Annotated in this window: 50 protein-coding genes, 1 tRNA gene and 1 pseudogene (2 of these 52 running past the window's edge); 35 read left to right on the top strand and 17 right to left on the bottom strand. The window is 62.5% G+C overall.

The window, feature by feature from the left end; all coding sequences use genetic code 11:
• From OYT13_RS15720 to OYT13_RS15705, 4 genes are all read left to right on the top strand, one after another.
• Nucleotides 1-161: the end of a YbfB/YjiJ family MFS transporter gene (locus OYT13_RS15720; RefSeq protein WP_261938304.1), read on the top strand. The gene continues 1,105 nt to the left of window position 1, outside the view; the window shows 161 of its 1,266 coding nt (coding positions 1,106-1,266); the start codon falls outside the window, past its left edge; its stop codon occupies nt 159-161.
• Between the two features lie 54 nt (nt 162-215).
• Nucleotides 216-986 carry a class II aldolase/adducin family protein gene (locus tag OYT13_RS15715; RefSeq protein WP_017231881.1) on the top strand — a complete coding sequence of 257 codons (771 nt, stop codon included), beginning with the start codon at nt 216-218 and terminating at the stop codon, nt 984-986.
• A gap of 107 nt (nt 987-1,093) precedes the next feature.
• Nucleotides 1,094-1,294, top strand: coding sequence for a 4-oxalocrotonate tautomerase (locus tag OYT13_RS15710; protein ID WP_017231880.1), 201 nt, complete (start codon nt 1,094-1,096; stop codon nt 1,292-1,294).
• An 86-nt stretch (nt 1,295-1,380) separates the two neighbouring features.
• Nucleotides 1,381-2,514 carry a threonine aldolase family protein gene (locus OYT13_RS15705; protein ID WP_017231879.1) on the top strand — a complete coding sequence of 378 codons (1,134 nt, stop codon included), beginning with the start codon at nt 1,381-1,383 and terminating at the stop codon, nt 2,512-2,514.
• Nucleotides 2,515-2,556: 42 nt separating this feature from the next.
• On the opposite strand, the gene OYT13_RS15700 is transcribed toward OYT13_RS15705, so the two are convergent.
• A complete protein-coding gene (locus OYT13_RS15700; protein ID WP_268567891.1) occupies nt 2,557-3,852 on the bottom strand; it encodes a chloride channel protein in 1,296 nt (431 codons plus the stop codon).
• 226 nt (nt 3,853-4,078) lie between these two features.
• On the opposite strand from OYT13_RS15700, the gene OYT13_RS15695 reads away from it, so the two are divergent.
• Complete coding sequence (locus tag OYT13_RS15695; RefSeq protein WP_268566552.1) at nt 4,079-4,609, top strand: NUDIX domain-containing protein; 531 nt, start codon at nt 4,079-4,081, stop codon at nt 4,607-4,609.
• A gap of 99 nt (nt 4,610-4,708) precedes the next feature.
• Nucleotides 4,709-4,936, top strand: a complete 228-nt coding sequence (locus OYT13_RS15690; RefSeq protein ID WP_017231876.1) for a sulfurtransferase TusA family protein — start codon at nt 4,709-4,711, stop codon at nt 4,934-4,936.
• A gap of 116 nt (nt 4,937-5,052) precedes the next feature.
• Here OYT13_RS15690 and galU read toward each other — a convergent pair whose 3' ends face one another.
• Nucleotides 5,053-5,937 (bottom strand): UTP--glucose-1-phosphate uridylyltransferase GalU, encoded by an 885-nt coding sequence (galU, locus tag OYT13_RS15685; RefSeq protein WP_017231875.1) that lies wholly within the window; start codon nt 5,935-5,937, stop codon nt 5,053-5,055.
• A 29-nt stretch (nt 5,938-5,966) separates the two neighbouring features.
• Nucleotides 5,967-8,828 (bottom strand): valine--tRNA ligase, encoded by a 2,862-nt coding sequence (locus OYT13_RS15680; RefSeq protein WP_268566551.1) that lies wholly within the window; start codon nt 8,826-8,828, stop codon nt 5,967-5,969.
• A 111-nt stretch (nt 8,829-8,939) separates the two neighbouring features.
• On the opposite strand from OYT13_RS15680, the gene OYT13_RS15675 reads away from it, so the two are divergent.
• Complete coding sequence (locus tag OYT13_RS15675; protein ID WP_017231873.1) at nt 8,940-11,261, top strand: UvrD-helicase domain-containing protein; 2,322 nt, start codon at nt 8,940-8,942, stop codon at nt 11,259-11,261.
• An 88-nt stretch (nt 11,262-11,349) separates the two neighbouring features.
• On the opposite strand, the gene OYT13_RS15670 is transcribed toward OYT13_RS15675, so the two are convergent.
• The 3 genes from OYT13_RS15670 to OYT13_RS15660 form a co-directional block, all read right to left on the bottom strand.
• A complete protein-coding gene (locus OYT13_RS15670) occupies nt 11,350-12,159 on the bottom strand; it encodes a BPSS1780 family membrane protein (RefSeq protein ID WP_017231872.1) in 810 nt (269 codons plus the stop codon).
• 31 nt (nt 12,160-12,190) lie between these two features.
• A complete protein-coding gene (locus OYT13_RS15665; RefSeq protein ID WP_261938308.1) occupies nt 12,191-13,162 on the bottom strand; it encodes a homoserine kinase in 972 nt (323 codons plus the stop codon).
• Between the two features lie 128 nt (nt 13,163-13,290).
• Nucleotides 13,291-13,659 (bottom strand): hypothetical protein, encoded by a 369-nt coding sequence (locus tag OYT13_RS15660; protein WP_017231870.1) that lies wholly within the window; start codon nt 13,657-13,659, stop codon nt 13,291-13,293.
• A 355-nt stretch (nt 13,660-14,014) separates the two neighbouring features.
• Here OYT13_RS15660 and OYT13_RS15655 point away from each other — a divergent pair, with 355 nt between their 5' ends.
• Nucleotides 14,015-15,250: a YeeE/YedE family protein gene (locus OYT13_RS15655; RefSeq protein WP_039829765.1), complete on the top strand. Its 1,236-nt coding sequence runs from the start codon at nt 14,015-14,017 to the stop codon at nt 15,248-15,250.
• A 115-nt stretch (nt 15,251-15,365) separates the two neighbouring features.
• On the opposite strand, the gene OYT13_RS15650 is transcribed toward OYT13_RS15655, so the two are convergent.
• Complete coding sequence (locus OYT13_RS15650; RefSeq protein ID WP_026131582.1) at nt 15,366-16,100, bottom strand: TIGR00730 family Rossman fold protein; 735 nt, start codon at nt 16,098-16,100, stop codon at nt 15,366-15,368.
• Between OYT13_RS15650 and polA the strand changes: the two genes are divergently transcribed.
• From polA to OYT13_RS15630, 4 genes are all read left to right on the top strand, one after another.
• On the top strand, nt 16,101-18,839 hold the full coding sequence (gene polA, locus OYT13_RS15645; RefSeq protein WP_268566550.1) for a DNA polymerase I: 2,739 nt from the start codon (nt 16,101-16,103) through the stop codon (nt 18,837-18,839).
• Between the two features lie 215 nt (nt 18,840-19,054).
• Nucleotides 19,055-20,446, top strand: coding sequence for an NAD(P)/FAD-dependent oxidoreductase (locus tag OYT13_RS15640; protein ID WP_268567890.1), 1,392 nt, complete (start codon nt 19,055-19,057; stop codon nt 20,444-20,446).
• Between the two features lie 275 nt (nt 20,447-20,721).
• A complete protein-coding gene (locus OYT13_RS15635; protein WP_017231865.1) occupies nt 20,722-21,597 on the top strand; it encodes a dienelactone hydrolase family protein in 876 nt (291 codons plus the stop codon).
• Between the two features lie 187 nt (nt 21,598-21,784).
• Nucleotides 21,785-22,654, top strand: a complete 870-nt coding sequence (locus OYT13_RS15630; protein WP_017231864.1) for a ZIP family metal transporter — start codon at nt 21,785-21,787, stop codon at nt 22,652-22,654.
• Here the strand turns inward: OYT13_RS15630 and OYT13_RS15625 are convergent.
• The 3 genes from OYT13_RS15625 to OYT13_RS15615 form a co-directional block, all read right to left on the bottom strand.
• Nucleotides 22,585-23,469, bottom strand: a complete 885-nt coding sequence (locus tag OYT13_RS15625) for a sulfurtransferase (protein ID WP_017231863.1) — start codon at nt 23,467-23,469, stop codon at nt 22,585-22,587. The genes OYT13_RS15630 and OYT13_RS15625 overlap by 70 nt on opposite strands.
• 51 nt (nt 23,470-23,520) lie before the next feature.
• A complete protein-coding gene (locus OYT13_RS15620) occupies nt 23,521-24,375 on the bottom strand; it encodes a DMT family transporter (protein ID WP_017231862.1) in 855 nt (284 codons plus the stop codon).
• Nucleotides 24,376-24,645: 270 nt separating this feature from the next.
• Nucleotides 24,646-25,761, bottom strand: coding sequence for an aromatic ring-hydroxylating oxygenase subunit alpha (locus OYT13_RS15615; protein WP_017231861.1), 1,116 nt, complete (start codon nt 25,759-25,761; stop codon nt 24,646-24,648).
• A 228-nt stretch (nt 25,762-25,989) separates the two neighbouring features.
• Here OYT13_RS15615 and OYT13_RS15610 point away from each other — a divergent pair, with 228 nt between their 5' ends.
• From OYT13_RS15610 to folE2, 4 genes are all read left to right on the top strand, one after another.
• Nucleotides 25,990-26,259, top strand: a complete 270-nt coding sequence (locus tag OYT13_RS15610) for an exodeoxyribonuclease VII small subunit (RefSeq protein ID WP_017231860.1) — start codon at nt 25,990-25,992, stop codon at nt 26,257-26,259.
• A gap of 135 nt (nt 26,260-26,394) precedes the next feature.
• Nucleotides 26,395-27,300 (top strand): polyprenyl synthetase family protein, encoded by a 906-nt coding sequence (locus OYT13_RS15605; protein WP_017231859.1) that lies wholly within the window; start codon nt 26,395-26,397, stop codon nt 27,298-27,300.
• Nucleotides 27,301-27,498: 198 nt separating this feature from the next.
• Nucleotides 27,499-29,415 carry a 1-deoxy-D-xylulose-5-phosphate synthase gene (gene dxs, locus OYT13_RS15600; RefSeq protein WP_261938310.1) on the top strand — a complete coding sequence of 639 codons (1,917 nt, stop codon included), beginning with the start codon at nt 27,499-27,501 and terminating at the stop codon, nt 29,413-29,415.
• Nucleotides 29,416-29,614: 199 nt separating this feature from the next.
• A complete protein-coding gene (gene folE2, locus OYT13_RS15595; RefSeq protein WP_268566549.1) occupies nt 29,615-30,424 on the top strand; it encodes a GTP cyclohydrolase FolE2 in 810 nt (269 codons plus the stop codon).
• An 82-nt stretch (nt 30,425-30,506) separates the two neighbouring features.
• Here folE2 and tsaD read toward each other — a convergent pair whose 3' ends face one another.
• The gene (tsaD, locus tag OYT13_RS15590; protein WP_017231856.1) at nt 30,507-31,538 is read right to left on the bottom strand and encodes a tRNA (adenosine(37)-N6)-threonylcarbamoyltransferase complex transferase subunit TsaD; all 1,032 of its coding nucleotides are present in this window, start codon (nt 31,536-31,538) and stop codon (nt 30,507-30,509) included.
• Between the two features lie 91 nt (nt 31,539-31,629).
• On the opposite strand from tsaD, the gene OYT13_RS15585 reads away from it, so the two are divergent.
• From OYT13_RS15585 to dnaG, 3 genes are all read left to right on the top strand, one after another.
• Nucleotides 31,630-32,880 (top strand): NAD(P)/FAD-dependent oxidoreductase, encoded by a 1,251-nt coding sequence (locus OYT13_RS15585; RefSeq protein WP_261938312.1) that lies wholly within the window; start codon nt 31,630-31,632, stop codon nt 32,878-32,880.
• 260 nt (nt 32,881-33,140) lie between these two features.
• Complete coding sequence (locus tag OYT13_RS15580) at nt 33,141-33,587, top strand: GatB/YqeY domain-containing protein (RefSeq protein ID WP_261938313.1); 447 nt, start codon at nt 33,141-33,143, stop codon at nt 33,585-33,587.
• 67 nt (nt 33,588-33,654) lie between these two features.
• Nucleotides 33,655-35,538 carry a DNA primase gene (dnaG, locus tag OYT13_RS15575; RefSeq protein WP_026131579.1) on the top strand — a complete coding sequence of 628 codons (1,884 nt, stop codon included), beginning with the start codon at nt 33,655-33,657 and terminating at the stop codon, nt 35,536-35,538.
• A gap of 14 nt (nt 35,539-35,552) precedes the next feature.
• Here dnaG and OYT13_RS25295 read toward each other — a convergent pair whose 3' ends face one another.
• Entirely contained in the window at nt 35,553-36,032 is a 480-nt protein-coding gene (locus OYT13_RS25295; RefSeq protein ID WP_254440935.1) for a hypothetical protein, read from the bottom strand.
• Between the two features lie 97 nt (nt 36,033-36,129).
• On the opposite strand from OYT13_RS25295, the gene rpoD reads away from it, so the two are divergent.
• The 3 genes from rpoD to OYT13_RS15560 all read left to right on the top strand — a co-directional run bounded on the left by rpoD (nt 36,130) and on the right by OYT13_RS15560 (nt 38,900).
• On the top strand, nt 36,130-38,232 hold the full coding sequence (gene rpoD, locus OYT13_RS15570; protein ID WP_017231851.1) for an RNA polymerase sigma factor RpoD: 2,103 nt from the start codon (nt 36,130-36,132) through the stop codon (nt 38,230-38,232).
• A 28-nt stretch (nt 38,233-38,260) separates the two neighbouring features.
• Nucleotides 38,261-38,336 (top strand) — tRNA-Ile (locus OYT13_RS15565).
• A gap of 24 nt (nt 38,337-38,360) precedes the next feature.
• Entirely contained in the window at nt 38,361-38,900 is a 540-nt protein-coding gene (locus tag OYT13_RS15560) for an Lrp/AsnC family transcriptional regulator (RefSeq protein ID WP_268567889.1), read from the top strand.
• A 60-nt stretch (nt 38,901-38,960) separates the two neighbouring features.
• Here OYT13_RS15560 and OYT13_RS15555 read toward each other — a convergent pair.
• Nucleotides 38,961-39,137, bottom strand: a pseudogene (locus OYT13_RS15555) (IS256 family transposase); the annotation flags it as partial.
• Nucleotides 39,138-39,233: 96 nt separating this feature from the next.
• On the bottom strand, nt 39,234-40,022 hold the full coding sequence (locus tag OYT13_RS15550) for an IclR family transcriptional regulator (protein WP_268566548.1): 789 nt from the start codon (nt 40,020-40,022) through the stop codon (nt 39,234-39,236).
• A 140-nt stretch (nt 40,023-40,162) separates the two neighbouring features.
• On the opposite strand from OYT13_RS15550, the gene OYT13_RS15545 reads away from it, so the two are divergent.
• From OYT13_RS15545 to OYT13_RS15510, 8 genes are all read left to right on the top strand, one after another.
• Nucleotides 40,163-41,314, top strand: a complete 1,152-nt coding sequence (locus OYT13_RS15545) for an ABC transporter substrate-binding protein (RefSeq protein WP_268566547.1) — start codon at nt 40,163-40,165, stop codon at nt 41,312-41,314.
• Between the two features lie 41 nt (nt 41,315-41,355).
• On the top strand, nt 41,356-42,231 hold the full coding sequence (locus OYT13_RS15540) for a branched-chain amino acid ABC transporter permease (protein ID WP_268566546.1): 876 nt from the start codon (nt 41,356-41,358) through the stop codon (nt 42,229-42,231).
• Entirely contained in the window at nt 42,228-43,217 is a 990-nt protein-coding gene (locus OYT13_RS15535) for a branched-chain amino acid ABC transporter permease (protein WP_268566545.1), read from the top strand. The genes OYT13_RS15540 and OYT13_RS15535 overlap by 4 nt, the downstream gene beginning before the upstream one ends.
• Complete coding sequence (locus OYT13_RS15530; protein WP_268566544.1) at nt 43,217-43,981, top strand: ABC transporter ATP-binding protein; 765 nt, start codon at nt 43,217-43,219, stop codon at nt 43,979-43,981. Before OYT13_RS15535 ends, OYT13_RS15530 begins: the two co-directional genes overlap by 1 nt.
• A complete protein-coding gene (locus OYT13_RS15525; RefSeq protein WP_268566543.1) occupies nt 43,968-44,675 on the top strand; it encodes an ABC transporter ATP-binding protein in 708 nt (235 codons plus the stop codon). Before OYT13_RS15530 ends, OYT13_RS15525 begins: the two co-directional genes overlap by 14 nt.
• A gap of 183 nt (nt 44,676-44,858) precedes the next feature.
• On the top strand, nt 44,859-46,895 hold the full coding sequence (locus OYT13_RS15520; RefSeq protein WP_268566542.1) for a hydantoinase/oxoprolinase family protein: 2,037 nt from the start codon (nt 44,859-44,861) through the stop codon (nt 46,893-46,895).
• Between the two features lie 11 nt (nt 46,896-46,906).
• A complete protein-coding gene (locus OYT13_RS15515; RefSeq protein ID WP_268566541.1) occupies nt 46,907-48,571 on the top strand; it encodes a hydantoinase B/oxoprolinase family protein in 1,665 nt (554 codons plus the stop codon).
• 120 nt (nt 48,572-48,691) lie between these two features.
• Complete coding sequence (locus OYT13_RS15510) at nt 48,692-50,017, top strand: aspartate aminotransferase family protein (RefSeq protein ID WP_268566540.1); 1,326 nt, start codon at nt 48,692-48,694, stop codon at nt 50,015-50,017.
• Between the two features lie 245 nt (nt 50,018-50,262).
• Here the strand turns inward: OYT13_RS15510 and OYT13_RS15505 are convergent, their stop codons facing one another.
• From OYT13_RS15505 to OYT13_RS15495, 3 genes are all read right to left on the bottom strand, one after another.
• The gene (locus OYT13_RS15505) at nt 50,263-50,721 is read right to left on the bottom strand and encodes a cysteine dioxygenase (protein ID WP_268566539.1); all 459 of its coding nucleotides are present in this window, start codon (nt 50,719-50,721) and stop codon (nt 50,263-50,265) included.
• Nucleotides 50,714-51,876 (bottom strand): IS3 family transposase gene (locus OYT13_RS15500; RefSeq protein WP_268566538.1). Its coding sequence is split into 2 segments (ribosomal slippage): nt 50,714-51,612 and nt 51,612-51,876, totalling 1,164 coding nucleotides; the frame shifts between segments, so codons are not numbered across the junction. Before OYT13_RS15500 ends, OYT13_RS15505 begins: the two co-directional genes overlap by 8 nt.
• 439 nt (nt 51,877-52,315) lie before the next feature.
• Nucleotides 52,316-53,035: a response regulator gene (locus tag OYT13_RS15495; protein ID WP_268567888.1), complete on the bottom strand. Its 720-nt coding sequence runs from the start codon at nt 53,033-53,035 to the stop codon at nt 52,316-52,318.
• Nucleotides 53,036-53,269: 234 nt separating this feature from the next.
• Here OYT13_RS15495 and OYT13_RS15490 point away from each other — a divergent pair, with 234 nt between their 5' ends.
• The 5 genes in view from OYT13_RS15490 to OYT13_RS15470 are tightly spaced (at most 56 nt apart) and all read left to right on the top strand, a layout consistent with a single transcriptional unit that may run on beyond the window.
• A complete protein-coding gene (locus OYT13_RS15490) occupies nt 53,270-53,908 on the top strand; it encodes an energy transducer TonB (RefSeq protein ID WP_017231930.1) in 639 nt (212 codons plus the stop codon).
• Nucleotides 53,909-53,961: 53 nt separating this feature from the next.
• Nucleotides 53,962-54,783, top strand: coding sequence for a MotA/TolQ/ExbB proton channel family protein (locus OYT13_RS15485; RefSeq protein WP_442796415.1), 822 nt, complete (start codon nt 53,962-53,964; stop codon nt 54,781-54,783).
• Nucleotides 54,784-54,787: 4 nt separating this feature from the next.
• Nucleotides 54,788-55,222 (top strand): ExbD/TolR family protein, encoded by a 435-nt coding sequence (locus OYT13_RS15480; RefSeq protein ID WP_026131600.1) that lies wholly within the window; start codon nt 54,788-54,790, stop codon nt 55,220-55,222.
• A 31-nt stretch (nt 55,223-55,253) separates the two neighbouring features.
• Entirely contained in the window at nt 55,254-55,682 is a 429-nt protein-coding gene (locus OYT13_RS15475; RefSeq protein WP_017231933.1) for an ExbD/TolR family protein, read from the top strand.
• Nucleotides 55,683-55,738: 56 nt separating this feature from the next.
• Nucleotides 55,739-56,944, top strand: the 5' portion of a protein-coding gene (locus tag OYT13_RS15470; protein ID WP_017231934.1) for an MFS transporter. Its footprint extends 147 nt past the window's final position; 1,206 of the gene's 1,353 nt are visible here — the first part of the coding sequence; it begins with the start codon at nt 55,739-55,741; its stop codon lies off the right edge, out of view.

The following is a 56,944-nucleotide window of genomic DNA, read 5'->3' as shown; positions in this document are numbered from 1 at the left end:
CCTACGGGATCGGGCAGATCGTTGGACCGCTGGTCGCGGCGCCTCTGGTCGCGGCGACCGGTAACTTCACGGCAGCACTGCTATGTGCGAGTGGCGCGCTGGTGTTCGGGGCGATCGGCTTCGTATGGGACTGGCGACGCTCGCTCGAGCGCGCACCTTGATGCGCCCGGGCGCCAAGGCGCCGCGGCGACACTCTCATCCCCTTGGAACTTGCTATGTCTTTTACCCTGCAGGCGGGCAGAAAAGCCGCCACCGCCATCAGCGACGCCGAGCGCCAGATGCGTGTCGACCTTGCAGCGTGTTACCGGCTCGTTGCGCTGTATGGCTGGGACGATCTCATCTACACCCATATCTCGGCGATGGTGCCGGGAGAGCCGGGGCACTTCCTCATCAATCCATTCGGTCTGACGTTCGATGAGGTGACAGCGTCGAACCTGGTGAAGATTACGATGACCGGCGAGATCGTGGGCGAGAGCGAACATCCGGTGAACGTGACCGGGTTTGCGCTGCATGGCGCGGTGCACGCGGCACGTCCGGACGCCGTATGCGTCATGCATTTGCACAACACGGCAGGTATCGCGGTGTCGATCCAGCCGCAAGGTCTGCTGCCGATCTCGCAGCACGCGCTGCGTTTTCACGAGCGTATCGGATATCACGATTACGAGGGGCTGGCGTTTTCGCCGTCCGAGGGCGAGCGGCTCGTGGCGTCGCTCGGCGCGCATTCGGCCATGCTGTTGCGCAATCACGGCACGCTTACGACGGGACGCTCGGTGGCCGAGGCCTTCGTGCTGATGGCAACGCTCATCAAGGCGTGCGAGATCCAGTTGCAGGCGCTGGCGGGCGGTACGGCGCCCCATCTGCCGAGTCCGGCCGTGCAGGACAAGACCGCGCTTCAGCTCGAAGATGGGGGCGCCATCGAAGGCGTGCTCGAGTGGCCTGCGCTGCTGCGCAAACTGGATAGAATAGACGCCTCGTTTCGCGATTGAACGCCGCGCGGGCGCAACATCGGGAACGCACGGCAAGCCCGCGAGCTTTGAATGCGAGCATGGGCGGCGCTGCCGATCTTGATAACGACACAAGGAGAGAGACTGCAATGCCAACGTTTCACGTCGAGATGTTCGAGGGGCGCTCGATCGAGCAAAAGCGCGCATTCGTCAAAGCGGTCACGGAAGCGGCCGTCGCGACGATCGGTTGCACGCCGGAGTCTGTCGACATCATCATTACTGACGTCAAGCCCGAGAACTGGGCCACCGCCGGCGCGCTGTGGTCGGATCCGCGTCCCGAGTCAGTCTGAAGGTGCCGGTGGTCTCCCGCAGGGGCGCCACCGGTAGGTCGAAGGCAGGGGGCTCGCAGGATCCCTGCCGCATTGATGAGGTTGTCATGTCGCAAGTCCCGTCTGCATCGAACATTCTCGCCTCCGCCCTCACGAACGCTCCGTCCCTGACGGCCGCCGATGGTGGGGCGGCCCAAACGCCACAACATTTTGCCTCCGACAACTACGCCGGGATTTGTCCCGAGGCGTTGCATTATCTGATTGAGGCCAATGCCAGCGGCCACGAAGTCGCTTATGGCGACGATACCTGGACGCAGCGTGTCTGCGACGGTATTCGCAATCTGTTCGATACGGATTGCGACGTCTTCTTCGTCTTCAACGGCACGGCGGCAAATTCACTGGCGCTGGCCTCGTTGTCGCAGTCGTATCACTCCGTGATCTGCCACGAACTGGCCCACGTCGAGACCGACGAGTGCGGCGGTCCCGAATTTTTCTCCAATGGCGCGAAGCTGCTTACCGCCCGCGGTCGCGAGAACAACGGCAAGCTCACCCCGGACGCCATCGAGTCCGTCATCAATCGACGCTCCGATATTCACTTCCCGAAGCCCAAGGTCGTCACGCTGACGCAGGCCACGGAGGTCGGCACGGTCTACTCGGTCGACGAGGTCAAGGCGATCTCGGCGTTGGCCAAACGGCGCAACTTGCGCGTGCATATGGATGGCGCGCGCTTTGCCAATGCGGTCGCGACGCTGGGCTGTCATCCGGGCGACGTGACGTGGCGGGCCGGCGTGGACGTGCTTTGCTTCGGCGGTACGAAGAACGGGCTGCCGGTCGGCGAGGCAGTGGTGTTCTTCAATCGCTCGCTGTCGGAAGACTTCGCGTATCGGGTAAAACAGGCCGGGCAATTGGCCTCGAAGATGCGGTTCATTTCCGCGCCCTGGCTTGGCATGCTGGAGAACGACACCTGGCTGCGCAACGCGCGTCACGCGAATGCGATGGCGCAGTTGCTCGCGCAGCGCATTCGCGACGTGCCGGGTGTGTCGATCATGTTCGAGACGCAAGCCAATGCCGTATTCGCGGAACTGCCGCTGCATGTGATCGAGGCGCTCCGCGCCAAGGGCTGGCGCTTCTACACGTTCATCGGCGCGGGCGGTTGCCGCTTGATGTGCGCGTGGGACACCCGGCCGGAGACGGTCGAGCGTCTGGCGGCGGATATTCGGGCGCTGTGCGCGAACCGGTGACGCACACGTCATCGATCCCGGCACGGCAGTCCGTCGCGCGATTTATGCTTGTCGCGGTGTGGGCGCCGTGGGGGTGAGAAAACGATGCGCCAGCGCGTGATAGAACGACGGCGCGATCGTTTTCGACACCTGGGTCGAGAGCAGGGCCACGGCCATGAGCGGGATCACCATCTGGTGGCCGTCGATCATCTCCATGACGATCACGAACGACGTGATCGGTGATTGCGTGACCGCCGCCAGATACCCGACCATACACAACGCGGCAATGGCCGGGAGCGGTACCACCGATGTGAGATGGGCCATCACGTTGCCCAGCCCGGCCCCAATGGCGAGCGACGGCGCGAAAATGCCGCCCGGAATGCCCGACAGGTAGGACACACACAACGCCGCGAACTTCAACAGGGCATAGAGCGGCGACAGTGCGACATGCGACTCCAGCAGGCCGCGCGCCTCCGCGTAGCCGCTGCCGAAGGTCGTGCCCCCCGAGACCAGTCCGATGATGGCGATGGCCAGACCACACAGAAACGCGAAGCGCACCGGGTGCGCACGACGCATGCCGACCAGCGGCGCGGGCATCCAGCGCGGCACGTTGAGCATCAGCCAGCCGAACAGTCCGCCGGCCACGCCGGTCAGCAGGCTGGCGGCAACGAGCACCGGGATCAGCGTCCAGTGAAACTCGCTGAGCGCCTTGATCTGTCCGAAGTACAGGTAGTTGCCCTGTAGACCGAGTGCCACGACGCCGGAAAAGATGATGGCTGTGATGAGCGTGCCGGAGCTGCGAGCGACGAAGCTGCGGCTCAGTTCCTCAATGGCGAATACCACGCCCGCGAGCGGCGTGTTGAACGCCGCCGCGAGGCCCGCGGCCGCGCCGGCCAGCGTCAGCTGACGCTCGATATGGACACTGCTGCGCCGATACCCGCGCCGCATGGCATACATGAGCGACGCGCCGATCTGCACCGTCGGCCCTTCGCGACCGATGGTGAAGCCGCAAAGAATGCCGATAAACGAGATCGCGATCTTGCCAATCATGATGCGCATCGACAATAGCGACGACGACAGGCGCGACTCCTGAAGTGTTGCGATGACTTGAGGAATCCCACTGCCCTCTGAGCCGCGGAAGAACTTCTGCGTCAGCCAGATGGCCAGCGAGGCGCCAAGCGGCGTGACGATCAGGGGCAGCCAGATGCCATGCGACAGCATGCGCTGGAACAGCTCGAAGCCGAAGTCGATCAGCTTGGCGTACACCACCGAGACCAGACCCACGAGCACCGCACCCAGCCAGAACACGCCGTAGTTATGCCAGAGACGACGCGAGCGATGGATGCCACGTCTGGCCAGCCGCTTCGATAATGTGAGCGATGCAGGCGACGCAGGCGGGGAGGGCGGTGTTGACGAGGCGTTGGACGAGAGATCTGACACGGGATCGTGAGCGACGACGGAGAAGGGTTTGCGCGATTATACGCCGTGGCCCCAATGGGCTTGGTCCACAGGTGTCTCGGAATCTGCGGAATGTGCAGCGCGTCATGAGTTCATTTAAGATATTCGAATTCGCCAAAGAACGATCATGAACGAACTCATTTTCTGTCCCCGCTGTGCCTCGCCGCTCGACTCGCGCGAGGTCGCCGGGCGCATTCGCCGCGCCTGTCCCGACGCGGCTTGCGGTTTCGTCCATTGGGACAATCCGCTGCCGGTCGTGGCCGGACTCGTGGAGTACCGCGGCCAGATCCTGCTGGCGCGCAATGCCACCTGGACCGAGGGCATGTTTGCGCTCATCACGGGCTTTCTCGAGCGCGACGAAACGCCTGAAGACGGCATCCGGCGCGAGATCAAGGAAGAGACCAATCTGGATGCTGGCGCGATGTCGCTGCTCGGCGTCTACGAATTCATGCGCAAGAACGAGCTGATCATCGCGTATCACGCGGTCTGCGATGGCGACATTCGTCTGTCGGACGAACTCGCTGAGTTCCGGCTTGTCGAGCCTGAGCGGGTGCGTCCGTGGCGCGCCGGCACCGGGCACGCGGTGGCGGAGTGGCTGCGGCGGCGCAATCTGCCGGTCGAGTACGTCGAATCGGCCCGGCAATCCATTGCCGGCTGACAAGCGGGCGCGAGGACTGCGGTAGAATCGCAGCTTGCGGGCCAACCCCCGGTACACGATCAGAACGAGTCGGATCCAAGGGACATCAGGAACATGAGCATGGAATTTCAGAAAGAAGTCGACGCAAGCGGACTGAACTGCCCGCTGCCGATCCTGCGCGCCAAGAAAGCGCTCGCCGACATGCAGAGCGGCGAAGTGTTGCACATCATTGCCACCGATCCGGGCTCGGCGCGCGACTTCAGCGCGTTTGCCAAGCAAACCGGCAACGAACTCATCGAATCGCGCGAAGAGGGCAAGACGTTTCACTTCCTGATGCGCCGCCGCTGATCGCGTGGCGGCAACTCGCCGAGCCCGACCGCCGCAGCGTGATGGGCGGCGCAGCGGGCACAAAAAAGCCGACGGACAACTGCCGTCGGCTTTTTCTTTGACACAAGGCCTGGCGCTTATGCCAGATCGAGTTGCGTCTCGCGCAGGTATTCGCGGAAGGCATCCTTGAGTTCCGGATGGCGCAGCGCGAACTCCACGGTGGCTTTCAAGTAGCCGAGCTTGCTGCCGCAATCGAAGCGCTTGCCCTGGTAGCGATACGCCAGCACGACTTCATCCTGCATCAGCTTCTGGATGGCGTCGGTCAACTGAATCTCGCCGCCAGAGCCCGGATCGATTTCGCGGATGCAATCGAAAATGCGCGGGCGCAGCACATAACGGCCGACCACGCCCAGATTCGACGGGGCATCTTCCGGCGCCGGCTTTTCGACGATATTCGTGAGCTTGACGATATCCTTCTCGCCCCACTCGTTGCCCGCGACGATCCCGTACGAGCGGCTTTGCTCGATGGGGATCTCTTCCACGCCGATGATCGAGTTGTGATAGTGGTTGTACAGGTCGACCATCTGCTTGAGCACCGGCGGCTCGCCGTCGAGCAAGTCGTCGGCGAGGATGACGGCGAACGGCTCATCGCCCACGAGCTTCTCGGCGCACAGCACGGCGTGACCCAGGCCCAACGCCTTGGGCTGGCGCACGTAGAAGCAATCGATATGCGGCGGCTTGATCGAATGCACCACGTCGAGCAGCGCCTGCTTGTTCTTGGCCTCGAGTTCCGCTTCGAGTTCGAAGGCCGTGTCGAAGTGGTCTTCGATCGCGCGTTTGTTGCGGCCCGTCACGAAGATCATCTCCGTAATACCGGCGGCCGCCGCTTCTTCCACCGCGTATTGAATCAGCGGCTTGTCCACGACGGGCAGCATTTCCTTCGGGCTTGCCTTGGTGGCCGGGAGGAATCGGGTGCCGAGGCCCGCAACGGGGAACACGGCTTTGGTCACAACGGTTTTCATTGGTATCTCCCTGGTGATATGAGCACGTCTCAGGCGGGCAGGCGAGCGAGCTGGGCCTGCAATTTACCGAGAACCGCTTCAAAGTCGACCAATCGTTGCTTCTCGAGTTCCACCACATTGGCGGGCGCACGTGCCACGAAGCTCTCGTTGGAAAGCTTGCCGCGGCATTTGGCGATCTCGCCTTCGAGGCGCTTCACTTCCTTGCCGAGTCGCTCGCGCTCCGCGGCGACGTCGACTTCCACCTTCAGCGCCAGTTTGTTCGCACCCACGACAGCAAGCGGCGCACCGGCCGCTTGCGCGTCGAGCGTTGCTTCGTCTGCCAGCACTTGCACTTCAGAGAGCTTGGCGAGCGTTTGCAGATACGGCGCAATCGACGTCAGGAAGTCCACATCGCCCGCGACCAGCAGCGGCACGCGTTGCGCGGGCGAGAGGTTCATTTCGCCGCGCAGGTTGCGGCAGGCGTCGACGGCGGTCTTCAACTGCTGCATCCAGGCTTCATCGCCTTCGTCGATCTTGCTGGCGTCGGCCACCGGATACGGCTGCACCATGAGACTGGCTTCGCCTGCTGCCTTGTCCGCCGGATAGCGGCCCGCCAGCGGTGCCACCTTCTGCCACAACGCTTCGGTGATGAACGGAATGATCGGATGCGCCAGACGCAGCACCGTTTCGAGCACGCGCAGCAAGGTGCGACGCGTGGCGCGTTGTTGTGCCGGGGTGCCGTTCTGAATTTGCCACTTGGCCAGTTCAACGTACCAGTCGCAGTACTCGTCCCAGACGAACTTGTAGATCGCGCTGGCGATGTTGTCGAAGCGGTAGTCGGCGAAGCCCTTCGCGACATCGGCTTCCACGCGTTGCAGCAACGACACGATCCAGCGGTCGGCGCGCGAGAAGTCGAGCTGGCCGTCCGGGCCGCAATCGCCTACGCACGGCGCAAGACCGCAGTCGTGACCTTCGCAGTTCATCAGCACGAAGCGCGTGGCGTTCCACAGCTTGTTGCAGAAGTTGCGATAGCCTTCGCAGCGCGCCAGATCGAAGTTGATGTTCCGGCCAAGCGTGGCCATCGAGGCGAACGTGAAGCGCAGCGCGTCGGTGCCGAACGGCGCGATGCCGTCCGGGAACTCCTTGCGCGTCTTCTTCTCGATGCTCGCTGCCTGCTTCGGGTTCATGAGACCCGTCGTGCGCTTGGCGAGCAGGGCGTCGAGCGACACGCCGTCGACGATGTCGATCGGATCGAGCGTGTTGCCCTTCGACTTGGACATCTTCTGACCTTCGGCGTCGCGCACCAGACCGTGCACGTAGACCGTCTTGAACGGTACCTTGCCGGTGAAGTGCGTGGTCATCATGACCATGCGCGCCACCCAGAAGAAGATGATGTCGAAACCGGTCACGAGTACCGACGACGGCAGGAAATGCTTGAGTTCGGGTGTTTCTTGCGGCCAGCCGAGCGACGAGAATGGCACGAGCGCCGACGAGAACCACGTGTCGAGCACGTCTTCGTCGCGCTTGAGCGCGCCGGTGTAGCCCGCCGCGCGGGCCTTTTCGACCGCTTCTGCTTCCGTGCGGGCGACGTACACGTTGCCGGCGTCGTCATACCAGGCCGGAATCTGGTGGCCCCACCAAAGTTGACGCGAGATACACCAGTCCTGAATGTTCTCGAGCCACTGGTTGTATGTGGTCGTCCAGTTCTCCGGGACGAACTTGATCTCGCCGCTGCGCACGACGTCGAGCGCGGTTTCGGTGATCGACTTGCCCGGATGGAACGTGCCTTCGGGGGCCGGTTTGCTCATCGCCACGAACCACTGGTCGGTGAGCATCGGCTCGATGATCGTGCCGGTGCGATCGCTGCGGGGCACCATCAGCTTGTGCGGCTTGACCGATTCGAGCAGGCCGAGGGCGTCGAGATCGGCCACGATCTGCTTGCGCGCGTCGAAACGATCGAGCCCGCGGTACTTCTCCGGGGCGTTGTCGTTGATCTTCGCGTCGAGCGTGAGAATGTTGATCTGCGGCAGGTTGTGGCGCTGACCGACAGCGTAGTCGTTGAAGTCGTGTGCCGGCGTGACTTTCACCACGCCCGTGCCGAATTCGAGATCGACGTAATCGTCGGCAATGATCGGGATTTCACGATCGCACAGCGGCAGCCTGGCCGTCTTGCCGATCAGGTGCTTGTAGCGCTCGTCTTCCGGATGGACCATCAGTGCGGTGTCGCCGAGCATCGTTTCCGGACGCGTGGTCGCCACCGTGAGCGAGCCCGAGCCGTCGGCGAGCGGGTATCGGATGTGCCACAGCGAGCCGTCTTCTTCCTCGCTCACCACTTCCAGGTCGGACACGGCCGTGAGCAGGGTCGATTCCCAGTTCACGAGACGTTTGCCGCGATAGATCAATCCTTGCTCGTGGAGCGTGACGAACACGTCGCGCACGGCGCGCGACATCTTCTCGTCCATCGTGAAGTATTCACGGCTCCAGTCGATCGATGCGCCCAGGCGGCGCACCTGACGCGTGATCGTGCTGCCCGATTCTTCCTTCCATTCCCAGACGCGCTCGACGAATTTCTCGCGGCCGAGGTCATGGCGCGAGACTTTCTGGGCATCGAGCTGGCGCTCGACGACGATCTGCGTGGCGATGCCCGCGTGGTCGGTGCCCGGTACCCAGAGGGTATTGGCGCCTTTCATGCGGTGATAGCGGGTGAGGCCATCCATGATCGTCTGGTTGAACGCGTGACCCATGTGCAGCGTGCCGGTCACGTTCGGCGGCGGCAACTGGATGCTGAAATCTTCGCGGGCGTCGTCGAAAGTCGGCCGGGCATAGCCGCGGCGCTCCCATTCGGGGCCCCAGTGGGCTTCGACGTCCTGCGGCTCGAAGCTCTTGGCAAGCGTATTGTCGCTGTCGCTCATGGATTGGATGGACCGTGTAATGCGTGAAACCCTGAATTATAAAAGATTCGGTGGCATTTCCGCGTCGCAGCAGGATTTATAATCGAGCTTCACTCGAATTTCCTTCCCGACATGCCCGATCTGCTCGCCAATCTGAACCCCGAACAACTGGCCGCCGTAACCCTTCCGGACGAGCCGGCCCTTATTCTGGCGGGCGCGGGTTCCGGCAAGACGCGCGTGCTGACCACGCGTATTGCCTGGCTGATCCAGCACGGGCACGTGGGGCCGGCCGGGATTCTGGCCGTCACCTTCACCAACAAGGCGGCCAAGGAAATGCAGGCCCGTCTGGGCGCGATGCTGCCGATCAGCACGCGCGCCATGTGGATCGGCACCTTCCACGGGTTGTGCAACCGTATGCTGCGCGCGCATTTTCGCGACGCCGGGCTGCCGCAGAGCTTCCAGATCCTAGACCAGGCCGACCAGCTCTCCGCGATCAAGCGTCTGCTGAAGGCGTCGAATGTCGACGACGAGAAGTATCCGCCGAAAAACCTGCAGTATTTCATCAACAACGCCAAGGAACAGGGCCTGCGCCCGCACGAGGTCGAGGCCAACGACGCCTTCAATCAGAAGTTCGTCGAGCTTTACGCCGCCTATCAGGCGCAGTGCCAGCGCGAAGGCGTGGTCGATTTCGCCGAACTGCTGCTGCGCTGTTACGAGCTGCTCAAGCACAACGAGCCGTTGCGCGTGCACTACCAGTCGCGCTTCCGGCACGTTCTGGTCGACGAGTTCCAGGATACGAACAAGCTCCAGTACGCGTGGCTCAAGATGCTCGCGGGATCGAACGCCGCGGTATTCGCCGTGGGCGACGACGATCAGAGTATTTATGCGTTTCGTGGCGCCAACGTCGGCAATATGGCCGACTTCGAGCGTGAATTCCGCGTGCGCCACCTGATCAAGCTGGAACAGAACTACCGCTCGCACGGCAATATCCTCGACGCGGCCAACGCGTTGATTTCCAACAATGCGCGGCGTCTGGGCAAGAATTTGCGCACCGACGCGGGGCACGGCGAGCCGATCCGTGTCTATGAGGCGGCCACCGACCTGCAGGAAGCGAGCTGGCTCGTCGAAGAGATCAAGGCACTCGTCGCGCAGGGCCTCTCGCGGCAGGACGTCGCCATTCTCTATCGCAGCAACGCCCAGTCGCGGGTGATGGAGCACGCGCTCGTGGGGGCGGGCATCGCCTATCGGGTGTATGGCGGTTTGCGCTTTTTCGAGCGTCAGGAAGTCAAGCATGCGCTGGCGTATCTACGCCTGATCGAGAATCCGAACGATGATACGGCATTCGCGCGGGTCGTGAATTTCCCGACGCGGGGGATTGGCGCGCGTTCGTTGGAGCAACTGGCCGACGCGGCGCGACTCTACAACTGCTCGATGTATGCCGCAGTGCCCTACATGACCGGCAAGGCGGGCACGAATCTGACGGCATTCGTGCGGCTCGTGGAGCAGATGCGCCACGATACCGAGCGGCTCACGCTGCCGGAGGTGGTGGCGCGGGTCATCGACGCCAGTGGGTTGATCGCCCATTATCAGACCGAGAAGGAAGGCCAGGATCGCATCGAGAACTTGCAGGAATTGGTGCATGCGGCCACGGCATTCGTTGCCGAGGAAGGTTATGGGCTCGATGCCCCGGCGCGGTTGATTGCCATGCGTCCTGCGCTGCCGGGCGCGCCCGACGTGCTGGCCTCGCCCGACGGCGTGGTCGACGCCGATACGCCGGTGGAGATGACGCCGCTTGCCGGCTTCCTGTCGCACGCGTCGCTCGAAGCGGGAGACAACCAGGCCGAGGCCGGGCAAGACGCTGTGCAGTTGATGACGGTACACGCGGCCAAGGGGCTTGAATTTACGGCGGTGTTCGTCACCGGTCTCGAAGAGGGACTCTTCCCGCACGAGAACAGTGCGCTCGAACTCGACGGTCTCGAAGAAGAGCGGCGCCTGATGTACGTGGCCATTACGCGTGCCAAGGAACGGCTGTATCTGTCGTTCACGCAAAGCCGCATGCTGCACGGACAGACGCGTTACAACGTGCGCTCGCGCTTCTTCGACGAAATCCCCGAGACGGTGTTGAAGTTCCTGACACCGCGGGCGCAGCCGGGCGCGCGGCTGGGGCAGGCCGAGCCGGCCTGGGGGCGCGATTGGTTCGGGCGGGGCAAGACGAGTGCGCCGAAGCCGGAAGAATGGGTGGCCACCCAGTCGGAGCAGGCGCTGGCCGACCGTTCGCGCGCGTCGGAGACGGGCTTCAAGTTGGGGCAGGGCGTTTTTCACACCAAGTTCGGCGAAGGCAAGATCATCGGCCTGGAGGGCGCGGGGGCGGAAGCCCGCGCCCACGTGAAATTCGGCCGACATGGTGAGAAGTGGCTGGCGCTGGCTGTCGCGAAGCTTCAGCCGATCGAGTAACGGCGCGGCCGTCATCGTCACCCACGACAAAGGGCACCCGCGGGTGCCCTTTGTTTTGCGCGTCTGACGTTGACGCCGACGTTTCCGCTTACGCTTCAGGCGGGGCGACGTTCGGATCGATGGCGCCGATCTCCTGCACGCCGAAGCAACCGCGATAGCTCGCGTAGAACGAGCAATACAGCACGGCCGTGAACAGGATCGAGTAAGGCATCAGCAAGAGCATCGCGTATTGATGAATGCCCATCGCAGCCATCGCCAGCGTCACGATCAGCGGCAACACGGTGGCGACGACCGCCGTGCACAGGCCGTAGACGACGAACGCACGGAAGTTGCGCACGCAGGCCGTCCAGCTGAAGAACAGCGCCTTGATGGGTGGGATGTCGTGCCAGGCCACGAGCACCGGCGCGAACCAGAACATCATCGCCACCGGTATGTAGGCCACCGCCACCGCCAGCATCGCCTGGCCCATCGAGCCGTTGGTGAGCGACTCTTCGCTGATGCGGCCATCGAAGAGCATCTTGTTGACCAGGTCGCCGCCGTCGAACAGCGCCGAGAACAGGAACACGACGGTCATCGCCACAATGTAGTAACCGCCTAGCATGAGCAGCCGGCGCGAGACTTCCTTGCCGTGGCCGCGAAAGCCGTCGAGCAATACGTGGGGCAACACCTGCTTGTTCTTGATGATGTCGCGACAGGCCGCCATGAAACCCACCGACAGGCCTGGGATGAACAGCAGCGGCAGGAAGGCGCCCACGACCGGCAGGATCGAAAGCACCATCACCCCGAACAGATAGGCGAAGAGCAGCGTCAGAATGGCGAGCGGGTTCTTGCGGAACAGCCAGATGCCTTGGCGCAGCCACACATATCCACTCTTCGGCGGGACTTCAAGCAATTGCATAGGGTTCGAATGACTCCGATAGGATGTCGAGTTACCGCCAGGGGATGGAATGGGCTTCGATGCGTTGGCGCAGGATTCGTTCGAAATGCCCCGGATCGTGCGGCTTGAGCATTTCGGCCGCCCGTGGCAGGTGAAAATCATACAGGCGCGACAGCCAGAAGCGCAGCGCGGCGGCGCGCAACATGTCGCGCCAGTGCGACGCTTCGATGTCGGTCAGTGGGCGCACCGTCTCGTAAGCGCGCAACATGGCATGCACACGCGCCTCGTCCAGCACGCCGGTCGACAGGTCGCAGCACCAGTCGTTGACCGTCACGGCCAGATCGAACAGCCATTTGTCGCAGCCCGCGAAGTAGAAATCGAAGAATCCGCCCAATCGTGGCGAACCGTCGTCGGCCTTGTCGAACAGCACATTGTCACGGAACAGATCGCAGTGGCACGGACCCGCCTGCATGGCACGATAGTGACTCGACGCGAAGAACGCCGTCTGATGCGCCATCTCGCTATCCAGTAACGCGCGTTCGGCGGCGCTCAGGAACGGCGTGACCTCGGGGGCGGCTTCGCGCCACCAGGGCAGGCTGCGCAGATTGGCTTGCTCCAGCGTGAAGTCGCGCCCGGCCAGATGCATGCGTGCCAGCATCGCCCCGACATGCGCACAGTGTTCGGGCGTGGGGGCCAGCTCGGAGCGTCCGGCCAGCTTGGTGACAATGGTGGCGGGCTTGCCGTTCAACTCGCTCAGAATCTCGCCCGTGCGATCGGGCATCGGATCGGGCACCGGCACGCCGTGATGGGCGAGATGGCCCATCAACTGGAGGTAAAACGGCAGCTGCGTGGCCGTGAGCTTCTCGAACAGCGTCAGCACGAACTCGCCGCGCTCGGTCGTCAGGAAGTAGTTGGTGTTCTCGATGCCGGAGCTGATGCCCCGAAAATCGAGAACATTCCCCAGATCGTAGCGTTGCAGCCATGCCTGGAGCTGCTCGGGCGAGACGGTAGTGAAAACGGCCATGCGTGCGTTAAGTGGAGATGTCTCAGACAAACGGCCCGCGCACGTGCAGCGGGCCGCTGGTGTGAAACAGACAGGATGCAGGCGCACCGCTGGGCGGCGCGCGGAGGTGGCTCAGATTACCAGAGACGTCAGAACTTCAGGCCGACGGACGGCAAACGGTCGTTTTGCGACGTGTTGTCGCGCGTGCGCGGCGCGTTGTCCGGCGGCGTGGTCAATTGGTAATTGGTGCCGAAACGCGAATGGACATCGACCTCCGTGGGTTTGCCGCGGTCGCGGAACTCGGTCACGGTGGTGCCTTGGTCGTTGACGTAGTAGCTCGGCTTGCGCTCCTGGTTGACGTCGACCGACGATTTGCTGGTGGCGGCGGCGCGGGCGTCGGCCTCGCGTTTGGCGGCCTGCGCGGAGGTCTCCTGACCATCCTGGGCGAAGGCATGGCCCGCGAACAGCAGGCCCGCACCGATCATCAGGGGCAGGACACGGGAAAAGCGCGTTGTCATCATTATTCTCCGAGGGCGGGAACGCATTCGCGGCGCGTGAGGCAAGCCTGGCCGACGCAACGGGTTCCAATGTTTACATTCTATCAAACGTCCCCCGCTTCGCATCGTGAAATCGCGTCGAATGTGCCGTCGTGGCTGGCCTGTCGAGGGATGCCATGCCGTGGACGCGTATTTTTTCTCGTCATCGGCGCAGGGTTAAGCGATTCGATTGCATACGCTTAGCATCTTTATATTGCTTTTGGTTATAAATAAATCGCGAGACAATCGTTTTCGTTGAAGTCATCTTCTGGCATCCTGCGTCATTGTCTTGATGGGCGGCCGTGTGTCGCCCATCTGCATTCTGGAGTCCCAAATCATGTCGTTATCCGCCGCCTCGGCCGCCGTCAAAACGGCCCCGCCTTCGCCGTCCTCCTATAACGCGCGGCCGCTCGCCATCGCGCTGGTGCTGATCGTTGTGGGCATCGCCTACGTGCAGGCCACCGTAGGGCCGAAGCAGGCCGCACTGGCCGGTATCGGCGCCTTGCTTGGCGTGACGCTTTACCACGCCGCATTCGGCTTCACGTCGGCCTGGCGCGTGTTCATCGCCGACCGGCGCGGTGCGGGTCTGCGCGCACAGATGGTCATGCTCGCGGTTGGTGTCGTGCTGTTCTTTCCCGCGCTGGCGGATGGCGTGCTCTTCGGTAACAAGGTAGCCGGCTTCGTCTCGCCGGTTGGCGTGTCGGTGGCGTTCGGCGCCTTCATGTTCGGTGTCGGCATGCAACTCGGCGGCGGTTGCGCGTCGGGCACGCTCTATACCGTGGGGGGCGGCAGCACGCGCATGATCGTCACGCTAGCGGCGTTTGTCGTGGGGTCGGTGGTGGCAACGGCGCATCTGCCGTGGTGGGAAGCACTGCCGCATATCAAGCCGGTCTCGCTGGTCAAGACGTGGGGCTTGTGGCCTGCGCTCGTCGCCAACCTGGCGTTGTTCGCCGCGATCGGTGGCTTGACGCTGTGGGCGGAGAAGCGTCGTCACGGCCGTGTCGTCGGTGTGCCGATGACGCGCAGCGCAACGGGCACGCCCGCGTTGCTGCGTGGCCCCTGGCCGCTGGTGTGGGGTGCGCTGGCGCTCGTGCTGCTCAATTACGCCACGCTGGCATTGGCCGGCCGTCCGTGGGGCGTGACATCGGCGTTCGCGTTGTGGGGCGCCAAGGCGTTCATGGCGCTGGGCATTGACGTAGCCTCGTGGCCGTACTGGGCGAAGCAGGCCAATGTACTGAACGCGCCGATCGCACAGGACGTCACCACCGTCATGGACATCGGGATCATTCTCGGCGCCCTCGCGGCCGCGTCCATCGCAGGCAAGTTTGCCCCCGTGTGGAAGATTCCAGCGCGTTCGCTGCTCGCGGCGGTCATCGGCGGATTGCTGCTCGGTTACGGCGCACGTCTGGCGTACGGCTGCAATATCGGCGCGTACTTCAGCGGCATCGTCTCGGGCAGCCTGCACGGTTGGCTGTGGTTGGCGGCGGCGTTTGCGGGCAACGTGTTCGGCACGCGCCTGCGCCCGTTGTTCGGTCTGGCCGTGGAAACGACACCACGCGACACCGGCTGCTGATCGACATCCCCCGCCGGCAGATATTCCGTCTGCCACATAAGAATACGGCGCCAGCGATCATTCGCGGCGCCGTATTGACTTTGGACGATGACGCTTGGGCGGCTGCCCGTCGCGATTACAGGTAGAACATCTTCTCGCTGCTTTCCGTTTCGGGCTCGATGTGGCCGTCGTAGAACGCGAACACCGCTTTGAGGATGTCGTCGGGGTCGTCCATGACCTGCACCAGATCGAGATCCTTTTCGCCGATGAGGCCCATCGGCAACATCGTCGAGCGCACCCATTCGAGCAGTCCCTTCCAGAATTCCGTGCCGACGAGAATCACGGGCACCTGGCGCGACTTCTGCGTCTGGATGAGCGTGAGGACTTCGGACAGTTCGTCGAGCGTGCCAAAGCCCCCCGGCATGATGACGAACGCGTCCGAGTTCTTCACGAACGTGACCTTGCGCGTGAAGAAGTGTCGGAAACGCAGTGAGATGTCCTGGTACTGATTGCCCTTTTGTTCGTGCGGCAGTTCGATGTTCAGGCCGACGGTCGGCGAGGCGCCACCGTGCGCGCCCTTGTTGGCGGCTTCCATGATGCCGGGCCCGCCGCCGGAGATGACGGCAAAGCCATTGTCGGAGAATTTCCGGGCGATGGTCATCGTCAGTTTGTAAAACGGCGATTTCGGCTTGATGCGCGCGCTGCCGTAGATGCTGACGGCCGGCCGGATCTCGGACAGGTACTCGGTCGCCTCGATGAACTCTGCCATAATCGTGAACATCTGCCACGACGCGCGCGCCTTTTTTGCGGTGGCGCGCTCATGGTCTGCCAGCATGCGCAGACTCGGTATTTCTTTTCTTCTCTTGGTCATATGTCGGAACAGCAAAGTCTGGAAGGTAAGACGCTCTTATTGGTCGATGGTTCGAGTTATCTCTATCGAGCCTATCACGCCCTGCCGGATTTGCGCGGTCCCAATGGCGAGCCGACGGGGGCGCTTCACGGCATCGTCAATATGCTGCGCCGCATGCGTAAAGACGTCCACGCAGAGTATAGCGCCTGCGTTTTCGATGCCAAGGGCAAGACGTTTCGCGACGATTGGTACCCCGAATACAAAGCGAATCGACCGTCGATGCCGGAAGATCTGCGCGCGCAGATCGAGCCGATTCACGAGGCGGTGCGCGCCATGGGCTGGCCGCTGTTGATGATCGATGGCGTGGAGGCCGATGACGTCATCGGCACGCTGGCAAGGCAAGCGGCCGAGCGCGGCATGCGCGTGGTCGTCTCCACCGGCGACAAGGATCTGGCGCAACTCGTGAACGACCGCGTGACGCTGGTCAACACAATGACGAACGAAACGCTCGATGCCGCCGGCGTCACCGCGAAATTCGGCGTGCCGCCCGAGCGCATCGTCGATTACCTCACGCTTGTCGGTGACACGGTCGATAACGTGCCGGGCGTGGACAAATGCGGGCCGAAGACGGCCGTCAAGTGGCTCGCGCAATACGGCGATCTCGACAATCTCGTGGCGAACGCCGCGGAGGTGAAAGGGGCGGCGGGCGAGAACCTGCGCCGCGCGCTCGACTGGCTGCCGATGGGGCGCAAGCTGGTGACGGTTGCGCTCGATTGCGATCTCGCACCGCAGGTCACCTCCATCGACGCGAGCTTGCAGTCGCAGCCCGAAGATGTCGAAACGCTGCGCGATTTCTTCGTGCGTCACGGCTTCAAGACCTTGCTGCGCGAAGCGCAGGCCGCCGTTGCCACGCAGGCCGGTGAGCCGGCGCCGGCACCTGTGGCCGACACGATCGAGCGAGAGTACGAAGCGGTGCTGACGTGGGCGCAGTTCGACGCATGGCTGAAGATCATCGAGTCGGCCGTGTTGACGGCATTCGATACCGAGACCACCTCGCTCGACGCGATGCAGGCGCAACTGGTTGGCCTGTCGTTGTCCTGCGAACCGGGACGCGCCGCCTACATTCCGGTGGCGCATCGCGCGCCGGGCGATGTCGACCAATTGCCGCGAGACGAAGTCCTGGCGCGCCTGAAGCATTGGCTCGAAAGTCCGGACCACAAGAAGGTGGGACAGAACCTCAAGTACGATGCCCACGTGCTGGAGAACTACGGCATCGTGTTGCGCGGCATTGCACACGACACGATGCTTCAGTCGTACGTGCTCGAATCGCACCGCGGCCATGACATGGACGGCCTGGCCGCGCGCCATCTCGGCGTGACGACGATCAAATACGAAGAGGTGTGCGGCAAGGGCGCCAAGCAGATCGGCTTCGACGAAGTGACCGTCGAGCGCGCGACCGCCTACGCCGCCGAAGACGCCGACATCACGCTGCGACTGCACCGCGCGATCTATCCCGATGTGGCGCGTGAAGCCACGCTGGAGTTCGTCTACCGAGACATCGAAATGCCCACGGCGCGCGTGCTGCAACGCATGGAGCGCAACGGCGTGCTTGTCGACACTGCCCGTCTGGCCGCACAGAGCGACGAGATCGGCCAGAAGCTGGTCGCGCTCGAAGCCGAAGCGTACACACTGGCCGGGCAGCAGTTCAATCTGAATTCGCCCAAGCAGATCGGCGACATTTTCTTCACGCAGCTGCAACTGCCGATCGTCAAGAAGACGGCGAGCGGTGCCCCGTCGACCGACGAGGAAGTGCTGCAGAAGCTCGCCGAAGACTATCCGTTACCGAAGGTGCTGCTCGATTACCGCGGCCTTGCCAAGCTCAAGTCGACGTACACCGACAAGTTGCCGAAGATGGTCAATGCCTCGACTGGCCGCGTGCACACGAACTATGCGCAGGCCGTGGCGATCACCGGTCGCCTGGCGTCGAACGATCCGAATTTGCAGAACATTCCCGTGCGCACGGCCGAGGGGCGCCGCATTCGCGAGGCGTTCATTGCACCCCAGGGCAGCCAACTGGTGTCGGCGGACTACTCGCAGATCGAGCTGCGCATCATGGCGCATATCTCGGGCGACGAAAGTCTGCTGCGCGCATTCGCCAACGGCGAGGACATTCACCGCGCCACGGCGGCGGAAATCTTCGCCGTCACGCCGATCGAGGTGTCGAACGAACAACGTCGCTACGCCAAGGTCATCAACTTCGGTTTGATCTACGGCATGAGCGCGTTCGGGCTGGCCGCGAACCTCGGTATCGAACGCGACGCCGCCAAGCAGTACATCGACCGCTATTTCATGCGCTACCCGGGCGTGGCGCGTTACATGGACGAGACGCGCAAGAGTGCGAAGGCGCGCGGCTATGTCGAAACGGTCTTCGGACGCCGTCTGTGGCTACCGGACATCAATGGCGGCAACGGACCGCGCCGCCAGGCCGCCGAGCGCGCCGCCATCAATGCCCCGATGCAGGGCACGGCCGCCGATCTCATCAAACTCTCGATGATCGCCGTGCAGCGCTGGTTGGACGACAGCGGCCTGCAGACGCGTCAGATCATGCAGGTGCACGATGAACTGGTGCTTGAAGTGCCCGACCATGAACTGGCCGAGGTTCGCAAGCGTTTGCCGGAACTGATGTGCGGCGTGGCGAAGTTGCGCGTGCCCCTCGTGGCCGAGGTCGGCGTGGGCGAGAATTGGGAACAGGCCCATTGAACGGCGTTGGGTTGACACCTAAAGTGAGTGCGTCGCACGGGCGGCCCCCCGCCTTGGCCGACGCCGCTGTCGGCCCGTATCGCATGGCTCAATAGCGGGAATAGGGTGACAGCCATACCCGAACTCCGCACTCTGCGGTAAGGTAATCGCTATCGCCGGCGCGGCAAATGCCGACCGGCCGGACGGTTTTCCAAGCACGGGGAGTTATTGTGAGTGTGCATCGTATCGTTGTGGTCGGCGGCGGCGCCGGCGGTCTGGAGCTTGTCACCCGACTGGGCGACAAGTACGGGCGTGGCAAGGACGTTCAGGTGACGTTGGTCGACCGGTCCTTGTCGCACATCTGGAAGCCGCTGTTGCACGAGGTCGCTGCCGGTGTCATGGACACCGCAACGCATCAGCTCTCGTATGTCGCTCAGGCCAACTGGCATCGATTCGAGTTTGCGGCCGGCGAGATGATCGGTCTGGATCGCGCGAACCGGACGATCCGGCTGGCGGCGGTGCCTGCGGCAGCCGACGAAGGCGAGGGCGATTTGCTGCCCGAGCGTACATTGGCGTATGACACGCTCGTGCTCGCCATCGGCAGCACGACCAACTTCTTCGGGGTGGCCGGCGCTCAGGAAAATACCATCGCACTCGATACCGTCGAGCAGGCCGAGCGCTTCCGTCGTCGGCTGATGGCCGCCTGCGTGCGCGCGCAGAATGAAGCCGAAGCGCCCGTGCCGAGCACGCTGGCGGCGCCGGTCGCGCAAGACATTCATGACGTGCCGCCCGATACGGCGGTTTCACCGGCCCCCAAGGTTGAAGGCCGCCCCAAGGTCAACCTCGTCATCGTGGGGGCCGGCGCGACCGGCGTTGAACTGTCGGCGGAGCTGCGCAACACGGCGGAAGTGTTGCGCTCCTACGGGTTGAAGCTCGATCCGCGCAAGGACGTGCGCATCACCATCATCGAATCGAGTCCGCGCATTCTGAAGGCGCTGCCGGAGCGTGTATCGGGAGCGGTGGCCGGGTTGCTGGGCAAGCTCGACGTCGACATCCTGTGTGGCGATTCGGTCGCCGAGGTGCGCAAGAATGAAGTCACGACGACCGGGGGCCGTGTGCTGCCGGCGGACATCACGGTCTGGTCGGCGGGCATTACGGCGCCGCCGGTGCTGGGACAACTGGGGCTTGCCGTCAATCGTCTGAACCAGATCGAAGTGTTGCCGACGCTGCAAAGCAAGTCGGATCCGGACATCTTCGCGTTCGGCGACTGCGCGAGTTGCGAGTGGCCGGAGCATGGCTTCGTGCCGCCGCGCGCGCAAGCGGCGCACCAGCAGGCGAGCTTCCTGGTCAAGGCGATTGACGCCCGGCTCAAAGGGCAAAGCCTGCCGACGTTCACTTATCGCGATTTCGGTTCGCTTGTCTCGTTGGGCAAGTTCAGTGCGGTGGGCAATCTGATGGGCGGGCTCATCGGCGGCAGCATGTTCATCGAAGGGCTGTTTGCGCGGGTGATGTACACGTCGCTCTATCGCATGCACGTGGCGGCGCTGCATGGGGTCTGGCGCATGATGCTCGATACCGTTGCCAATCGCCTGCGTCGTTCGACCGTGCCGCGCGTGAAGCTGCACTGACGATGGGCTGACGATGGGCTGACGCTGGGTTGGCGTTTTGCCGCTGGTCCGTTCGCACGGGTTCGCGGCCTGACCGGGTGCCAGGCGGCCTGCGCTGTGGCGGTGGGTACCCGTTTCGGAGGGTTCCGATCGCCGTCGCGCCGGCGTCCGAGTGCAAGCGCATCTTCACTCTAGTAAGATCCCAACGTCCGGCCCCGGGGCGGTGGCGCATCCCGACGTTTCCGTTGGCGGTCTCCCCGGCATGCCTTTACTGACGTGTTTCCCTGGAGTACGACATGTCGCAAGCGGATCTGGATAGTCTTGTGCCCGAAGTGGCGCCGAGCAACCGGCGCGATTTTCTGAAGACCGCCGTCGGTTCGGCGTTTGCGCTGGCCGTGCTGCCGGTGGCGGCCGAAACGATCACGACCGACACGCAAGGGCTGGAGGCGGGCGAAACCCTGCTCGACGTGCCCGACATCAAAATGCCGGTCTACTACGCGAAGCCTGCGGGCAAGACGCATCTGCCGACCATCGTCGTGGTTTCGGAGATCTTCGGCGTGCATCAGCATATCGCCGATATCTGCCGACGTTTCGCCAAACTCGGTTATTTGGCGGTCGCGCCGGAACTGTTCGCGCGCGCGGGCGATCCGCAGTCGCTGGGCACGATTGCCGAGATTCAGTCGCAGATCGTCGCCAAGACACCGGACGAACAGGTGATGCGCGACATCGACGCGACGCTCAAGTGGGCGCTGGCCAATGGCGGAGACGAGAAGCGTATCGCCATTACCGGCTTCTGCTGGGGCGGACGCGTCGCCTGGCTCTACGACGCGCACAATCCCAACGTGAAGGCGGCGGTGGCCTGGTATGGGCGCATCGTTGGTGACAGGAGTCCGGATTTCCCGAGCCAGCCGATCGATATCGCGGGCAAGCTGCACGGACCGCTGCTCGGCCTGTACGGCGGCAAGGACCAAGGCATTCCCGTGACAAGCGTGGAACAGGCACGCGAGGCCCTTGCACGGGGCAATGCGGCGTCGAGGGCCTCGAAGCTGAAGGTATTCCCGAATTCGGGGCACGCATTTTTCGCCGATTACCGGTCGAGCTATGTCGAAGCCGACGCGAAGGAAGGTTGGACATTGGCATTGGACTGGCTGCACAAACACGGCGTGGCGTGAGCCGCCGCTGTTGCGGGCCGGCTGGCGGAGCTATTGAGCCCGTCGGTGGGGCGGTACGCCACTGTGCTTCGCGACCCGACGGTTTGCCTGTCACGGGAAAAGCTGGTTAAATCGCCGCCTTGCCTGCGGGAGAATCACCATCGACGCCATCTTTCTATTCATCGTTATCGCCACGCTGGCTTCCGGCGTGCTGAGCCTTGCCGGCGCGGCGTCGCTGTCGCTTGGCCTGCTCTCGAAGCTCATCGACAAGATGGTCAGCTTTTCGGCGGGCGTGCTGCTTGGCACGGCGCTGCTGCATCTGCTGCCGGAAAGCCTTGAGTCGCACGTCGATGCGCACGTCATCACCGGTTGGCTGCTGGGCGGTTTGCTCGGCTTTTTCCTGCTGGAGAAGCTGGCGCTGTTGCGCCATAGCCATCATCACGAGGGCGATGGGCATCACCATGAGCACGGGCACGACGCCCATGAAGCAGGCAAAGGCGGCTGGATGATTCTGGTCGGCAGCGCGATTCACAACTTTGCCGATGGTGTCGTGATCGCGGCGGCGTTCCTCACCGATCCGCGCCTCGGGGTTGCGGCAACGGTATCCATCACGGTCCACGAGGTGGCGCACAAGCTCGGCGACTTCATGGTGCTGCTCAACGCCGGCTTTCCGCGTCGCAAGGCGTTGGTGCTGACGCTGGCCTCGAGCCTCACGGCGCTGGCCGGCGGTGTGCTCGGTTACTTCATGCTCGACCGTCTTCAGAGCCTGATCCCGTATTTGCTGGCGCTGGCGGCAAGCAGCTTCATCTATATCGCCGTGTCGGATCTGATGCCGCAGATGCAGCGCCGCACGTCGCCGCGCGACGCGCTGCCCCAGATTCTGCTGATCGCGGTGGGACTGGCGCTGGTGGTGTGGCTCAACGGCCACGATCACGAGCACGCCCACGGTCGCGACCATGAGGCCCCCAGCAGCGCCCTGGCGATGTCGTTGGCAGGTGCCGGCGGGGCTTACGGCTGGGCGCCGGTGGCGACCGGGCGGCGCTTGTCCGCACACCACTCGCTCCACGACCCCGCATAGAGGCTGGCCCCATGAAGGCCCGCGACCTCCATCGCCAGTAGATTGTGGCAAGCCGTCACGCCTGAGCCGCATTGCGATATGACGCGCTCGGGCAGGCGGTCCTTTCCTAGGACCTGCGCGAACGCTTCCCGCAGGGCGGCGGCGGGTTTGAAGCGCCCATCCGGGCCGAGGTTGTCCTTGAAGAAGTGATTGACCGCACCGGGAATGTGGCCGCCGATCGGATCGAGGGTTTCGTTCTCGCCGCGATACCGATCCGGTGACCGTGCATCGACGACCAGTCGCTCGTGCGACGTCAGGTTGCGCTCGATGGCCGCCGCGTCGGCGGTGGTGGCGAGCGGCTCGCCTGCGGTGAAATCACCCGGTGGCGGCGCTTCGGGCGGGGCGGCGTCGAGCGTGAAGCCGGCCGCTTCCCAGGCCTGCAAGCCGCCATCGAGCACGGCAACCGACTCGTGGCCGAGCCAGCGCAGCAGCCACCACAGGCGGGCGGCATAGACGCCACCTTGCGCGTCGTAAGCCACCACTTGCTGGCCCTTCGACAACCCGCACGCGGCGAGTTGGCGGGCGAGGGTGTCGCGCTCGGGCAGCGGATGGCGACCGTTCTTGCCTGTCGTCTTTCCCGACAGGTCGCGTTCGAGGTGAGTGTAGAAGGCACCGAAGAGGTGGCCGTCGACATACGCCGTTTCGCCGGCCGTCGGATTCGCGAGATCGAATCGGCAATCGAAGAGGATCACCGGGGCACCGCCGTCGGCGGCGGTTTGCATCAGCGCGTCAAGATTTTGCGGGCTGATGAGCGTGGTGAAGTGCGTGTGAATCATGGCGTCTCCGCAGGCGGGCGTGGGGGAACGGGCAGCGGGAACCGCCCGGCATCAGGCCGTGGCCGACGGTCGGCGCAGTGCGGTCATGCCGCTCGCCACAATGAGCAGCATGCCGATCCAGCCGGCCAGCGCGGGCCAATCGTCCCAGACAAGCATGCTGATCAGTGTAGCGAAGATTACGCCGGAATATTGCAGATTCGCAGTGACCAGCGTGTTGCCCAAACTGAAGGCTCGGGTGAGTGCCGTTTGGGCGACGAGTGCCGCGATACCGACCCCGAGCATGAGGCCGGCGCTGCGCCAGGTCAGCGCGTGCATGCCGTCAATGGCGACCCAGCCGAGGCCTAGCAGTACCCCGCCCAGCGAGAAATAGAAGACGATGCGCCAATCGGGTTCCCCCGCCGCGCCAAGGTCCTTGACCTGCATGTACGCGATGGCCGAGAACACGCCCGAGACGACGCCCGCCACGCCGGCAGTCCACGCCTGGCTGTCGATGGTCGGCTGGAGCAACAGGGCAACACCGACGAATCCCGCAAAGATCGCGGCGACCAGGCGGAAGTCGGCTCGCAGGCTGCCGCGCATGGCCGCCGTCGCCATCACGATCAAGGAGATCCAGATCGGCGACATGTAATTGAGGGTCATCGCCGTGGAAAGCGGCAGTTGCGTCAGGGAATAGAACCACAGGCCGAGTGAGATCACGCCGGCAGTACTGCGTTTGACGTGCGCGCCGAGGTGGCGTGTTCGAATCGAATGACCGCGTGCGCGCGCCAACACCAGCAAAACGATGACACCGATAAGGCTGCGGTAGAGAATGATTTCGCCGGTGTTGTATTCGTTTGCCGCCAGCTTGATGAATAGCCCCATCAACGTGAACATGAAGGCGGAGACCAACATCCAGAGCGATTGCATGGCGAATGGGGGCCGATTGACGGCGAAGAAGCGAGCTGAAGCGCGGTGAACCGAGCGCGGGCGACGCGTGCGGCAGATGGAGTGCCCGCGCGGTCATGTCGAGAACGTTGCGACGATTCTAACGAAAACGGCGGGCCGATGGCCCGCCGTTCTCCGAAATTTCGGCAAATATTTAATTCAGTCTCGCGGGCGCCACATTGGCCGCTCGGTGGTGTCTCAGCCAGACACTCTAACCGTCTCAACCCGTGAGACGTGCTGGCGTGCCAGCGCTCAGAAATCGCCCATCTGGCGGCGCAAGAACTCATGGAAGTGCTGCATGCCGTCTTCCATCGGGCTTTGATACGGACCGACTTCCGACACGCCGCGATCGAACAAGGCACGGCGGCCGGCATCCATGCGCTCGGCGATCTCGTCGTCTTCGCGGGCGGTTTCCATATACGCGGCCCGCTCGGCCTCGATGAATTCGCGTTCGAAGAGCGCGATTTCCTCGGGGTAATAGAATTCGACGATGTTCGTCGTTTTCTGCGGTCCGCGCGGAATCAGCCAGGACACCACCAGCACGTGCGGATACCACTCGATCATCAGATGCGGGTAGTAAACCATCCAGATCGCGCCGAAGTCCGGCGGCACGCCTTCGCGGTACCGCATCAGCACGTCGTGCCACTGTCGATAGATCGGGCTGCCCGGTTTGGCAAGACCTTCGTGCACGCCGACTGTCTGAACGCTATACCAGTCGCCGAATTCCCAGCTCAGGTCTTCGCAGGAAACGAAGCTGCCCAGCCCGGGATGGAACGGCACGACGTGATAGTCCTCGAGATAGACCTCGATGAACGTCTTCCAGTTGTAATTGCATTCATGCACTTCAACGTGATCGAACATGAAGTTCGAAAAGTCGAGATGATGCTTGACGCCCAGACGGGCAAGATCGGCCTGGACGTCGCGGCCCTGCGCTTCGAACAGCAGTCCGTTCCAGCGTTGCAGCGGGAACTTGCCGAGGTTCAGGCAGGGCTTCTCCGGGAAGTGCGGCGCGCCGAGCAGTTCGCCCTTCGTGTCGTAAGTCCAGCGGTGGAGCGGGCACACGATGTTGCGTGCATTGCCACGGCCGCCCAGCATGATCGCCTGACGATGACGGCAGACGTTCGAGAGCAGTTCGATGCCGCCATGCTGGCCCGCGCCATTGCGCACCAGCATGCGACCTTCCTGTTCGGCAGGCAGCGCAAAATAGTCGCCGGCGTCGGGCACCATCAGCTCGTGGCCTACGTAGCGGGGACCATGTTCGAAGAGGACTTCACGTTCGCGGGCGAGGAGCGCCTCGTCGAAATACGTGTAGACCGGCAGTTGGCTCGAGGCCGGTTTGAGTTGCAAAGCGCTGCTTAGATTGGACATTCCCACTCCCGACTAGCTTGAAAGCAGTGAACAACCCAACCATCGAAAAATCGATTTAGGGGAACCGAGAATTATACCTTGTCTCGGCTCATGAGGGCCGCTAAGTCCATGATTTGCGTTAAATAATGTCCGAAAATTGTCAGCGCGATCGGTTTTGAGGCAATTTACGCTCTGCGAGCCGATGCGCTTTTGCCGTAAAATGGAACATTCGACCCGAATTTTGCGTTTATGGCCAAGACTGCAAAGTCGCAAGACGCGGCACCCGACGTGCCGCAGGACCTGCCCGAGACCTATGAGGCTGCGCTCGCCGAGCTGGAAAAGCTCGTGGGGCGCATGGAAGGCGGTGAGCTGGGGCTGGAGGAGTCGCTTGGCGCCTACCGGCGTGGTGCCGTGCTGGTGAAATACTGCCAGGGCCTGCTCGAGAAGGTGGAGCAGCAGGTCAAGGTGCTCGAGGGAGAGACGCTCAAGCCGCTCGAGCCGGTGCGCGACGAGTTCTGAGCGGCGCCGGGTGATGCGGCAAGCCGACCTGCGACACGCGACACTCGACACGCGACACGCGACGCATGAGCGTGGACGTCCCAACGCGGCGCGGGGCGACTCAATAACACGCACGGCCCAATGGGCACGTGCAGGATGAAGACGATGGCGGATCAGAATATCAAGGCCTGGATGCAGGCAGTGCAGGCCCGTGTGGAACAATCGCTCGACGCCGTGCTGCCCAAGGCCGCCGATGGCGGCTCGGCACGACTGAATGAATCGATGCGCTACGCCGTGCTCGGCGGCGGCAAGCGTGTGCGTCCGCTGTTGTGCTTTGCCGCCGGCGAGGTGACCCAGGCAAGCGAGACGGCCCTGGATCGTGCCGCGTGCGCCGTGGAAATGATCCACGCCTATTCGCTGGTGCATGACGATCTGCCGTGCATGGACGACGACGATCTGCGCCGCGGCAAGCCGACGGTGCATGTGCAATACGACGAAGCGACCGGCCTGCTCGCGGGCGACGCGCTGCAAACGCAAGCGTTTGTGCTGCTCGGCGAAGCCACGGGCGACCTGAGCGCCGCACAGTCGCTCGCGCTGGTGCGCGAACTGGCGCTGGCTTCGGGGGCGCTGGGCATGGCCGGCGGGCAGGCGATCGATCTGGAGAGCGTCGGCATCAAGCTGAATCAGTCGCAACTGGAAAACATGCATCGACTGAAGACGGGGGCCCTGTTGCGCGCGTCGCTGCGCATGGGCGCCATCTGCGGCCGTGCATTGTCGGACGATGAAACACGCGCGCTGGACGCCTACGCGGCGGCTGTCGGCCTGGCCTTCCAGGTCGTGGATGACATTCTCGATACCACGGCCGATTCGGCCACGCTTGGCAAGACGGCCGGCAAGGACGCGGCCAACGACAAGCCGACCTACGTATCGCTGATGGGCCTCGACGGCGCGCGCGGCTATGCGGAGAAGCTGCGGGCCGATGCTCACGCGGCGAGTGCGACGCTTGGCAATGCGGATCGGCTGCGTGCCCTGGCCGATTACGTGGTCGATCGCATCAACTGACCGGCGAATCGCCTGACAGGCAAATTTCGAGGCGACCCAGGCGGCAAAGGATCGCGTGATCCGGGGGCGTTTGCAGTAGAAACAGGCAAGGGGCAATGAGGGTCGGCGCGGATCTCCCCACAGAACGCACCGGCAGGAGATCGGGACCGGCTCGCCAGGCAGGGCTGCCCGACCAGAACGCCTACATATGGAATGACGATGTACGAACTGCTAAATACCATCGATGACCCGGCCGCGTTGCGGCGTTTGGAGCGTCGCCAACTCGCACCGTTGGCCGAAGAGCTGCGTGCCTTTGTGCTCGAGAGCGTGTCGCGCACGGGCGGTCACTTGTCGTCCAATCTCGGTACGGTCGAGCTGACGATTGCGCTGCACTACGTGTTCAACACGCCGGAGGATCGCATTGTCTGGGACGTGGGGCACCAGAGCTATCCGCACAAGATCCTGACCGGTCGCCGCGACGCCATGGCGTCGCTGCGTCAGCTCGGCGGTATTTCGGGCTTCCCGAAGCGCGATGAGTCGCCGTATGACACGTTCGGCACGGCGCATTCGAGCACATCGATTTCAGCGGCGCTGGGCATGGCGCTTGGTGCGCGCACGAAGGGCGAGCATCGCTTCGGCATCGCGGTGATCGGCGATGGCGCCATGACCGCCGGTATGGCGTTCGAGGCGATGAACAATGCGGGGGTGCATGAAGACGTGCCGCTGCTGGTCATCCTCAACGACAACGACATGTCGATCTCGCCGCCGGTCGGTGCCCTCAATCGCTATCTTGCCCGCTTGATGTCGGGTCGCTTCTACGCGGCGGCGAAGAAGGGCGTGGAGAAGGTGCTGAGTGTGGCGCCGCCGGTGCTGGAGTTGGCGCGCAAGTTCGAAGAGCATGCCAAGGGCATGGTCGTGCCGGCGACGATGTTCGAAGAGTTCGGCTTCAACTACATCGGCCCGATCGACGGACACGACCTCGACTCGCTGATTCCGACGCTCGAGAACATCAAGAATCTGAAGGGGCCGCAATTCCTGCACGTGGTCACGCGCAAGGGGTACGGCTACAAGTTGGCCGAAGCCGATCCGGTGCTGTATCACGGTCCGGGCAAGTTCAACCCGGCCGAAGGAATCAAGCCGAGCACGAGCAGCAAGAAGACCTACACGCAAGTGTTCGGCGACTGGCTATGCGATATGGCCGAAGCCGACAAGCGTGTCGTGGGGATCACGCCGGCCATGCGCGAAGGCTCGGGCATGGTGGAGTTCGAGAAGCGATTCCCGACGCGTTACTACGACGTGGGCATTGCCGAGCAACACGCCGTGACGTTCGCCGGCGGTATGGCGACCGAGGGCCTCAAGCCCGTGGTCGCGATCTACTCGACGTTCCTGCAGCGCGGTTACGATCAACTGATTCACGACATTGCGCTGCAAAATCTGCCGGTCGTGTTTGCGCTCGATCGGTCGGGTCTGGTCGGTGCAGACGGGGCAACGCACGCGGGCGCATACGACATCGCCTATTTGCGCTGCATTCCGAATATGGTGGTGATGGCGCCGTCGGACGAGAACGAATGCCGTCAGATGCTCTATACCGGTGTGCAGATCGACGGCCCGTCGGCCGTGCGTTATCCGCGCGGTGCCGGCACGGGCGCGGCGATCGAATCGACGATGAGCGCACTGCCGATCGGCAAGGGTGTTGTGCGACGCGAGGGACAAGCCGAGGCGGGACGCCGTGTGGCAATTCTTGCGTTCGGCAGCATGGTGGCCCCGGCGCTTGCCGCAGCCGAGGAACTCGACGCCACCGTGGCCGACATGCGCTTCGTCAAGCCGATCGACGAGGCATTGATCGCACGGCTGGCGCAAACGCACGATTATCTGGTCACGGTGGAAGAGGGCAGCATCATGGGCGGTGCGGGGTCGGCCGTGGCGGAATCCCTGCTTGCCGGTGGGGAGATTCGGCCTGTACTACAATTGGGCCTGCCCGATCGCTTTATCGACCATGGCGACCCGGCGCTGCTGCTGGCCGCCGTGGGGCTCGATGCCGCGGGTATCGCGAAGTCCATCCGTGCCCGCTTCGACCTGCCGCTGATGCAGGCGTCGCAGGGCGCTGGCAAGGTCACGACCAAGCTCGTCGCCTGAGCGTCCGGTAGTCCTGAACCTCCGAACGATCCGGCTTGCATGCCGGATCGTTTCGTTTTGAATCGCCCTTTCCCGATACCGTGCCGGGGGCTCCGGCACGATTCCGACGACAACCGTCAGCGGCTGGCGAGCCAGGCGTCGGATACGTTTGCCTATTGCCTCCCCCAAGTCGGCTTGCCGGCAAAGAAGGAAGAATTAGATGAATCAGATGAACCCCGCTTTCGTCATGCCCGACGTGCAAAGCACCATTGATACCCGGCAGATCCCGATTCAGCGCGTGGGTGTGCGCGGTGTGCGTCATCCGCTGTCGGTGCGTCTGGCCGATGGGGAGGCGCAGGCCACCGTGGGCTTGTTCAATCTCGACGTGCATCTGCCTGCCGATCAGAAAGGTACGCATATGTCGCGCTTCGTGGCGTTGCTGGACGCGCATCGCGCGCCGATCGACGTGGCGGGTTTTCGCGCCATGCTCGACAGCATGCTGGAAAAACTCGAAGCCGACGCCGGTCGAATTGAAGTGACGTTTCCGTATTTCATCAACAAGACGGCACCGGTCTCAGGCGTGCAAAGCTTGCTGGACTACGAAGTGACGCTCACCGGCGACGTGCGCAACGGCCAGACGCGCGTGTGGCTCAAGGTGCTCGTGCCGGTCACGAGCCTTTGTCCGTGCTCGAAGAAGATCTCGCAGTACGGCGCGCACAATCAGCGCTCGCACATCACGATCGACGCCGAAATCGCGGGCGATATCGCCGTCGAGGAACTGGTGCGCATGGCTGAGGAGGAGGCGTCCTGCGAGTTGTGGGGGCTGCTCAAGCGCCCGGATGAGAAGTACGTAACCGAGCGGGCGTATGAGAACCCGAAGTTCGTCGAGGATCTGGTGCGCGATGTGGCAACGCGACTTAACAATGAGCCGCGCGTCGTGGCCTACGCGCTTCAAGCGGAGAATTTCGAGTCGATCCATAATCACAGCGCTTACGCCGTGATCGAACGCGACAAGCGCGTGGTGGCCTGATCTTGCTGCGCCTCGCGCGGCGCATGCAATGAAAAACCGCTCCTCGGAGCGGTTTTTTCTTGGGCGCGTGCCGGGCGAGGCGCTAGACGCCGCGCACGATGTCGGCGAGATCCCAGCGCGGGCGGACCGTGTAGGCGTATTCGCTGTCCGCTTCATCTGGCCAGTACTTGAGCCGCATGGCGCCGGCGAAGGCGATCATGGCGCCGTTATCCGTGCAGAAAGCCAGGTCCGGATAGTGCACGCGATAGCCACGGCGGCGAGCGGCTTCATTGAGTCCTTCGCGAAGCTGCGTGTTGGCACCCACGCCCCCTGCCACGACGAGCGTTTTCATGCCAGTCTGCTTGAGCGCGGCCATCGACTTGGCGACGAGCACGTCGACGATGGCATCGACGAAGCCTCGCGCGAGATCGGCCTTTTCCTGGTCGCATACGTTGCCGCCGAGATTGCGCACCTGCGTGAGCACGGCGGTTTTCAATCCGCTGAAACTGAAGTCAAGGTTGCCCGAATGCTTCATCGGACGCGGCAAGTCGTAGCGTCCCGGCGTACCGAACTCGGCCAGGCGCGAGATGGCCGGCCCGCCCGGGTAGCCGAGTCCCAGCAGCTTGGCGGTCTTGTCGAAGGCTTCGCCGGCAGCGTCATCCAGTGTTTCGCCGAGCATGGCGTACTGGCCGAAGGCGCGGACTTCCATCAACTGCGTGTGGCCGCCGGAGACCAGCAAAGCGACGAACGGGAAATCGGGAGCATCCGGTGCGAGCAGCGGAGAGAGCAGATGGCCCTCCAGATGGTGCACGCCCACGACTGGACGCCCGAGCGCAAACGCGAGGGCGTTCGCGACGCTGGCGCCCACCAGCAGCGCCCCGGCGAGTCCGGGGCCTTGCGTGTAGGCGATTGCATCGACCGCGCTGAGTGGCTTGCCAGCTTGCGCAAGCACGGCTTCTGTCAGGGGCAGCGCGCGGCGGATGTGGTCGCGCGACGCCAGTTCGGGCACCACGCCACCGTATTCGCGGTGCATGGCAATCTGCGAATGCAGCGCGTGCGAAAGCAGGCCGGCCTCGGTGTCGTAAAGGGCGAGCCCGGTTTCGTCGCAGGAGCTTTCAATGCCTAAAACCAGCATGGCGGAAGGGGGAGACGTGCGGCGTCAAGGTAACGAGATAACCAAGAAGTATACCAGTCGCCCCTAACCCCTGCCGGGTACAATGCGCGCCATGGAAAAGTTCGATGTAGCAATCGTGGGGGCTGGCGCGGCCGGCCTGATGTGCGCGGCGGTGGCCGGGCAGCTTGGGCTGCGCGTGGTGCTCATCGATCACGCGACGCGTCTGGCGGAGAAGATCCGAATTTCAGGCGGCGGGCGCTGCAATTTCACCAATATCAACGCCGGGCCGGTCAACTACCTGTCAGAAAACCCGAGATTCTGCCGCTCGGCCCTGGCGCGCTATACGCCGCGCGATTTTCTGGATCTGCTGGGGCGTCACCGCATTGCCTGGCACGAAAAGCATCGCGGACAGCTGTTTTGCGACAACAGTGCCGAGGACATCATCGACATGCTCCGCAAGGAGTGTGCGACGGGGCACGTGCATTGGCGCATGCCATGCACTGTACACACCGTTGCCCATACGTCCTCGGGCGGCGCGCATCCTTATCACTTGACGACAGATGCGGGGCATATCGCGGCCAAACGACTGGTGATCGCCACGGGCGGCCTGTCGATTCCCAAAATCGGCGCGACGGACTGGGGCTATCGGATCGCACGTCAATTCGGACTGGAGATCGTCGAGCCGCGTCCGGCGCTGGTGCCGCTCATGTTCGACGCGTCGACCTGGGCGCCCTTTGCGGGGCTATCGGGTTTGTCGCTGGAAGTCGAGGTGAGCGCGGGCAAGGGAAAGGACGGCGGTCGTTTCGTTGAGGATCTCTTGTTTACGCACCGCGGGTTGTCCGGTCCGGCCATCCTGCAAATTTCCAGCTTCTGGGCGCCTGGGCAGTCAATTGTCCTGAATCTGTCGCCATCGTCGGACATCGAGGCGGCATTGTTCGAGGCGAAGGCGACGTCGAAGCGGCAGTTGGCCAACCTGTTGGCGCAATGGGTGCCGGCCCGTTTGGCCGACGCCTGGGTTGCGAACAGCGGGCTTTCGCCGCAGGCGCGCGTGCAGGAATTGCCGGACAAGGCGTTGCGCTCGCTTGCCCAGGCGTTTTCCAGTTGGACGCTCAAGCCGTGCGGGTCTGAAGGCTGGCGCAAGGCCGAAGTCACGCGGGGTGGGGTCGATACGAAGGCACTGTCTTCCGCCACCCTGGAGGCGCGCGAACAACCGGGGCTGCATTTTGTCGGGGAAGTGGTCGACGTGACCGGGTGGCTCGGCGGCTATAACTTCCAGTGGGCGTGGGCGTCGGCCGTGGCATGCGCGCAAGCAATGTCCGAAAGCGTGAAGGCGGAGCGGGCGGGGGGCGGCGCGTTGTCGTAGACGGCGACTTCCGTGCTGTGATAATCTCTCCCCTTCGTGGAGACGACGCACCGAGGGCGGAGCCGAGTCTCCTGCGGCCCGCTTGTGATCGCGCGTGTGATCGTTTCCTCAAGCGGGTTTTTGTGCTTTCTGCGCTCGCTAATGTCAGCGCCGAGCCGTCGGCTGCGGCCGCACGCGGCAAGTGCCTGACGACAGTCGTCCTTTCCTTTGGGGCGGCATGCACTACACTGAAACGTATTCGAAATCCGGAACCCCTGCTCATGAGTCTGAAAGAACGCATTACCGAAGATATGAAGACGGCCATGCGTGCCAAGGCCGCGGAACGACTGGGGACCATCCGGCTGCTGCTCGCGGCAATAAAACAAAGGGAAGTCGACGAGCGCATCACTCTCGATGACACGGCGATCGTGGCCGTCGTCGACAAGCTGATCAAACAACGCAAGGATTCCATCAGCCAGTTCCAGGCGGCCGGTCGCACCGATCTGGCCGACAAGGAGGCCGCCGAACTCGACGTGCTCATGGTCTATATGCCCCAGCAACTCTCGGCTGACGAGGTCGAGCGGGCGGTCAAGGCAGCCGTGGCGCAAACGGGCGCAGCGGGTCCGCAGGACATGGGCAAGGTGATGGGCGTGCTCAAAGGCCAGTTGGCCGGCCGCGCCGACATGACGGCCGTGTCCGCGCAGGTGAAGGCGGCGTTGGCTGCGTAATTGAGTGGTGCGGTGAGTTGCCGTCGCAAGCGACGGCACGGTGCCGTGCCGCGATGGTATCGATCCAGTGATCCCCCAGTCGTTCCTGCAGGACTTGCTCAACCGCGTCGATATCGTCGAGGTGGTGGGCCGCTACGTGCAGTTGAAGAAAGGCGGGGCGAACTTCATGGGGCTGTGCCCCTTTCATAACGAGAAGTCGCCCTCATTTACCGTAAGTCCCACGAAGCAGTTCTATCACTGCTTCGGGTGTGGCGCGCACGGCAGCGCGATCAGCTTCCTGATGGAGCATGCCGGACTCGGATTTGTCGAAGCTGTCGAGGACTTGGCCCGCAATGTTGGGCTGGATGTGCCGCGTGAGGCGCCGTTGCCGGGCGCGCCGGCACCTGCCGCGCAGCGTGCGCAAACCCTCGGCCTGGTCGACGTCATGACGCGTGCCTGCGACTACTACCGCAAGCAATTGCGTAGTGCGCCGACCGCCATCGAATATTTGAAGCGACGAGGATTGACGGGCGAAATCGCCGCGCATTTTGGACTCGGCTACGCCCCCGATGGGTGGCAGAACCTCGACGCGGCGTTTCAGGACTATCGCGACGATCAGTTGCTCGACGCGGGTCTCGTCATCGAGAGCGAGAAGGGCGAGGCGGGCAGCACGAAGCGTCGTTATGACCGTTTTCGCGACCGGATCATGTTCCCGATCCGAAACACGAAAGGGCAGGTGATCGCGTTCGGCGGACGTGTGCTGGACAAGGGCGAGCCCAAGTATCTGAATTCGCCCGAGACGCCGCTGTTCAGCAAGGGCAGCGAACTGTATGGGCTGTTCGAGGCGCGCACGGGGATTCGCGACGCGGGCTATGTGCTCGTGGTCGAAGGGTATATGGATGTGGTGGCGCTGGCGCAGCTCGGCTTTCCACAGGCGGTGGCCACGTTGGGCACTGCCTGCACGCCGATGCACGTGCAGAAGCTGTTGCGCCAGACCGAGACGGTGGTGTTCAGCTTTGACGGCGACGCGGCCGGCCGGCGGGCGGCCCGCCGAGCGCTTGAGGCATGTTTGCCGCATGCGGACGACAACCGGAGCTTCAAGTTCCTGTTCTTGCCGAGCGAGCACGATCCGGACAGCTATGTGCGTGAGCACGGCGCTGACGCGTTTGCCGATGAGGTATCGCGCGCCATGCCGCTGTCGCAGTTCCTGATCGGAGAAGTGACGGCAGGTAAGGAGATGCATCAGCCCGAAGGGCGTGCGCGTGCGCTGTTTGAGGCGAAGCCGTTGTTGCAGCAGATGCCGGCAAACGCGTTGCGAGGGCAGATCTTGCATGCACTGGCCGAGCGGGTGGAAAGTTCGGTCGAAGAAGTGGCCGGGTTGTGCGAGTTGTCGATCGGCGCGGCACGCCGTCAGAACACATGGGATAAGGCGCCGGCCAAGCGCGAGAAGCGCCGCGTAGTGGGAACCGAGCATCGAGCGCTGCAGAACTTGCTCATGTTTCCGGCACTAGGGAATGAATTAACCGAAGAAGAAGTCAAGATTTTGCAGGAAGGGCCCCATCACGCCGAGATTTTCTCGGAAGTGCTGGCGCATTGCCGCGAAATGGGGGCGCAGGCCGACTTTCGTTTCATGTCGGATCGGCTGCGGGTGTCGCCGAACTGGGCGAGTTTCGACGACATTCTTCGCGAAATTCTCTCGTTCGAAGAGAACGCCCGCGACCTGTTGTTGTTCGACCCGGAGGATGAGACCCAGGTCGAGCGTCGGGAGGAGCAGATCGCGCTGCGGCTTGCGGAACTGAGAAGCGCGATTCGGCGCTTGCAGTACGACGGTCTGTGCGACGCCCTGGAGACGATTTTCAAGCGGACGTCGCTGACGTCCGATGAATTGCGCCACGCTCAAGCGCTGTCGCGGCAACGCGACGAATTGAAGCGGCTGCTGGCTCCGGCCGGCACAGGGGGCACGCGAAGTTGAGGTAAGCCCGCGTGCTACAATGGAAGGTTTTCAGTGGGCTGTTTTCTGGCAAGCGAGATCGCTATGGCAAAGATGACAACGACCAGCGGAAAAAAGACGGTTATCCCTGCACCGAAGGCAAAGCGCGCGACCAGCGCGGCGGCGGCATCCGGTGGGAGGGGGGCGTCTCGTTCTGCAAAAGCTGGCGTTGCCGTGAAAGCCGATGCGGTGGGTCGAGCTACGAAGAAAACGGCCAGCCAGGCAAGTTCGGCGAAACGTACCACGCAAGTAAAGGCAGCCGCCGGCGCATCGAAGACGACCGGCAAGACGGCTGCGAAGGTGACCGATGTCACCAAGCGCAAGAGTGCGACCGCCGCTACGGTGGGGGCTGCGAAGGCAGCCAGGCCGACGGTGAAGTCCGAGGCGCCCGTCAGGGCGACGAAGGCGGAAACGACCGTGAAGGCGACGGCCGGTGGGAAACCGCAGGCCCGACAACCCGCTGAAAAAAGCGCCAAGAGCGCAACTACCGCCAAGGCATCGACCCTGGCGGGCCGCAGTAAACCTGCGACGCAAGCCCCACGCAAGACAGGGGCTTCCAGCAAACCCGAGGCTGTGGAGGTCGTGTCGGCAGCAAGCGAGCCGCTCGTCCCCAGGACGCGCGGCAAGGCCGCGAAGACCGCCGCCTCGGTGGCGCAGAGCGTCGCAGCGGATACTAGTGATCAACCCGTGAACGAAGATCAGACCAAAGTGGAAAAGCAGAAGGCGCGTGATCGCCGGGCAAAAGAGAAAGCACTGCTCAAGGACGCATTTTCCTCGCACCAGCCCGGTACGGCCGAGGAACTTGAGGAACGTCGTGGCAAGCTGCGGGCACTGATCAAGCTGGGTAAGGAACGAGGTTTCCTGACCTTTGCAGAGATCAACGACCACCTGCCCGACGACGTGGTGGAGGGCGACGCGCTGGAAGGCGTGATCGCTACGTTTAACGACATGGGCGTTGCCGTGTACGAGCAGGCACCCGATGCCGAAACGCTGTTGCTCAACGACAATGCGCCGAACGCCGCAACGGACGACGAAGTCGAGGAGCAAGCGGAAGCGGCCCTGTCGACGGTCGACTCCGAGTTTGGCCGCACGACCGATCCGGTGCGTATGTACATGCGCGAGATGGGCACGGTCGAGTTGCTGACGCGCGAGGGCGAAATCGAGATCGCCAAGCGGATCGAGGAAGGCCTGAAGCACATGGTGCAGGCGATTTCCGCGTGCCCGACGACGATTGCCGAAATTCTGGCGATGGCCGAGAAGGTCGAGCGTGAAGAAATGCGCATCGACGAGGTGGTCGACGGCCTGATCGATCCGAATGCCGAGGCGGTTGCGGCAGCGGCGGCAGCGGCTGCGGAAGACGAAGACTTCGACGCCGACGCGGAAGCGGAAGAGGAAGAAGCAGAAGAAGCGGCTGACGAGGACGACGACAGCAGCGGCGGCGGGGCTTCGGCCGCGCAGGTCGAGCAGCTCAAGCGTGACGCGTTGGCCAAGTTCGCCGAGATCGCCGACTGGTTTGGCAAGATGCGTCGTGCGTTCGAGAAGGAAGGCTACCAGTCGAAGTCGTACGTGAAGGCGGGTGAGTCGATCCAGGCGGAACTGATGACGATCCGCTTCACGGCGCGCACGGTTGAGCGTCTGTGCGACACGTTGCGTTCGCAAGTCGATGAAGTGCGCAACATCGAGCGAGCGATCCTGAATATCGTGGTCGACAAGTGCGGCATGCCGCGTGCGGATTTCGTGTCGCGTTTCCCGGGCAACGAAACCAATCTCGACTGGATCTACACGGTCGTGGCGGACAACAAGGCGTACAGCTCGGTGGTTGAGCGTAACGTCCCGGCGGTGCGTGAATTGCAGCAGAAACTGATCGACTTGCAGGCGCGCGTGGTGTTGCCGCTTACCGAGTTGAAGGACGTCAATCGCAAGATGTCGGAAGGCGAGCGCCGTGCACGCAAGGCCAAGCGCGAGATGACCGAAGCGAACTTGCGTCTGGTGATTTCGATTGCGAAGAAGTACACGAACCGTGGCCTGCAGTTCCTGGATCTGATTCAGGAAGGCAACATTGGCCTGATGAAGGCGGTGGACAAGTTCGAATACCGTCGTGGTTACAAGTTCTCGACGTACGCGACGTGGTGGATTCGTCAGGCCATCACGCGTTCGATCGCGGACCAGGCACGTACCATCCGTATTCCGGTGCACATGATCGAGACGATCAACAAGATGAACCGGATTTCGCGTCAGATTCTGCAGGAGACCGGTGTCGAGCCGGATCCGGCGACGCTGGCCGAGAAGATGGAGATGCCGGAGGACAAGATCCGCAAGATCATGAAGATCGCGAAGGAGCCGATCTCCATGGAAACGCCGATCGGTGACGACGACGATTCGCATCTGGGCGATTTCATCGAAGATACGGGCACGGTAGCCCCTGCGGACGCCGCGTTGCATGGTAGTATGCGCGACGTCGTGAAGGACGTGCTTGATTCGCTGACGCCGCGCGAGGCCAAGGTGTTGCGCATGCGTTTTGGCATTGAGATGAGCACGGACCATACGCTCGAGGAAGTGGGCAAGCAATTTGACGTGACGCGTGAGCGTATTCGTCAGATTGAGGCCAAGGCGCTGCGCAAGCTGCGTCACCCGAGCCGTTCCGACAAGCTCAAGTCGTTCCTCGAAGGCAATTGATTGCGGCTGAGCGAGCGCCGGTAGTTGAGGGCCGTTAGCTCAGTGGTTAGAGCAGGGGACTCATAATCCCTTGGTCGCTGGTTCGAACCCAGCACGGCCTACCAAGTTGTAAAGAAAAGCCCTTGACGGTGACGTCAAGGGCTTTTTGTTTTGCAAGCAATGATTTGCGTGGGGGTTTTCTTCAGAGCCTCTGCGCCTTCCAACTGAGAACGGACGCTGAGGATTGGGCTTGGCGCACAGAAGACGAAATGGTCCCGGGGCTGTCGCCTTCGGCCTGTCAGCGACGGCTAAAGCAGTTGCGTTCGGAAGGGATTATGGAGGCGGATGTTTCCATCCTTTCGCCGAAGGCGCTCGGTAGCTCGATCACCATGGTGGTCCTGGTGTCTCTTGAGCGTGAGCGCGCAGACATCATTGATAGATTCAAGCAGTCGCTACGATCGACGCGAGAGGTAATGATGGGGTTCTACGTCACCGGTGACCCGGACTTCATGGTTCTCGTGACGGTAAAAAGCATGGAAGACTACGAGCAGTTCACGCGCCGGTTCTATTACGAGAATCCGGACATCAAGGGCTTCAAAACGATGGTGGTCATGGATCGGGGGAAGGCCGGCTTCGAGTTTCCGATCGATTCCGATGATTCAATGTTCAACGGCGGGACGCCGCTTTGATGTATTGCTGGCGAGGACGAGTTGGCGGCATATTAAGGCGGCGCAGCCACGAGCATGCCAAACGTAGATGCAAACTGGTCCGTCCTCGGTCAGGACGGCATTGGTGCCTTTGCCGTTGCGCTGGTTAGTGGCGCTGGCAGCCTTGGCGGCATCGGGCGGAAAGCCAAGATGGTGATTCATCTCTCCGCCCAACGCGATTGATCGGCTGGGCTTTGGGTTCGCTAGGCATGAACGGTTCTCGAAGGCAGGTCAGCGCACAAACAAAAGCATCGCCGCGGCTCGATACTTATGCGCGACCCGGGCGTTCTTCTTTTCACGTCAGCCGATTGACCCCTATTGTTGTTCGCGTTGTTTTTCGAATCCCAGAGAGATTGCCTTTGACATCGCCTTCGCGCACTCGATCATTGTCGAAGCGATCTGTTCAATCCCTTTTTGCGTCATCCGCCCATACGGCCCAACGACGCCCAGACTGAAGATAACTTCGCCTCGCCCTAGCATCAGCGGCACACCGATAGCTGCAAGGCCTTCGTCGATCTCCCCGAGGCAAGTGGCATATCCCCGCGTCTTGACGAGCGAGAGCTCCGCGCGAACTTCCGCATCGGTCGTCATGGTTTTGCTTGTCTTTTGCCCGAGCGGTTGGGAGAGCAGCCGGGCCACGGTGTCTTCGTCCTGATAAGCGGCGATAGCCTTCGCTGTTGCCGCAGAGTACACGTGCATCTCGCTCCCGGGCAAAACGTAACCGCGCCACGGCGTGTCGGGAGCCTCCGTGAGAATGGACCGGATCATGCCGTTCTCGAGCTTCGTGATGTATGTCGTCTCGCCGGTCTCGATCACAAGTTTTCGAAGATCCGCGCGAACCACCGAGTCGAGCCATGCGTCCCGAGTGGTCGCATAAATGAGCCGTCGCATTCTCCCGCCGACCATGTACGTCGTGGCGCCACCCTTGCGTGTTTCCACTAAATGGCAGTCGATCATCGACTTGAGCAACCGGTGCCCGCTCGGCTTCGGAAGACCCAGCATGGTCGCGATTTCGGAGAGCGACAGGCCGTCTGGAAATCCCGCGAGGAGTTCAAGAATTCGCATGTACCGCTCAAGCGGCGGGGCGTTGTCGAGATCTGGCATATCGATTTGGTTGAGGTAAACCCGTGGGCAATTCAGCTTGACACCGGTTATTGAACGACGCAATATTAATCGTAAATCGAAACTATATTTCGAAAATCGATACGATGCAACTGATTTTATCCCTTTGGAGAAAGAACGACATGCTCGATCACTTTTCGCGACGACTGCACGCCTACCTGTCCCGTGCGGCGCTTGCCACTTGTATCGTCGGCGCCGCTCACGGCGTGCAGGCGCAGCAGATTCCCGTTGGCGTGACAGCACCGATGACCGGTCCGCTGTCGCTCACGGGCAAGAGCTACGTGAATGCCCTACGCATGGCTGAGCAGGACATCAATGCGGCGGGTGGCATCAATGGCCGCAAGGTGAACCTTGCATTCCAGGATGCCCAGGCGTCGAACGGCACCGCGATCAACGCGTTCATCAAGGTCGTGCAAGAACAGAAGCCCGATTTCGTCTTCCTCACGAGCTACAGTACGCAGAACGTCGCGGTGAGCCCTGAAGTGGCGAAGGCACAACGTCCGGCGATGTACGCCGGCGGCGCTGACATCGTTGCGGAGCAGAAGAATCCCTGGATGTTCCGCATTCGTCCGACCGACGGCCTGACGGCAGAAGCCATGGCGCGCTACGCAATGGATCATCTGCGCGCCGCGAAGCCCGGCATTCTCTATATTCAGAACGACTTTGGCCAAGGTGGCGCAAAGGCCGCAGAGAAGACGTTTGCCGCTGCGAACGTCAAGGTAGTGGGGGCTGAGTCCTATGGGCAGAACGACAAGGACATGTCCGCGCAGATTCTTTCGCTGAAGAACAAGGGGGCGGATGTGATCCTCATGTTCGTCTATGCGCAGGACGGCGCCCTGTTGCTGCGACAACTCAAAACGCTGGGGATTGCGCAGCCTGTCGTCTCGTCGTCGGCCGCCTTCGTGCCGGCGGCAATACAACTCGTGTCGGCTGATGATCTCAAGGGCATCTACGGTGTCGTCGATACAGTGCTTACCGAGCAACCGGCGGCGCAGACGTTCCTCAAGCGCTTCAAGGCCGCTTATCAGATCGACGCCGATCCGTACGCCGCTGCCTACTATGACGGTGCGATGATCATGGCCGATGCGATGCGCAAGGTCGGGACGGATCCGGTCGCGGTGCGCGACTACCTTCGCAAGGTGCAGGGTTTCAAGGGCGTGGCGCATACCTACTCGTTCGACGCGAGCGGCAACGGCGTGCACGACGTCTCCGTGATCAAGTTCGCGCCTGGGACGAAGAACATGCAGCTGATCCAGCAGATCACAACCAAGTAGGCGCAATCGTCGCCTCCTTTTGTCGCCTACGGATCGAGCTTATGCAACAGCTTCTTCAATTAGTGGTGAATGGCGTCGCGCTAGGCAGTGTTTATGCGCTCGCCGCCATCGGCTTCGTCATCGTTTACTCGGCCACGGGGATCGTGAATTTCGCGGCCGGTCAGTTCGTCATGCTCGGCACGTTCTTTGGCGTGGCGGCGATCGTGCAGGCCAAGCTTCCCATCGAGCTCGGTTATTTCGTGGCCGTGGGGGGCATGGCCGTGTTCGGGCTGCTGTTCTTTCTGGGCGTGCATCTGCCGCTGCGCAAACGACCTGTGGTGTCGGTCATCATCGGAACGGTTGCCGTAGGCATCGCCATGCAAAACGCGGCGCTGCTCATCTGGGGACCATGGCCGGCGCGCATGCCTTCGCCGTTCGGCGATCACACCTTGTCGCTGGCAGGCGCGACGATCAGCGTGCACGCTATTGCCACCATCGTCATCACTGCGGTGCTTATCGCCGGTCTGTATGCGCTGCTCTATCGCACAGGGGTAGGCCGCTCGATGCGTGCGATTGCGCAAGATACGGAAGCCGCACGCCTGATCGGCTTGCCTGTCACGCTGACATTGATGGCAACGTGGGTGCTCGCGGCCGCGTGTTCCGCATTTGCCGGGCTGCTGGTCGGGCCGATGTGGTTCGCAGACGTCAACATGGGCGATCCGGTTGCACTCAAGGCGTTCGCCGCGACCGTCATCGGCGGCTTCGGCAGTGTGCCAGGCGCCATTCTCGGCGGCGTGTTCGTAGGCCTCGTGGAGATTCTCGGTGCGTCCTACCTTACGTCGACCTACAAGGATCTGCTCGCCTTCGCAGTGATGATCGGGTTCCTGCTGCTTCGCCCGCAGGGAATTTTTGGTGAAAAGATTGGAGATCGCGGATGAGCGGTTCCTGGTTCTCCGGAAACCACCGCGCCGGGCTCGCGACTGCAGCAATACTTGCGATCGCGCTCGTCCTGCCGCTGGGGCTTTCCGACTATATGGTGCGGTTGCTGAGTGTGGCCGCCATCGCTGCCGTCGCCGTCGTCGGGTTGAATCTAGTCTTCGGTTACACAGGGCTGATCTCGCTGGGGCATGCCGCATTCATGGGCATCGGCGCTTACACCGTGGCGATTCTCACAACACGGGCGCAGTGGAATCCGTGGCTCGCGAGCGCGCTCGCCGTGGTGCTGTGCGGGGCATTCGCGTACATGGCGGGCATAGTGCTGTTGCGCCTCAAGGGCCACTATCTCGCACTGGCGACGCTCGGCCTGAACGTCAGCTTTGGCATCGTGGCGTCGAACTGGGCAGAACTGACGGGCGGCACGGATGGCATCGCCGGTATTCCGTCCCTGTCGTTCGGCTCGTACGCGCTGGACACCGACGCACGTTTGTATGTGTTCACGGTGTTCGTCCTGCTTGCGCTCTGTGTGCTCGCGCTCAGGATTCGGCGCAGCCATCTCGGCCGCTGCATGTTGGCCGTGAGCGACGACGAGATGGCGGCGAGCATGAGCGGTATTTCGATTGCCCGTGCCAAGACAGCGGCATTCGCGGTGGGTGCGGCATTCGCCGGCGTGGCGGGGTGTCTCTTCGCCGTTCATAGCCGATTCGTGTCGCCTGAAGACTTCTCCTATGTCCACTCGATCCTGTATCTCTCGATGCTCGTCGTGGGCGGCGCCGGGTCTGTCGTCGGCGCGGTCATCGGGGCGGTGAGCGTCACTTTCTTGCCCGAGATACTGCGCGGTCTGGGCGATGCCTACCTGCTCGTGTTCGGGGTACTGGTACTGCTCATCCTGATTGTATTGCCCGAAGGGCTGGTGAGCATCGTGAAGCTGCCCGTGTTCAATCGTTCGCGCGTAGCACGTCTCGCTTGCGTAACGGAGGAAAAATAATGGCGCTACTGGAAGCAAGGGGCCTGAGCGTGACCTTCGGCGGGCTCAAGGCGCTGGCAGAGGTGAACCTCACCGTCGAGTCCCAGGCGTTGCTGGCCGTGATCGGCCCTAACGGCGCAGGCAAGAGTACGTTGCTCAACGCCTTGACCGGCTTGTACCGGCCGAGCGCGGGCCGCGTGTTGTTCGACGGCCGCGACATCACCGGCGAGCGGCCCGACGTCATCGTGCGCGGCGGCGTTGGGCGTATTTTCCAGAACGGCAAGTTGTTCAAGCGTCTGAGCGTGCTCGAGAACGTGATGCTCGGCGCGGCGATTGCGCCGGTGGTGGCGGGTGTGCCGGCAGGGCGGGGCCACGCTGAGACGCAACTGCGCGACGCCGCCATGCAAATGCTGGAGCGCTTCGGGCTCGCCGCGCTTGCGTCGCGCAGCATCGACTCGCTGTCGTACGGAAATCGCCGACTGGTGGAAATGGCCAAGGTGCTGGCGGGGCGGCCCCGGTTGCTGCTGCTCGACGAACCGGCTGCAGGCCTGAACCTTGGGGAAGTCGAGGCGCTGATGGATCGCTTGCGCCAACTTCGTGTGGACCACGACCTGACGATCGTCCTGATCGAGCACAACATGGGCATGGTGATGCGGCTCGCCGAGCGTGTGGTGGTCCTGAACTTCGGCAAGAAGCTTGCCGAGGGTACGCCAGCGGAAGTACAGAGCAATCCCATCGTGCTTGAAGCGTATCTCGGAACGGGGTACCAACATGTTGAAGTGTAAACAGCTTGAAGTGTTTTACGGCGACATCGCCGCGTTGCGTGGCGTGGACGTGGAAGTGAGGGAGGGAGAAGCCGTCGCGCTCATTGGCGCGAACGGTGCGGGCAAGACGACCCTGTTGCGCTCGATCTCGGGGCTCGTTCCCCTGCGCGGCGGCGACATCGAATACCGGGGCGATTCGCTCGGCGGCCGCTCGCCTGAAATTCGCGTTCGGGGCGGTATCGCCCACGTGCCTGAAGGCCGCCGGATCTTTCCCGGGCTCACCGTGCTCGAGAACCTTCAGGTCGGCGCGACCGCGCGTCGTTCCAGCAAAGCGGAAGTCGCCGAGGACCTGGAATGGGTGCACGATCTATTCCCGCGCCTGGCAGAGCGCCGCACTCAATTGGGTTGGTCGCTCTCCGGCGGAGAGCAGCAGATGCTCGCCATCGGGCGAGCGCTGATGTCACGCCCGCGTCTGCTGTTGCTCGACGAACCTTCGCTTGGCCTCGCGCCGCGTTTAGCCGAAGACGTCTACGCTCGCATCGGCGCGATCAACCGTAAGGGCCTGAGCCTGATGATTGTGGAGCAGAACACGGTGCTGGCACTGAATGTGGCCTCTCGGGCGTATGCGCTCGAGAACGGCTCCGTCGTGCTCTCGGGACCCTCCGACGAACTTGCGAAAAACCCTCGGATCCGGGAGGCCTATCTCGGCCGGTGAAAGTTGCCCGGGTAGATGCAATGCCCTGTCACTATCGGTAAATATAGCTATTAGTTTAATAATATGGAGTCCAAATAATATGGACTCGGCAATCGAATAAGCGTCCGCCGACAGGCCGGGCTGTGTAACCGATGAAACTGCCCGTCCGATGCTTCGGATGCGGCGCCGTTTGGAGTGAGAGAAATGACGACTACGGTCGGAATCGATGTGGGTGGGACCTTCACAGATCTGGTGTTGATCGACGACAGCACTGGTGCGGTGCGGCTGTCGAAGGTTCCCAGCACGCTGGACAATCAGGCGCGCGGTGTGTTGCAGGCGCTGGCGAACACAGAAGTCCCGCTCGCCAGCATTGGCAGCATTGTGCATGGCACGACAACAACGACCAACGCGGTGCTAGAGCGCAAACTGGCCAAGGTCGGCCTGATCACGACACGTGGGTTTCGTGATGTGCTTGAACTTGGCCGCAGGACCCGTCCGACGGCGTACGGCCTGCGGGGTGGCTTCGTGCCGTTGATTCAGCGTGACATGCGCCTGGAAGTCGACGAGCGCTGCGACGCACAGGGCAATGTTGTGACGCCGCTCGACGAAGGACAACTGATCGCCGCGATGAAGCAATTGGTCGAGCAGGGCGCCGAGTCGCTGTTGATTCACTTCCTTCACGCGTATGCCAATCCCGTTCATGAGCAGCGGGCGCTGGCGCTGGCGCGCGCGCACTGGCCGAACCGTTATGTCACGGCGGGCCATCAGATCACGGCAGAGTTCCGGGAGTACGAGCGGGGCACTGCGGGCGCCGTCAACGCGGCCGTGCAGCCGATTCTGGATCGCTACGTGCAGCGCCTGCAGGACGGCTTGCAGGCAGAGGGATTCGGCACGGATTTGCTGGTGATGCAGGGCAACGGCGGCACAGTGCCGGCTCGCGTAGTCAGCGAGTCGGCTGTCAACACCGTCATGTCGGGACCCGCCTCGGGGGTGATGGCCGCGGCCCATACGTCTCGCGTTTCAGGTTTTCCCAATCTCATTACATACGACATGGGGGGGACGTCGACAGACGTCGCGCTGATCGAAGGCGGCGTGCCCAAGGTGTCGAGTGAGCTCGAACTCGAATATGCGATGCCGATTCACGTGCCGATGGTCGATGTCCACACCGTTGGCGCTGGCGGCGGCTCGATCGCGCGCGTGAATGTCGGTGGAATCTTGCAGGTCGGGCCGGAAAGCGCGGGATCGAAGCCCGGGCCGATCTGTTACGGACGCGGCGGTGAGCTGCCGACGATCACGGACGCCAACCTCGTCCTGGGTCGCCTCGATCCGAACAAGTTGCTCAGCGTCGATAACCGGATATCGCTCGACTACGTTGCAGAACGCATCCTGAAAAACATTGGAGAGCCGTTGGGGCTCGATGCACATGCTGCGGCTGCCGCCATTCTGCGCGTGGGCAACCAGAACATGGCGAACGCCATTCGTCTGGTGAGTCTCGCGCGGGGATACGATCCGCGCGATTTCGCGTTGTTCGGGTTCGGCGGCGCAGGCCCGCTGCATTCGACGGCGCTGGCTCGAGAACTCGGAATTCCGACGGTGCTGGTTCCGGTGCGCCCGGGCCTGACGAACGCGCTGGGCTGTCTGGTGGCGGACGTCCGGCACGACATGGTGCAGTCGTTCAACAGTCCGCTTAACCGCGTCGACGACGTCGAGTTGAGTGCGTGTTTGGCCGGCCAGATCGCGCAAGGACATGAGCGCATTGCGAAGAGCGGCATTGCCGTGCACGGCGTCGAATTGCGCCACACGGCGGACATGCAGTTCCAGGGGCAAAGCCACGTGCTCGTGGTCGATATTGCCCCGGAGCAGGCGACGCGTGAGGCATTGCATGAGGCGTTTGCCAAGGCGTACTGGCAACGCTTCCAGATCGAGCTCTCGGCGTTGCGCCCGGTGCTGGTGTCGCTCAATACAAGTATTGTGGCCAAGCGTCATGTGCCGGATCTGGGCACGCTCGCGAACGCCACTCCCGCTGCAACGTTGGCCCAGGCGCAGACGGGCTCGCGCCCGGTGTGGTTCGAGCAGGGCGGATGGCGTGATACGCCGATCTATCGCCGCGAACTGCTGCCGGCCGGTGAGTTCTCCGGCCCGGCCATTATTGAACAGCTGGATTCCACGACCGTACTGGAGCCGGGCAACGTCGCCCGGCTGGACACGGCGGGCAATCTCATCGTGACAGTGACCGCCTGAACGAGGTTCTCATGACGCAAATCGATTCCGTCACGCTCAGCGTGATTCAAAGTGGGCTGCAGCAAGTCTGCAACGAGATGGACCTGGCGTTCTGCCGCGGGGCATTCTCGCCCGTGATCTCCGAGTCGCAGGATCGCTCGAATGGTATTTACGACCGTGACACGGGGCGCCTGATTGCGCAGGGCGATCTCGGCTTGCCGATCTTCGTCGGCACGATGCAGTTCTCGACGAAGGAGGTCATCCAGCGTGCCAAGGACATTCGTGAAGGCGACATCTACGCCATCAACGACCCCTATCTGGGCGGCACGCACCTCATGGACGTCCGCTTCACGATGCCGTTCTTCTACCGCGGCGAGTTGTTCGCCTGGCTTGCGAACACCGGGCACTGGCCTGACATTGGCGGCATGGTGCCGGGTGGGTTTTCGGCGCATGCCACGGAAATCGAACAGGAGGGCCTGCGTCTGCCGCCGGTCAAGCTGTTCAAGCAGGGTAAGCTCGACGATGAGTTGCTCTCCGTAATCATGTCGAACATCCGGATTCCGGAGCAGCGCATCGGCGACATCAAGGCACAGGCCGCCGCGCTAACCATCGGTGCGCAGCGTCTGACGCAATTGCTTGACCGGTATGGCAAGACGACCGTCGAGACCGCCATCGCCGAGCTCAACAGCCGCTCGGAGGCGCAGATGCGCGAGTGCATCCGGCAAATCCCAGACGGTGAGTATCAAGGTAAGTCGTTCCTGGACTCGGACGGGGTCGTCGACGAGCCGCTCGAAATCCATCTCGTCGTGACCAAACAGGGCGACAGTCTGACGTTCGACCTGTCGAAGTCAAGCCCGCCATGCCAGGGGCCGATGAACAGTGTGCTCGCAACGACCAAGTCGTCCGTGTATCTGGCGATGAAGCACATCTTCCCGGACGTTCCGCTCAACGCGGGCACGTTTGCACCCATCGACGTACGCGATCCGGTGGGCACTTTCCTCGACGCACAGTATCCGCGCCCGGTGTCCGGCTGCGCAGCGGAAGTGAGTCAGCGCATTGCGGAAGCGGTGTTCAATGCGCTGGTTGACGCGATTCCCGACGTGCTGTTTGCCGCGCCGGCAGGCACCACGGCCAATCTAGCGATAGGCGGCCATGATCCGGAGCGGGACCGCTCCTATGTGATGTACGCCATTTCGGGCGGCGGCTACGGCGGCTATTCCGGCGGCGATGGCCTGACCAACGGATGCTCGACCATCGGCATTTCGAAATCTCAGCCCGTGGAGATCCTCGAGCAAAACTATCCGATCCTGTTCGAGCGGTACGCCATTCACGAAGGCTCGGGCGGTGCGGGCGAATTCCGCGGCGGCATGGGGATTCACTTCCGGCTGCGGCTGCTGCGCGGCACCGCCAAGGCGTCGATGGTGATGGATCACGGGAAATTCGGACCGCCGGGAGCTCGTGGCGGCAAGCATGGCGGGATGACGCGCATCGTCATCTATCGCGACGGCAAGCCCTACGAGCCTGAGCATGTCAGCAAGGATCAGGGCATCGTGCTGCGCGCGGGCGACGTTGTCGAAGTGCTGACGCCCGGCGGGGGCGGGTACGGCGATCCGGCCGACCGGCCCCGCGATCAGGTTGAACGCGACATCGCACTCGGCTACTACGCGCGCGAGGTGGCCGAGCGTCTCTTCGCCTGAACGTCGTTCGACGGCGGATTCACCGCATTCGCGGGGGGCGGCGCCTGCCGGCAACGCTGCCCCCCGTGGATTTCCTTTTTCCGTTTCCGGCGCCCATTCCCATTTCCGGACTTGTCAAATATGACCGTAGCCTATCCCTCCGACGATTCGCACTCGCGCAAGTTGTTCGAGCGCGCGCAGCATTACCTCCCCGGCGGCAACACCCGCACCACAGTGTTCATGAAGCCGTATCCGATCTACGCCGTGCGTGGCAAGGGTTGCCGCGTGTGGGACGCCGACGGTGTTGCGCGCATTGACTGCATTAACAATTTCACGTCGCAAATTCACGGGTATGCCCATCCGGCGATCAACGAGGTCATTCACGAGCAAATCGAACTTGGCACGGCGTTCGGCATGCCTACGGCGTCCGAGATCGAACTGGCCAGCCTGTTGTGCGATCGGGTGGCGTCTATCGACGCGGTACGTTTTATGAATTCGGGCACCGAAGCGGTGATGATGGCGCTCAAGGCCGCACGCGCGTATACCGGCCGAGCCAAAATCGCCAAGGTTGAAGGGGCTTATCACGGTTCGTACGATTATTCGGAAGTGAGTCTTGATTCGACGCCGGCGAACTGGGGCGACGCGCATCCTGCCTCGGTCGCCTATGCTGCCGGCACGCCGCGCGGTGTGACCGACGACGTCATTGTGCTGCCATTCAATGATCCGGACGGCGCACGCCGGCTGATCCATCAGCATGGCGCCGATCTGGCGGCGGTACTTGTCGATCCGATGCCCAACCGAGCGGGGCTCGTGCCGGCGTCGATCGATTATCTGCGAGCGATACGCGAAGCCGTCGACGAAGTCGGCGCGCTGTTGATCTTCGACGAGGTCATCAGTTTCCGGCTGGGGTATCACGGGGCGCAGCCGCTCTGGGGTGTTTCGGCGGATCTCACAACGTTGGGCAAAGTCATTGGCGGTGGCTTCCCGGTCGGGGCGGTCGGCGGACGTCGCGACATCATGGAAGTCTTCAGCCCGATCGGCGGCAAGCCAGCATTGCCGCATGGCGGGACGTTTTCGGCTAATCCAATCACGATGCGAGCCGGCGTGGCAGCACTCAAGCTGCTCGACCACGCTGCTTTTCGTCATCTCGACGCGATTGGGGACAGTGTCCGCGACGGATTGCGCGCCGCACTGATACGCCATGGTGTGCCGGGCAAGGTCGTCGGCCGAGGCTCATTGCTAAAGGTACACTTCACCGAGCGCGATGTGATGGACTATCGGTCGGCATTCGCGGATGCGACCGAGGCTCGGCGCCTCGAGACATTCAACCGTGGACTGTTGAACCGGGGCGTGCTGGCAGCGAGCTATGGGTTAATGGCACTCTCTACGGCGATGAACGGCGACGACGTCGCGGAAATTGTTGCCGCAATGGAGGGGGCGGTCGAAGACGTGCAGCGATTGGGTTAATGATCCTGCACAACAAACGGAGGGCGATGTTTTCGGCGTAGCGCGCTCGAATATGGCGGACAAGCTGGCGCAAACGAGCCGATGGCCCCGCCGGAAGCGTAGCTGCGGTGGCGTCGGCCGCAGCTACGGCTTGCGCCGTGGCTAGACGCAAGACATAAGCATTGAGTCTTGAGATGGGCGTCGAGTTTGCATAGCGCAAATCGGCGCGCCCCGAAGAGCACCCGCCACGGCAAACCCTTGACGGCCTACGCGGAGATCTCTGCCTCGTTGGAGTAGCCTGAAATAAAGCTCTTTTGCGCGCTCGTATGGGGGTCGAAGACATGTCGCGAAATCCGTCCAATGTTTCCGCCGTAAACATGAACGCTGATCGAGACACGATCTTCGTACGTGTTGGCGACCCTGTGGATGTCGCCTGTTAGCGGGGAAATGCTTTCGACAGTCCCTGGCTTGAGGTACTCGATCCCGAGCGATCGCATTGGTTCGCCCGGCGCGCCGACTTCAAACGATTCGGCGCGCTCGCCACCGCGCAACATACCGATCAGCGCCCAGACCGTGTGGTTATGAATCGGCGTTTTCTGGCCCGGCCCCCAAACAAAGCTGACAACCGAAAAGCGATCGGCCGGATCGGCATGTAGCAGGTATTGTTGGTAATACTGCGGATGCGGTTGCGCATACGGTTCAGGAAGCTTGTAGTGGTCAACCAATCCCGGACACTGCGTTAAGTTTTTCTTCTGCGACTGCCGGCGCCACACCGTTATTGAATTGATGTGGTCGAATCCAGTTGTACCGCTGCATCAGGTAATGGCTGATGTCCCGATGCGCTTCTCCAGCACTCATGTATCCAGTGCTCGGCACCCATTCCGTTTTCAAGCTTCGGAACAGGCGTTCCATCGGGCTGTTATCCCAACAATTTCCACGCCGACTCATGCTCTGCTTGATTCGATAGCGCCATAGTCTCTGACGGAATTTCCGGCTGACATATTGACCGCCCTGGTCACTGCGGAACATTAAGTCCGTAGGCCGACCGCGTTGCTCGAACGCCATGTCTAATGCCTTCACCACCAGGTCGGCATCGGGGCTCGTCGAGAATGACCAGCCGACAACGCGGCGAGTGAACAGGTCCAACACCACGGCCAAATAAAGCCAGCGCCCCTGTGCCCATAAATACGTGATGTCGCCGCACCAGACTTGATTCGCTGCCGCCACATCGAACTCGCGATTCAAGACGTTCGGAATGTCGATGCGCTCCACCGTAGCGCGCTTGTATGCGTGGTTGCCAGGTTGCTTGCAAATCAAGCCGAGCTCGTCCATCAGACGGCTGACCTTAAAGCGCCCAATCGTCGTGCCTTGCTCGCGCAGCATGCCCATGATGCTGCGGCTGCCTGCTGAGCTTCGGCTCTCGACAAACAACTCGTGCACGCGACTGCGCAGTGCCATTCGTGCCGCATCAACTCGCGCTCGACGATGTCTGTATGCGTAAAAGCACGACCGAGGTATATCGAACAACTCACACAACATGGCTACCGGAACGCCGTCGCCGAACTGGTCGATTATTTCGTACGTTCTATCCCTTCCGACATCAGTAGCGCAGTAGCTTTTTTTAAAATGGTCTTCTCCCTCTCGAGGCGTTCAACCCGCGCTTCCAGTTCCTGGATCCGCTGCTGCTCTGGCGTCATTGCAGGACCCTGAGGCGTGATGCCTCGGCGTTCCTGGTGCAGTTGTTGAACCCAACGGCGCAGAACCGACTCCGCGACCCCGACCGACCGGCTGGCATCGACGTGGCTATAGCTCTGGTCGACGACCAGAGACGTAGCACTGCGCTTGAACTCAGGGGAAAACGTACGACGTTGCTTGCTCATCAGACACCTCTTCGTGGCGAGTATTTTCGCCTAAATTGGTGTCCGGGGAGATTAGACCACTACAGCTCAATGCTGATCGGTTGGTCGGCGCAGTGGGGCGCCGGCTGGGTCGTCGCACTTGCGGCCATCGGTAGCTTCTTCATTCTGGCCGATTCGGGCGTGCTTTCCGCCGCCATGACGGACGAGGTGCCGGCGGCGTACCTGGGCCGCGTGATGGGCGTCCGATCAATTCTGGGGTTTGGCGCTGGCGCGCTTGCACCAATGACCTTCGGCGCAACGCTCGATTGGACGCACCAGTGGGGGGGGGGCGTACCTGTCTCTGGCCGGCGGTGGGGTGGTCGCGTTTCTGGCTGCCGTGATGTTACGAAGAATCACGGCACCTGTGGCGAACGTGACTGCCGTGAGACGGTCCCCCGTGTGACCAACTGGGACTTTTTGCCTACCCCTCCATATCTGATCGTGCGCGAACGTCAAGCATGTAGCCTTCTCCGCGTATCGTCCGTAGCAATCGTGGCTCCTTGATGTCCTCTCGCAACTTTTGCCGCAGCCTTGATATCTGTACGTCGATGCTGCGATCAAATGCATCGATCGACTTCCCTCGGGCCGTATCCATCAAATACTCACGACTCAGCACGCGCCCGGGTGCGGAAAGAAATGCGTTCAGCAGTCTGAATTCCGCGTTCGAGAGCGGAATGACGGTGTTGTCGGGCGCAATGAGATGGCGACCGATCAAACTCAGGCGCCATCCCGCGAATCGCCGCTCGTCCTTTGGCTCAGGTGTCGACCTCGTTTGCGCTCGGGTACGACGAAGAATGGTTTGAATTCGTGCCACCAACTCGCGCGGCTCAAACGGCTTTACGACATAGTCGTCGGCACCCAGTTCGAGGCCAACAATTCGGTCAGTCATTTCGCCGCGCGCGGTGAGCATGATGATGGGAATTTCCGACGACGTGCGCAATTCTCTGCATAGCGTAAGGCCGTCGCTGTCCGGAAGCATCAAATCGAGTACGACGATGTCGATATCGTTGTGCTCGAGCACGTCGTGCATCTCCTCGCCGCTCGCCGCCTGCATACAGGTTATGCCAAAGCCGGCAAGGCACTCGCAAAGCAGACTACGTATCTGTGCATCGTCGTCGACTACAAGTACGCGCGTTGCCATGGTCATGTTCCTCTCTTGGTCTCTCGCCAGGTCGAATCGAATCTCCCGATTTCCGGATTATCCGCGACAAACGTGCCGACAATCTTGCGCAATTGTTGCAGTCTCGAAACATTCGGTGCCCGTGCACCGCATCTCCTATGTATCAAACCCGATACAAAGTCGAGATGAAACAGAAATACCCGAGCCGTAACGTGACTCCACACAAGACATATGCAAGCAGGAGCCACGTAGTCCATGAATTACGCCCAACCCAAACCGCCCGCGCGGCGACTGCTCGGAATCGGCGTTGCACTGCTCGTGCACGCAGTCATTCTGTATGCCTTGCTCAGTGGGCTGGCAACCCGTGTCGCGACGATCATCCAGGCGCCCATTGAGACACGAATCATCGAGGAGATCAAACCTCCCCCCCCTCCGCCACCGCCCCCTCCGGTAAAGAAGATCGCGCCGCCTCCACGCCCCGTGGTCCAACCGAAGGCTTACGTGCCGCCGCCTGAAGTTCAGGTACCGGCAGCGCCACAACCCAATGCGATTGCCGTTCAATCCGACAAGCCCGTCGCCACGACACCGGTGGCGCCACCTGCGCCTCCCGTAAGCAAGCCGGTGGCGGGCAACGTCGGCGTCGTTTGCCCGAACTCCGCGCAAGTCCGGGCCGCCATCCGGTACCCGCGCGAAGCGCTTCGCGACAACATCACGGGCAACGTGCTCGTCGAGTTTGTTGTCGGGACCGACGGGCAGATCAAACAGCTTCGTGTCGCCCGATCGGCTGCCCCGGCGCTGGACCGAGCGGCTGAGAACGCGGTCCGGCAGTTTCATTGCGTCGCGCAGGGCCAGGAGGTACGCGTTCAGGTTCCGTTCGATTTTCAACTCAATTGAGGCTGTCCTCGGCAGCCCATATGCAACCCTGCATTCACGTCAAGGAGACGATCATGTTTCAGTTCCAATCTCGTGCCAAAACGCGTGCGCGCGGCTCGGCGGTCTCGATGGCCGTCGTATCGATGATCGCGGCGTTCCCCTCGCTCAACGCCCATGCGGCCTCGACGGTGACCAACCCGTACGGGCTGCAAGCCCTGTGGGAAGGCGGCGATATGATCGCTCGCGGAACCCTGCTCATCCTCGTGGTCATGTCCATGGGGAGTTGGTACATCATCGTTGCCAAACTGCTCGAACAAGCGAAGGTCCTGCGTCGGGCGCGCGCCGCGGAAAAAAAGTTCTGGAACGCCGCTTCCCTGTCCGAAGGCGTCCGGTCACTCGATGCGGAAAGCCCGTTTCGCTACATTGCCGAGACCGGGCTATCGGCCCGTGATCATCACAAGGGGGCAATGCTTGACCAGGCCGATTTGAATACCTGGGTCGCGAGCGCCATCGAACGTGCCATGACCGGCGTATCGAATCGGCTCCAGGATGGGTTGTCCTTCTTGGGTACCGTCGGTTCGACGGCCCCCTTCGTCGGACTTTTCGGTACCGTTTGGGGCATCTATCACGCGCTCACCGCCATCGGTATTGCCGGGCAAGCCTCCATCGACAAGGTCGCAGGGCCTGTGGGCGAAGCGCTGATCATGACGGCCATCGGCCTGGCGGTCGCCGTGCCTGCCGTGCTCGGATACAACTGGCTTGTCCGTCGCAACAAGGCCGTCATGGAACGCGTGCGTGATTTCGGAAGTGAACTGCACAACGTGCTGCTCACCGGAAAAACGACAGCGTCCGCCGTCGTGGCGACCCGCACCTCGCAAGTCGCTCGCGTGGGGTGATGCCATGGCAATGACCGTACCTGGCGGGAGTGGCGGCGCAGAGCACGACGAGGTTATGGCGACCATCAACACGACGCCGCTGGTCGACGTGATGCTGGTCCTACTCATCATCTTCCTGATCACCATTCCTGTGGTCTCGCACACCGTTCCCGTCACTCTGCCGAAGGAAGCGGTTCAACCCCTGCAGACCACGCCTCAGAACGTTGTCCTCGCCGTCACGCGAGACGGTGAGGTCTATTGGGACGAGCGACGCATTCCCGATGCGTCAACGTTGCTGGAGAAACTCAAGACGGTCGCCGTATTGACACCCCAACCCGAAGTGCAGATTCGCGGCGACCTCGATGCTCGCTACGCCGCGATCGGACGCGTTGTCCTGGCATGCCAGCGTGCAGGCATCGCCAAGGTCGACTTCATTACGGAAGCGCCACCGCGCCAATAGCGCTCGATGCGCACCACATCAGGAGACTGCCATGGCAATGACCATGCCATCGGGCGCTGGCGAGAACAGCGACATTTTGGTGGAGATCAACACGACACCACTCATCGACGTCATGTTGGTGCTTCTGATCATGTTGATTCTCACCATCCCGATCCAGACGCATGCCGTAAAACTCGACATGCCCACGCCCTCCAACGCCGCCCCCACGATCCCGCCGCTCGTCGTGCAGATCGACGTCGATGCGAGCGGTGTCGTCGCATGGAACGGCTTGCCGCTCAGCGACCGTGGTCAATTGGAAACCCATCTCACCGAAGCCGCGACGTCAACGCCGCCGACGGAGCTGCACCTGCGTGCCGACGCGCAAGCCCCCTATCGGTCGGTCGCCATGGTCATGGCGTCCGCGCAACGGCTGGGGGTGACACGCATTGGACTGGTTGGCAACGAGCGCTTCGCAAAATGACACCTTGTCTCCCTGCCAGTGTCCTCGCGCGCTGACGCACTAAAACTGGACTTCCAATGTTCGATTCGAATACCGAAATTCCGCCGTATGCAACGACGGCACGCCGCGAAGGATATGCGCGTGTCGGGGCGTGGCTAGGGCTTTTGGCCCTCGTCATCGTGACCTTCTTCGCCAACGTTGATCGCCAGATGCTGGTGCTGTTGGCCGAACTCATCCGCACAGAGTTCGGCCTTGCCGACATTCAGGTGGGGCTTTTGCAAGGTGCCGGTATCGCGCTGTTTGCCGGTGCGGCGGCCATACCGATCGGATGGCTCGCGGACCGAGTGGACCGCCGTGTCATTCTGGCGCTTTGCATCCTTCTCTGGAGCGCCGCGACTGCCGCTTGCGGTTTGGCGACCGGATTCTGGACACTCTTCATCGCATCGATCGGCCTGGGCATCGGCGAAGCGGGACTCATGCCGATTATCTACGGCTTGCTTCCCGACCTTTTCCCCGCACGTCAGCGCATCCTCGCCAACTCCGTCTTTGCCCTGGTCAATCTATTGAGCGCCGGTGCAGGCATGGCACTTGGCGGGTTGCTGATCCAGGGGATCGACACGATGCATGGCGCATTACCGTTCCATCTGGGAAGCGTGTCCACGTGGCGTATTGCATTCTTCGCCGTCGCGGTACCTGCGCCGTTGCTGGTGCTGATCGTCGCGCTGATCCGACCGCGCTACGCGCATTCGGACATCAAGGGCGCGACGGACAACGCGCTGGCACCCGGACTCGCGGCTCGGGAATACTTCCGCCGGGAGATGCCGATGATGATCCGCTTCTTTGGTGCGATCGCATTGGTCAACATGGCCTTCGCGGGCATTACGAGCTGGATGCCGGTCGTTGCCGTCCGCTTCTTTGGCGCAACGCCGGCAACGGCCGGCGCCGGACTGGGCGGCGCCGCGATGATCGGTAGCGTCATCGGATGCTTTCTCGGCTGGCTGCTCGCTCGCCGCCTTGGCACACGACTCGGCGTGCTCGCCCCGCTGCGCGTATGCGAGTGGGGCGCCCTCGGGGCCTGCGTCGTCAGCCTCGGCTATTTGATCGCGCCATCCGTGTCGTATGTCTACGTCCTGTTCGGCGCCCAGTTCATGTGCGTCGTGGCGGGCATGATCATGTTTCCCGGCTTGATGCAGAGCATTTGCCCGCCGTATCTGCGATCGAGAGTGGCGGCCATCGGGGTCCTGGCAACGGTGCTGATGCAGTCCGGCAGTCCTGTGGCCATC

This window comes from Pandoraea sp. XJJ-1, assembly GCF_026802345.1.
Lineage (GTDB): Bacteria > Pseudomonadota > Gammaproteobacteria > Burkholderiales > Burkholderiaceae > Pandoraea > Pandoraea cepalis.
This window is presented reverse-complemented; position numbering and strand designations above follow the sequence as displayed.

What these genes read in the sequence shown, in the direction of transcription:
- OYT13_RS15715 (WP_017231881.1), top strand. Translation starts at nt 216, where the DNA reads ATGTCTTTTACCCTGCAGGCGGGCAGAAAAGCCGCCACCGCCATCAGC.
- OYT13_RS15710 (WP_017231880.1), top strand. Translation starts at nt 1,094, where the DNA reads ATGCCAACGTTTCACGTCGAGATGTTCGAGGGGCGCTCGATCGAGCAA.
- OYT13_RS15705 (WP_017231879.1), top strand. Translation starts at nt 1,381, where the DNA reads ATGTCGCAAGTCCCGTCTGCATCGAACATTCTCGCCTCCGCCCTCACG.
- OYT13_RS15695 (WP_268566552.1), top strand. Translation starts at nt 4,079, where the DNA reads ATGAACGAACTCATTTTCTGTCCCCGCTGTGCCTCGCCGCTCGACTCG.
- OYT13_RS15690 (WP_017231876.1), top strand. Translation starts at nt 4,709, where the DNA reads ATGGAATTTCAGAAAGAAGTCGACGCAAGCGGACTGAACTGCCCGCTG.
- galU (WP_017231875.1), bottom strand. Translation starts at nt 5,937, where the DNA reads ATGAAAACCGTTGTGACCAAAGCCGTGTTCCCCGTTGCGGGCCTCGGC.
- OYT13_RS15680 (WP_268566551.1), bottom strand. Translation starts at nt 8,828, where the DNA reads ATGAGCGACAGCGACAATACGCTTGCCAAGAGCTTCGAGCCGCAGGAC.
- OYT13_RS15675 (WP_017231873.1), top strand. Translation starts at nt 8,940, where the DNA reads ATGCCCGATCTGCTCGCCAATCTGAACCCCGAACAACTGGCCGCCGTA.
- OYT13_RS15670 (WP_017231872.1), bottom strand. Translation starts at nt 12,159, where the DNA reads ATGCAATTGCTTGAAGTCCCGCCGAAGAGTGGATATGTGTGGCTGCGC.
- OYT13_RS15665 (WP_261938308.1), bottom strand. Translation starts at nt 13,162, where the DNA reads ATGGCCGTTTTCACTACCGTCTCGCCCGAGCAGCTCCAGGCATGGCTG.
- OYT13_RS15660 (WP_017231870.1), bottom strand. Translation starts at nt 13,659, where the DNA reads ATGACAACGCGCTTTTCCCGTGTCCTGCCCCTGATGATCGGTGCGGGC.
- OYT13_RS15655 (WP_039829765.1), top strand. Translation starts at nt 14,015, where the DNA reads ATGTCGTTATCCGCCGCCTCGGCCGCCGTCAAAACGGCCCCGCCTTCG.
- OYT13_RS15650 (WP_026131582.1), bottom strand. Translation starts at nt 16,100, where the DNA reads ATGACCAAGAGAAGAAAAGAAATACCGAGTCTGCGCATGCTGGCAGAC.
- polA (WP_268566550.1), top strand. Translation starts at nt 16,101, where the DNA reads ATGTCGGAACAGCAAAGTCTGGAAGGTAAGACGCTCTTATTGGTCGAT.
- OYT13_RS15635 (WP_017231865.1), top strand. Translation starts at nt 20,722, where the DNA reads ATGTCGCAAGCGGATCTGGATAGTCTTGTGCCCGAAGTGGCGCCGAGC.
- OYT13_RS15625 (WP_017231863.1), bottom strand. Translation starts at nt 23,469, where the DNA reads ATGATTCACACGCACTTCACCACGCTCATCAGCCCGCAAAATCTTGAC.
- OYT13_RS15620 (WP_017231862.1), bottom strand. Translation starts at nt 24,375, where the DNA reads ATGCAATCGCTCTGGATGTTGGTCTCCGCCTTCATGTTCACGTTGATG.
- OYT13_RS15615 (WP_017231861.1), bottom strand. Translation starts at nt 25,761, where the DNA reads ATGTCCAATCTAAGCAGCGCTTTGCAACTCAAACCGGCCTCGAGCCAA.
- OYT13_RS15610 (WP_017231860.1), top strand. Translation starts at nt 25,990, where the DNA reads ATGGCCAAGACTGCAAAGTCGCAAGACGCGGCACCCGACGTGCCGCAG.
- OYT13_RS15605 (WP_017231859.1), top strand. Translation starts at nt 26,395, where the DNA reads ATGAAGACGATGGCGGATCAGAATATCAAGGCCTGGATGCAGGCAGTG.
- dxs (WP_261938310.1), top strand. Translation starts at nt 27,499, where the DNA reads ATGTACGAACTGCTAAATACCATCGATGACCCGGCCGCGTTGCGGCGT.
- folE2 (WP_268566549.1), top strand. Translation starts at nt 29,615, where the DNA reads ATGAATCAGATGAACCCCGCTTTCGTCATGCCCGACGTGCAAAGCACC.
- tsaD (WP_017231856.1), bottom strand. Translation starts at nt 31,538, where the DNA reads ATGCTGGTTTTAGGCATTGAAAGCTCCTGCGACGAAACCGGGCTCGCC.
- OYT13_RS15585 (WP_261938312.1), top strand. Translation starts at nt 31,630, where the DNA reads ATGGAAAAGTTCGATGTAGCAATCGTGGGGGCTGGCGCGGCCGGCCTG.
- OYT13_RS15580 (WP_261938313.1), top strand. Translation starts at nt 33,141, where the DNA reads ATGAGTCTGAAAGAACGCATTACCGAAGATATGAAGACGGCCATGCGT.
- OYT13_RS15550 (WP_268566548.1), bottom strand. Translation starts at nt 40,022, where the DNA reads ATGCCAGATCTCGACAACGCCCCGCCGCTTGAGCGGTACATGCGAATT.
- OYT13_RS15545 (WP_268566547.1), top strand. Translation starts at nt 40,163, where the DNA reads ATGCTCGATCACTTTTCGCGACGACTGCACGCCTACCTGTCCCGTGCG.
- OYT13_RS15540 (WP_268566546.1), top strand. Translation starts at nt 41,356, where the DNA reads ATGCAACAGCTTCTTCAATTAGTGGTGAATGGCGTCGCGCTAGGCAGT.
- OYT13_RS15535 (WP_268566545.1), top strand. Translation starts at nt 42,228, where the DNA reads ATGAGCGGTTCCTGGTTCTCCGGAAACCACCGCGCCGGGCTCGCGACT.
- OYT13_RS15530 (WP_268566544.1), top strand. Translation starts at nt 43,217, where the DNA reads ATGGCGCTACTGGAAGCAAGGGGCCTGAGCGTGACCTTCGGCGGGCTC.
- OYT13_RS15525 (WP_268566543.1), top strand. Translation starts at nt 43,968, where the DNA reads ATGTTGAAGTGTAAACAGCTTGAAGTGTTTTACGGCGACATCGCCGCG.
- OYT13_RS15520 (WP_268566542.1), top strand. Translation starts at nt 44,859, where the DNA reads ATGACGACTACGGTCGGAATCGATGTGGGTGGGACCTTCACAGATCTG.
- OYT13_RS15515 (WP_268566541.1), top strand. Translation starts at nt 46,907, where the DNA reads ATGACGCAAATCGATTCCGTCACGCTCAGCGTGATTCAAAGTGGGCTG.
- OYT13_RS15510 (WP_268566540.1), top strand. Translation starts at nt 48,692, where the DNA reads ATGACCGTAGCCTATCCCTCCGACGATTCGCACTCGCGCAAGTTGTTC.
- OYT13_RS15495 (WP_268567888.1), bottom strand. Translation starts at nt 53,035, where the DNA reads ATGGCAACGCGCGTACTTGTAGTCGACGACGATGCACAGATACGTAGT.
- OYT13_RS15490 (WP_017231930.1), top strand. Translation starts at nt 53,270, where the DNA reads ATGAATTACGCCCAACCCAAACCGCCCGCGCGGCGACTGCTCGGAATC.
- OYT13_RS15485 (WP_442796415.1), top strand. Translation starts at nt 53,962, where the DNA reads ATGTTTCAGTTCCAATCTCGTGCCAAAACGCGTGCGCGCGGCTCGGCG.
- OYT13_RS15480 (WP_026131600.1), top strand. Translation starts at nt 54,788, where the DNA reads ATGGCAATGACCGTACCTGGCGGGAGTGGCGGCGCAGAGCACGACGAG.
- OYT13_RS15475 (WP_017231933.1), top strand. Translation starts at nt 55,254, where the DNA reads ATGGCAATGACCATGCCATCGGGCGCTGGCGAGAACAGCGACATTTTG.